General features: G+C 63.6%; 54 protein-coding genes, 1 tRNA gene and 1 pseudogene (1 of these 56 running past the window's edge). 41 read left to right on the top strand and 15 right to left on the bottom strand.

The window, feature by feature from the left end:
- Window positions 1–48: 48 nt before the first annotated feature.
- Genes P0Y43_RS09800 through P0Y43_RS09740 form a run of 13 tightly spaced genes read left to right on the top strand, consistent with a single transcriptional unit; the run spans window position 49 to window position 12,967 of the window.
- Window positions 49–3,162: a phage tail tape measure C-terminal domain-containing protein gene (locus P0Y43_RS09800; RefSeq protein ID WP_275637091.1), complete on the top strand. Its 3,114-nt coding sequence runs from the start codon at window positions 49–51 to the stop codon at window positions 3,160–3,162.
- Window positions 3,162–3,509: a phage tail protein gene (locus tag P0Y43_RS09795; protein ID WP_275637090.1), complete on the top strand. Its 348-nt coding sequence runs from the start codon at window positions 3,162–3,164 to the stop codon at window positions 3,507–3,509. Before P0Y43_RS09800 ends, P0Y43_RS09795 begins: the two co-directional genes overlap by 1 nt.
- Window positions 3,510–3,546: 37 nt before the next feature.
- The gene (locus P0Y43_RS09790; protein WP_275637089.1) at window positions 3,547–4,248 is read left to right on the top strand and encodes a phage minor tail protein L; all 702 of its coding nucleotides are present in this window, start codon (window positions 3,547–3,549) and stop codon (window positions 4,246–4,248) included.
- Between the two features lie 2 nt (window positions 4,249–4,250).
- On the top strand, window positions 4,251–5,033 hold the full coding sequence (locus tag P0Y43_RS09785) for a C40 family peptidase (protein WP_275637088.1): 783 nt from the start codon (window positions 4,251–4,253) through the stop codon (window positions 5,031–5,033).
- A complete protein-coding gene (locus tag P0Y43_RS09780; protein ID WP_275637087.1) occupies window positions 5,030–5,614 on the top strand; it encodes a tail assembly protein in 585 nt (194 codons plus the stop codon). Before P0Y43_RS09785 ends, P0Y43_RS09780 begins: the two co-directional genes overlap by 4 nt.
- A 55-nt stretch (window positions 5,615–5,669) precedes the next feature.
- Entirely contained in the window at window positions 5,670–9,185 is a 3,516-nt protein-coding gene (locus tag P0Y43_RS09775; protein ID WP_275637086.1) for a host specificity protein J, read from the top strand.
- A complete protein-coding gene (locus tag P0Y43_RS09770; RefSeq protein WP_275637085.1) occupies window positions 9,185–9,487 on the top strand; it encodes a hypothetical protein in 303 nt (100 codons plus the stop codon). Before P0Y43_RS09775 ends, P0Y43_RS09770 begins: the two co-directional genes overlap by 1 nt.
- A 9-nt stretch (window positions 9,488–9,496) precedes the next feature.
- Window positions 9,497–10,351, top strand: coding sequence for a hypothetical protein (locus P0Y43_RS09765; protein WP_275637084.1), 855 nt, complete (start codon window positions 9,497–9,499; stop codon window positions 10,349–10,351).
- Between the two features lie 35 nt (window positions 10,352–10,386).
- Window positions 10,387–11,298: a hypothetical protein gene (locus P0Y43_RS09760; RefSeq protein WP_275637083.1), complete on the top strand. Its 912-nt coding sequence runs from the start codon at window positions 10,387–10,389 to the stop codon at window positions 11,296–11,298.
- A gap of 9 nt (window positions 11,299–11,307) precedes the next feature.
- Entirely contained in the window at window positions 11,308–11,694 is a 387-nt protein-coding gene (locus tag P0Y43_RS09755; protein WP_275637081.1) for a hypothetical protein, read from the top strand.
- A 55-nt stretch (window positions 11,695–11,749) separates the two neighbouring features.
- The gene (locus P0Y43_RS09750; protein ID WP_275637080.1) at window positions 11,750–12,238 is read left to right on the top strand and encodes a glycoside hydrolase family 24 protein; all 489 of its coding nucleotides are present in this window, start codon (window positions 11,750–11,752) and stop codon (window positions 12,236–12,238) included.
- Window positions 12,235–12,753 carry a DUF2514 family protein gene (locus P0Y43_RS09745; RefSeq protein ID WP_275637079.1) on the top strand — a complete coding sequence of 173 codons (519 nt, stop codon included), beginning with the start codon at window positions 12,235–12,237 and terminating at the stop codon, window positions 12,751–12,753. The genes P0Y43_RS09750 and P0Y43_RS09745 overlap by 4 nt, the downstream gene beginning before the upstream one ends.
- Before the next feature lie 4 nt (window positions 12,754–12,757).
- A complete protein-coding gene (locus tag P0Y43_RS09740) occupies window positions 12,758–12,967 on the top strand; it encodes a hypothetical protein (protein ID WP_430540236.1) in 210 nt (69 codons plus the stop codon).
- Here the strand turns inward: P0Y43_RS09740 and P0Y43_RS09735 are convergent.
- Window positions 12,961–13,626: an SOS response-associated peptidase gene (locus P0Y43_RS09735; RefSeq protein WP_275637124.1), complete on the bottom strand. Its 666-nt coding sequence runs from the start codon at window positions 13,624–13,626 to the stop codon at window positions 12,961–12,963. The two genes, P0Y43_RS09740 and P0Y43_RS09735, sit on opposite strands and share 7 nt — an antisense overlap.
- Window positions 13,627–13,732: 106 nt before the next feature.
- Here P0Y43_RS09735 and P0Y43_RS09730 point away from each other — a divergent pair, with 106 nt between their 5' ends.
- The 11 genes from P0Y43_RS09730 (at window position 13,733) to P0Y43_RS09680 (ending at window position 24,507) form a co-directional block, all read left to right on the top strand.
- Window positions 13,733–14,029, top strand: coding sequence for a hypothetical protein (locus P0Y43_RS09730; protein WP_275637078.1), 297 nt, complete (start codon window positions 13,733–13,735; stop codon window positions 14,027–14,029).
- On the top strand, window positions 14,016–14,246 hold the full coding sequence (locus P0Y43_RS09725) for a hypothetical protein (protein WP_275637077.1): 231 nt from the start codon (window positions 14,016–14,018) through the stop codon (window positions 14,244–14,246). The genes P0Y43_RS09730 and P0Y43_RS09725 overlap by 14 nt, the downstream gene beginning before the upstream one ends.
- A 118-nt stretch (window positions 14,247–14,364) precedes the next feature.
- Window positions 14,365–14,468: transfer RNA gene (locus P0Y43_RS09720), tRNA-OTHER, on the top strand.
- Between the two features lie 101 nt (window positions 14,469–14,569).
- Window positions 14,570–15,400 (top strand): alpha/beta hydrolase, encoded by an 831-nt coding sequence (locus P0Y43_RS09715; protein WP_345774559.1) that lies wholly within the window; start codon window positions 14,570–14,572, stop codon window positions 15,398–15,400.
- 90 nt (window positions 15,401–15,490) lie between these two features.
- Window positions 15,491–15,790 (top strand): DUF6388 family protein, encoded by a 300-nt coding sequence (locus P0Y43_RS09710; RefSeq protein ID WP_275637076.1) that lies wholly within the window; start codon window positions 15,491–15,493, stop codon window positions 15,788–15,790.
- Between the two features lie 244 nt (window positions 15,791–16,034).
- The gene (gene tig / locus P0Y43_RS09705) at window positions 16,035–17,348 is read left to right on the top strand and encodes a trigger factor (RefSeq protein ID WP_275637075.1); all 1,314 of its coding nucleotides are present in this window, start codon (window positions 16,035–16,037) and stop codon (window positions 17,346–17,348) included.
- A 93-nt stretch (window positions 17,349–17,441) separates the two neighbouring features.
- Window positions 17,442–18,083, top strand: coding sequence for an ATP-dependent Clp endopeptidase proteolytic subunit ClpP (gene clpP, locus P0Y43_RS09700; protein ID WP_275637074.1), 642 nt, complete (start codon window positions 17,442–17,444; stop codon window positions 18,081–18,083).
- Between the two features lie 108 nt (window positions 18,084–18,191).
- Window positions 18,192–19,475, top strand: coding sequence for an ATP-dependent Clp protease ATP-binding subunit ClpX (gene clpX / locus P0Y43_RS09695; RefSeq protein WP_275637073.1), 1,284 nt, complete (start codon window positions 18,192–18,194; stop codon window positions 19,473–19,475).
- A gap of 153 nt (window positions 19,476–19,628) precedes the next feature.
- Complete coding sequence (lon, locus tag P0Y43_RS09690; RefSeq protein WP_275637072.1) at window positions 19,629–22,025, top strand: endopeptidase La; 2,397 nt, start codon at window positions 19,629–19,631, stop codon at window positions 22,023–22,025.
- A 153-nt stretch (window positions 22,026–22,178) separates the two neighbouring features.
- Complete coding sequence (gene hupB, locus P0Y43_RS09685) at window positions 22,179–22,451, top strand: nucleoid-associated protein HU-beta (protein ID WP_054883552.1); 273 nt, start codon at window positions 22,179–22,181, stop codon at window positions 22,449–22,451.
- Window positions 22,452–22,635: 184 nt separating this feature from the next.
- On the top strand, window positions 22,636–24,507 hold the full coding sequence (locus tag P0Y43_RS09680) for a SurA N-terminal domain-containing protein (RefSeq protein ID WP_275637071.1): 1,872 nt from the start codon (window positions 22,636–22,638) through the stop codon (window positions 24,505–24,507).
- 83 nt (window positions 24,508–24,590) lie between these two features.
- Here the strand turns inward: P0Y43_RS09680 and P0Y43_RS09675 are convergent, their stop codons facing one another.
- Window positions 24,591–25,619, bottom strand: coding sequence for a patatin-like phospholipase family protein (locus P0Y43_RS09675; RefSeq protein ID WP_275637070.1), 1,029 nt, complete (start codon window positions 25,617–25,619; stop codon window positions 24,591–24,593).
- Window positions 25,620–25,774: 155 nt separating this feature from the next.
- Here P0Y43_RS09675 and P0Y43_RS09670 point away from each other — a divergent pair, with 155 nt between their 5' ends.
- From P0Y43_RS09670 to P0Y43_RS09660, 3 genes are all read left to right on the top strand, one after another.
- Complete coding sequence (locus tag P0Y43_RS09670) at window positions 25,775–26,053, top strand: hypothetical protein (RefSeq protein ID WP_275637069.1); 279 nt, start codon at window positions 25,775–25,777, stop codon at window positions 26,051–26,053.
- A gap of 13 nt (window positions 26,054–26,066) precedes the next feature.
- Window positions 26,067–26,834, top strand: a complete 768-nt coding sequence (locus P0Y43_RS09665) for a CHAD domain-containing protein (protein WP_275637068.1) — start codon at window positions 26,067–26,069, stop codon at window positions 26,832–26,834.
- A gap of 101 nt (window positions 26,835–26,935) precedes the next feature.
- Window positions 26,936–27,733, top strand: coding sequence for an acyl-CoA thioesterase (locus P0Y43_RS09660; RefSeq protein WP_275637067.1), 798 nt, complete (start codon window positions 26,936–26,938; stop codon window positions 27,731–27,733).
- A 53-nt stretch (window positions 27,734–27,786) separates the two neighbouring features.
- On the opposite strand, the gene P0Y43_RS09655 is transcribed toward P0Y43_RS09660, so the two are convergent.
- The 3 genes from P0Y43_RS09655 to P0Y43_RS09645 all read right to left on the bottom strand — a co-directional run bounded on the left by P0Y43_RS09655 (window position 27,787) and on the right by P0Y43_RS09645 (window position 30,676).
- Window positions 27,787–28,155: an Mpo1-like protein gene (locus tag P0Y43_RS09655; protein ID WP_275637066.1), complete on the bottom strand. Its 369-nt coding sequence runs from the start codon at window positions 28,153–28,155 to the stop codon at window positions 27,787–27,789.
- Between the two features lie 75 nt (window positions 28,156–28,230).
- The gene (locus P0Y43_RS09650; RefSeq protein WP_275637065.1) at window positions 28,231–29,709 is read right to left on the bottom strand and encodes a methyl-accepting chemotaxis protein; all 1,479 of its coding nucleotides are present in this window, start codon (window positions 29,707–29,709) and stop codon (window positions 28,231–28,233) included.
- A gap of 169 nt (window positions 29,710–29,878) precedes the next feature.
- Window positions 29,879–30,676, bottom strand: coding sequence for a TatD family hydrolase (locus P0Y43_RS09645; protein ID WP_275637064.1), 798 nt, complete (start codon window positions 30,674–30,676; stop codon window positions 29,879–29,881).
- A 171-nt stretch (window positions 30,677–30,847) separates the two neighbouring features.
- Here P0Y43_RS09645 and P0Y43_RS09640 point away from each other — a divergent pair, with 171 nt between their 5' ends.
- From P0Y43_RS09640 to greB, 4 genes are all read left to right on the top strand, one after another.
- The gene (locus P0Y43_RS09640) at window positions 30,848–32,254 is read left to right on the top strand and encodes a transglycosylase SLT domain-containing protein (RefSeq protein ID WP_275637063.1); all 1,407 of its coding nucleotides are present in this window, start codon (window positions 30,848–30,850) and stop codon (window positions 32,252–32,254) included.
- A gap of 105 nt (window positions 32,255–32,359) precedes the next feature.
- Complete coding sequence (locus P0Y43_RS09635; RefSeq protein ID WP_275637062.1) at window positions 32,360–32,794, top strand: DoxX family protein; 435 nt, start codon at window positions 32,360–32,362, stop codon at window positions 32,792–32,794.
- Between the two features lie 213 nt (window positions 32,795–33,007).
- Entirely contained in the window at window positions 33,008–33,316 is a 309-nt protein-coding gene (locus tag P0Y43_RS09630; RefSeq protein ID WP_275637061.1) for a hypothetical protein, read from the top strand.
- A 91-nt stretch (window positions 33,317–33,407) separates the two neighbouring features.
- Complete coding sequence (greB, locus tag P0Y43_RS09625; RefSeq protein ID WP_275637060.1) at window positions 33,408–33,902, top strand: transcription elongation factor GreB; 495 nt, start codon at window positions 33,408–33,410, stop codon at window positions 33,900–33,902.
- On the opposite strand, the gene P0Y43_RS09620 is transcribed toward greB, so the two are convergent.
- The gene (locus P0Y43_RS09620) at window positions 33,878–35,329 is read right to left on the bottom strand and encodes a PLP-dependent aminotransferase family protein (RefSeq protein WP_275637059.1); all 1,452 of its coding nucleotides are present in this window, start codon (window positions 35,327–35,329) and stop codon (window positions 33,878–33,880) included. The two genes, greB and P0Y43_RS09620, sit on opposite strands and share 25 nt — an antisense overlap.
- 130 nt (window positions 35,330–35,459) lie before the next feature.
- Between P0Y43_RS09620 and P0Y43_RS09615 the strand changes: the two genes are divergently transcribed.
- Window positions 35,460–36,686 (top strand): MFS transporter, encoded by a 1,227-nt coding sequence (locus P0Y43_RS09615; RefSeq protein WP_275637058.1) that lies wholly within the window; start codon window positions 35,460–35,462, stop codon window positions 36,684–36,686.
- Here P0Y43_RS09615 and P0Y43_RS09610 read toward each other — a convergent pair.
- Both P0Y43_RS09610 and P0Y43_RS09605 read right to left on the bottom strand, forming a co-directional pair.
- Window positions 36,649–39,156: an ABC transporter permease gene (locus tag P0Y43_RS09610; RefSeq protein WP_275637057.1), complete on the bottom strand. Its 2,508-nt coding sequence runs from the start codon at window positions 39,154–39,156 to the stop codon at window positions 36,649–36,651. The genes P0Y43_RS09615 and P0Y43_RS09610 overlap by 38 nt on opposite strands.
- Window positions 39,156–39,839, bottom strand: coding sequence for an ABC transporter ATP-binding protein (locus tag P0Y43_RS09605; protein ID WP_275637056.1), 684 nt, complete (start codon window positions 39,837–39,839; stop codon window positions 39,156–39,158). Before P0Y43_RS09605 ends, P0Y43_RS09610 begins: the two co-directional genes overlap by 1 nt.
- Window positions 39,840–39,849: 10 nt before the next feature.
- Here P0Y43_RS09605 and P0Y43_RS09600 point away from each other — a divergent pair, with 10 nt between their 5' ends.
- The 3 genes from P0Y43_RS09600 to P0Y43_RS09590 all read left to right on the top strand — a co-directional run bounded on the left by P0Y43_RS09600 (window position 39,850) and on the right by P0Y43_RS09590 (window position 41,873).
- Complete coding sequence (locus P0Y43_RS09600; RefSeq protein ID WP_275637055.1) at window positions 39,850–40,455, top strand: arylesterase; 606 nt, start codon at window positions 39,850–39,852, stop codon at window positions 40,453–40,455.
- 56 nt (window positions 40,456–40,511) lie between these two features.
- On the top strand, window positions 40,512–40,793 hold the full coding sequence (locus tag P0Y43_RS09595; protein ID WP_275637054.1) for a hypothetical protein: 282 nt from the start codon (window positions 40,512–40,514) through the stop codon (window positions 40,791–40,793).
- Window positions 40,794–40,901: 108 nt separating this feature from the next.
- Window positions 40,902–41,873, top strand: coding sequence for a L,D-transpeptidase family protein (locus P0Y43_RS09590; protein ID WP_275637053.1), 972 nt, complete (start codon window positions 40,902–40,904; stop codon window positions 41,871–41,873).
- 123 nt (window positions 41,874–41,996) lie between these two features.
- On the opposite strand, the gene oprI is transcribed toward P0Y43_RS09590, so the two are convergent.
- Window positions 41,997–42,248, bottom strand: coding sequence for an outer membrane lipoprotei OprI (oprI, locus tag P0Y43_RS09585; RefSeq protein ID WP_003259780.1), 252 nt, complete (start codon window positions 42,246–42,248; stop codon window positions 41,997–41,999).
- Window positions 42,249–42,754: 506 nt separating this feature from the next.
- On the opposite strand from oprI, the gene P0Y43_RS09580 reads away from it, so the two are divergent.
- Window positions 42,755–43,036: a GNAT family N-acetyltransferase gene (locus P0Y43_RS09580; protein WP_275637052.1), complete on the top strand. Its 282-nt coding sequence runs from the start codon at window positions 42,755–42,757 to the stop codon at window positions 43,034–43,036.
- An 84-nt stretch (window positions 43,037–43,120) separates the two neighbouring features.
- Here the strand turns inward: P0Y43_RS09580 and P0Y43_RS09575 are convergent, their stop codons facing one another.
- On the bottom strand, window positions 43,121–44,197 hold the full coding sequence (locus P0Y43_RS09575) for a 3-deoxy-7-phosphoheptulonate synthase (RefSeq protein ID WP_275637051.1): 1,077 nt from the start codon (window positions 44,195–44,197) through the stop codon (window positions 43,121–43,123).
- Window positions 44,198–44,502: 305 nt separating this feature from the next.
- Here P0Y43_RS09575 and P0Y43_RS09570 point away from each other — a divergent pair.
- The 3 genes and pseudogenes from P0Y43_RS09570 to cysB all read left to right on the top strand — a co-directional run bounded on the left by P0Y43_RS09570 (window position 44,503) and on the right by cysB (window position 47,144).
- A pseudogene (locus P0Y43_RS09570) lies at window positions 44,503–45,449 on the top strand (putative 2-dehydropantoate 2-reductase).
- Window positions 45,450–45,544: 95 nt separating this feature from the next.
- A complete protein-coding gene (locus tag P0Y43_RS09565) occupies window positions 45,545–46,042 on the top strand; it encodes a universal stress protein (RefSeq protein WP_275637050.1) in 498 nt (165 codons plus the stop codon).
- Between the two features lie 127 nt (window positions 46,043–46,169).
- Complete coding sequence (gene cysB, locus P0Y43_RS09560) at window positions 46,170–47,144, top strand: HTH-type transcriptional regulator CysB (protein WP_011533140.1); 975 nt, start codon at window positions 46,170–46,172, stop codon at window positions 47,142–47,144.
- 83 nt (window positions 47,145–47,227) lie between these two features.
- Here cysB and P0Y43_RS09555 read toward each other — a convergent pair whose 3' ends face one another.
- The 5 genes from P0Y43_RS09555 to P0Y43_RS09535 all read right to left on the bottom strand — a co-directional run bounded on the left by P0Y43_RS09555 (window position 47,228) and on the right by P0Y43_RS09535 (window position 52,647).
- On the bottom strand, window positions 47,228–47,962 hold the full coding sequence (locus P0Y43_RS09555; RefSeq protein WP_275637049.1) for a phosphoadenylyl-sulfate reductase: 735 nt from the start codon (window positions 47,960–47,962) through the stop codon (window positions 47,228–47,230).
- A 120-nt stretch (window positions 47,963–48,082) separates the two neighbouring features.
- Window positions 48,083–49,426, bottom strand: a complete 1,344-nt coding sequence (gene pabB / locus P0Y43_RS09550; protein WP_275637048.1) for an aminodeoxychorismate synthase component I — start codon at window positions 49,424–49,426, stop codon at window positions 48,083–48,085.
- Window positions 49,427–49,589: 163 nt separating this feature from the next.
- On the bottom strand, window positions 49,590–50,570 hold the full coding sequence (locus tag P0Y43_RS09545; protein WP_275637047.1) for an alpha-L-glutamate ligase-like protein: 981 nt from the start codon (window positions 50,568–50,570) through the stop codon (window positions 49,590–49,592).
- On the bottom strand, window positions 50,570–52,105 hold the full coding sequence (locus P0Y43_RS09540; protein ID WP_275637046.1) for an inactive transglutaminase family protein: 1,536 nt from the start codon (window positions 52,103–52,105) through the stop codon (window positions 50,570–50,572). Before P0Y43_RS09540 ends, P0Y43_RS09545 begins: the two co-directional genes overlap by 1 nt.
- Window positions 52,106–52,110: 5 nt before the next feature.
- Window positions 52,111–52,647 carry an ATP-dependent zinc protease family protein gene (locus tag P0Y43_RS09535; RefSeq protein ID WP_275637045.1) on the bottom strand — a complete coding sequence of 179 codons (537 nt, stop codon included), beginning with the start codon at window positions 52,645–52,647 and terminating at the stop codon, window positions 52,111–52,113.
- Window positions 52,648–52,918: 271 nt separating this feature from the next.
- Between P0Y43_RS09535 and P0Y43_RS09530 the strand changes: the two genes are divergently transcribed.
- Both P0Y43_RS09530 and prpB read left to right on the top strand, forming a co-directional pair.
- The gene (locus P0Y43_RS09530; RefSeq protein ID WP_275637044.1) at window positions 52,919–53,635 is read left to right on the top strand and encodes a GntR family transcriptional regulator; all 717 of its coding nucleotides are present in this window, start codon (window positions 52,919–52,921) and stop codon (window positions 53,633–53,635) included.
- Window positions 53,632–54,274: the 5' portion of a methylisocitrate lyase gene (gene prpB / locus P0Y43_RS09525; RefSeq protein WP_275637043.1), read on the top strand. The gene runs 248 nt beyond the window's last position; the window shows 643 of its 891 coding nt (coding positions 1–643); it begins with the start codon at window positions 53,632–53,634; the stop codon falls past the right edge of the window. Before P0Y43_RS09530 ends, prpB begins: the two co-directional genes overlap by 4 nt.

Raw genomic sequence — 54,274 nt, 5'->3', positions numbered from 1 at the left:
ACCAGAAAGAACCCGCCATGAGCGGGTTTTTTTTCGCCTGGAGGATTTATGTCCGGATCACTTGGCACTCTGACTCTTGATCTGATTGCCAAGATCGGAGGTTTTACTGGGCCGCTGGATCAGGCTGGAAGGTCGGCAAGAAAGTCTTCGAAAGAAATGGTTGATGCGGCCAAGGAGGCTTCGGCAGCGTGGAGCGCTCTAGCCGGAGCCGCTGCAGGCGTGGTTGGTGCATTTTCTGTTGCCAGCATATTTGGCCGGTTCCTCACTGAAACCCGAAATGCGGAACAGGAGCAAGCTCAGCTTGGCGCTGTGCTCCGATCTACGGGGGAGTCTGCTGGTTTCAATCGAGACCAACTCAACGAGATGGCCGGCGCGCTTGAAAAAGCCACCACCTTCTCTGGTGGCGACATCAACCAGGCACAAACTACCCTTCTGGCCTTCACCGGGATTGTGGGCAACCAGTTCAATCGCGCGCTTCAGGCTGCTGCTGACATGGCTGCTCGGACGGGGATGTCGGTTAAAGACGCAGCGGAAACTATTGGTCGAGCCCTGGACGTGCCATCCAAGGGGCTCACTGCTCTTAGCAAGCAAGGATTCCGATTCACCGAAGACCAGAAAAAAATGGCGCTGGCGATGGAGTCGACAGGTAACGTCGCCGGCGCCCAGGGCATCATTCTTCAGTCGCTCGAAGAGTCTTATGGTGGTGCCGCAGCCGCCGCTCGAGATACTTTCGGCGGCGCAATGGAGGCCCTGCAAAACACAATCTCTGGTCTGCTGACTGGAGAGGACAGCCTGACCACGGCCAAGGACGTGGTTGAGGTGCTCAACAAGGCTCTCGGATCGCCTGAAGCAAAAGTTGCGTTGGAGGCGACAGCCAAGGCCGCTGTAGTTTTGGCTGGAGTTCTCACTGTTCGGCTAGCAGCGGCAGCGGCAAGCACTGCGGTTTCATTTCTTGCAGCCCAGATTGAGGCTGCTCGTTATCAGGCGACACTGGCAAGAATGGCCGGTGTGTCTGCCACTGCTGCTGCCGGAATCACGGCTGTGGGCCTTGCTGCTCGAGCGGCATCTGCGGCTATGGGGCTTCTGGGCGGGCCGGCAGGGATAATCATCGCTGCAGGCGCCGCGCTGACTTACTTCGCTACCAAGACGAAGGATGCGAGGCAGTCGCTGGTCGATATCGGAACCCCGATCGACGAGATCGCCGAGAAGTTCAGAAATCTGGGGCGTGACCAGAAAGCAGCGCAGCTCGCTCAATACACCGCTGATTTCGAGAAGGCGACGCAGGACCAGGCAGACGCGTACAGCATGCTCATGAAGCGGGTGAATCGTGATCTGGGCAGTTCGCTCTTCCCCCGAATCAAGAAAGAGTTCGACGATGCTTACGCGGCAGGGCAGCCACTGTCTGTGGTCATTGAAGACCTGTCGCGGCGTTTCCGCCTCAAGCCGGAGGCTCTGCAGGCTTGGGTGGCACAGTCTGGCGCAGTTGCCGAGGCCGGCGAGAAAGCGTCCTATGCCGCCAGCTTGGTCAAGCGCCTCACCGATGAGTTCAACGCCAACACTGCGGCAGCTACTGCCAATGCCGGTGCCGTTCCCGAGCGATCAAAGGTCTACGAGGATCTTTCCAAGAAGATCAGGGAGCAGCTCGTCCTTGCAGGAAAGCGCACTGAGGCGGACAAGCTAGAGGCAAGAATCAAGGCTGGCCTGGTCGATGGATTGAAGGACGGCGAGGGTGAACTGCTGGTTGCGGAGCAGCGTCGAGCTGACGCAGCAAACAGAGCAGCCGATGCGACGAAGAAGGCCGAGGAAGACGCCAAGTCGAGGGCCAAATCAGCAGCAGAAGCACTGAAGAAGCGCGGTGTGGACGCCGAGGAAGGTTACCGCCGACAGATCGCCCTGATCGACGAGACCACCGGCAAGCAGGGCAAGGCTACCGAGGTGGCCAAGCTTGCCTTCGAACTGGAGACCGGGAAGCTTAAGGGTGTCAGCGCTGAGCGCCGCAAGGTGCTGGAAGGCCTGGCCGCCGAGCTCGACGCCAAGATCAAGCTGCAGAGGCAGAACCAGGAAGACCTGAAGCTGGCCACCTACGCGGCCAACCTGAAGGACAGCAACACCATTGTTCGCCAGGGCTTCGAACTTGAGATCGCTGGCGCTGGCCAGGGTGAGAAGCTGCGCTCGCGGATGCGGGAGAGCCTGGCGATCGAGCAGGAATTCGCCAAGCAGCGCGGCGAGCTCTACAAGCAGTACAAGGAAGCGGACCTTCTCGGCGATCCTGACGCCAAGGCGCGGTACGACAAGGAGACCGCACTGCTTCGTGATGCAATGGCCGAGCGGATGGAGATCCAGCAGGATTACTACGCCAAGCAGGACGAAATGCAGAGCAACTGGCTCGATGGCGTAAGTGACGCTTGGCAGAATTTTGCTGACGAGGCTCAGAACTACTCGGCTATGGCCGCCGATGCCACTACCTCGGTTCTCGGCAGTGCAAGGGGCGAGCTGAGTTCGTTCCTTTCCGACGTGGCCACCGGCTCGAAGGATGCGGGTGATGCGTTGATGGACATGATCACCGGTTTCGCCAAGGCCGGCATCAGGGCGCTGACTGACATGGCCGCGCAGTGGCTGGTGTACCAGGCTGTGCAGTTGGTTGTCGGCAAAACGACACAGTCAACTGCTGGGTTGGCCATGGTGGCGAATGCGCAGGCTACAGCGTTCCAGGCAAGCCTTGCGGCTTTCGCTTCCACTGCTGCTATCCCAATTGTAGGGCCGGCTGCCGCACCTGCAGCGGCTGCCGCTGCGGCAGCCGCCACGGCGCCTATGGTGGCGGGAGTAGCTTCCGCCGCCCTGACCGGCATGGCGCACGACGGTATCGACAACATCCCTCGTGAGGGCACTTGGCTGCTCGATGGCGGCGAGCGGGTGCTGAACCCGAACCAGAACCGCGACCTGACACAGTACCTTCGCAGCGCGAACGACGCCGGTGGTGGTGCAGGGCAGGGCGGCGGTATCACGATCAATGCGCCGGTGACCGTGCAGGCCCAGGCTGGGATGAGCGAGGCCGATGCCCGCCGGCAAGGTGATCTGATGGGGCAGGCGGTCACAGAGCAGGTGCGCGATGTGCTGTACCGGGAAATGCAACAGGGCGGGCTTCTGTGGAGGAACAGGTAATGGCAGAGACATTCAACTTCTGCACCCGGGTCGGCGCCTCGGGAGATATCAAGCAGCGCGTGTGGGAGAACGACTTCGGCGACGGCTACACCCAGTCCGGCGGCACCGGTATCAACGGAAAGTCGGAGGAATGGACGCACCAGGCTATCGGTAGCCTTGAGGAGGGCCAGGAGCTACGCCAGATGCGTGACTTCATCGACCGCCATGAGGGCTACAAGTCGTTCTTCTGGACCTCGCCAAGCGGCTTGCACGGCCGCTTCAAGGTCAACGGCTACAAGCTGGACCCGCTGGGAGCGGGGCAGACCAGGATCAGCTTCACGATGAAGCAAGCCTTCACCCCTTACTGACCACGCCTATGCGGGGTTTCTTTTTTCAGAGGCTCTGATGACTTTCGAGAACGATATCCAGAAGCTCGAGCCGGGCAATCAGATCCGGCTGTACGAGGTGGACGCCACGCGGCTTGGCGGAAACGTCATGCGCTTCCATGGGCACGCCCAGGAGGGCGACATCATCTGGCAGGGCCAGGCGTACTCTGCGATCCAGATCGAGGCCAAGGGGTTCGACATCCGCGGCGACGGTCGCCCGGCCCAGCCCACGCTGCAGCTGTCGAATGAGATCGGTGGCGTGCGCGGCGCTGTCACAGCGCTGTGCTTGGCCCTCAAGGATCTGGCGGGGGCGAAGGTTCGCGTGATCGAGACCTTCCGGCACTTCCTGGATGCGGCCAATTTCCCTGACGGCAACCCCAACGCCTCCAACCAGGCGCGAGAAAACCTCTGGTTCATCGAGCAGAAGACCGAGGAAACCCGTGACCAGGTGACGTTCCAGCTGTCGAGCCCGCTCGACCTGGGTGGTGTGCAGTTACCAAGCCAGCAGATCACCAAGCTCTGTCGCTGGGCCACGCGAAACGGCTACCGCGGCGAGGCCTGTGCCTACACCGGCGCCGCGATGTTCACCAAGCAGAACGAGCCCACCGACAACCCGGCGCTCGATCGCTGCGCGGGCCGCTGGAACAGCTGCAAGCTGCGCGGCAATACCCGCCGTTTCGGCGGCTCCCTGGGCGCAAGCCTGATCGCAAGTTCGAGGTAACTATGCGCATCAACCAACAGCTGCAGGCCGCCATCCGCGAGCACGCCGAGCGCGAATACCCGGCGGAGGCGTGCGGCGTGCTGATCAAGACAGACCAGGGGCGTGCCTACGTTCCTTGTCGCAACCTGGCGAAGACCCCGCGTGAAAACTTCCGGCTTCACCATGAAGACCTGGCTGCCGCCGAGGACCAGGGCGAGCTGCTGGCAATCGTGCATAGCCATCCCGATGCCGCACCGACGCCGAGCATGGCCGACTTGGTCAGCTGCGAGCTGCACGAAGTGCCGTGGGGCATTGTCGGATGGCCTGGCGGTGAAATGCAGTGGTTCAAGCCATCGGGCTACCAGGCACCGCTGCTGGGCCGCGAGTTCTCCCATGGCCTGCTCGACTGCTGGGGCGCCTGCCGGGATTGGTACGCGCGTGAGGCGGGCTTGGTGCTGCCAAACTTCGAGCGCGAAGACCTGTGGTGGGAGCAGGAAGACGGCCCCAGCCTGTACGAGGCGAACTTCGCTGCCACGGGGTTCTACCAGGTTGATTCGCCCAGACGAGGGGACATGCTGGTGTTCATGGTCCCGTCGCCTGGGCGGCCGTGCTACCACCCGAACCACGCTGCGATCTACCTGGCCGACGAGCCGGCCCTGGCCAGCGAAGACGCTCCGGCCCTGGGCGGCTCCGGCCCGTTCATCTACCACCACATGGCTGGCCGCGCCTCGACCCGCGAGGTGTACGGCTGGTCGATGGCCAACCGCTGCCGCTTGATCCTGCGGCACAAGGAGTATCGGCAATGAAGCGTCTGGTGAGGCTCTATGGCGTGCTGCGCAAGCACTTCGGCCGCGAGTACTTCCTGGAGGTCGACAGTGCACGCGATGCAATCACGGCCCTGTGCGAGCTAAAGCCCGGCTTCCGGCAGTTCCTGGCCACCGCCGAGGAGCGCGGGTTGGTCTTCACGATCTTCTCCGGGCGCCGAAACCTCGGGCCTGAGGAGGTTGATCTGCGTGGCGGGGACTCCGAGGTCATCCGCATTGCGCCGATCATTCAGGGCAGCAAGCAGGGCGGCATGTTCCAGGTGATTCTTGGCGCTGTCCTGATCGTCGCCGGCGTGTTCACGGGCGGCACGACCACCGGCCTGGGCATGGCATTGCTGGCGGGCGGCGGCGCCCTTGCCCTGGGGGGCGTGGTGCAGATGCTGTCGCCCACGGCGCAGACCGGCAGTCTCAACCGCAACGAAGACGGCAACAACCCCAGCTACGGTTTCGGCTCTGCCGTGACGACCATTGCGCAAGGCAACCCCTATCCAGTGCTCTACGGTGAGCGCGAGGTGGGCGGTGCCGTTGAGTCTGGCGGCATCTACACCCAAGACCGGCTGTAGACACAGCCATCAAACAACCCGCTTCGGCGGGTTTTCGTTTTTCTGGAGGAATCGAATGGGCGAAGCACTGAAGCGCGCGCCTGCGAAACGCCGCGCCGTATCCGGCAGCAAGGGCGGAGCGAAGAAGCAGAAGCAGCCCGTCATCGCCTCCAACAGCACGCCCTCGATCGCCACGGTGCGAGCGGTGTACCTGTGGAGCTGGGGGCCGATCGTCGGCCCAGTCAACGGCCTGCGCTCGGTCAAGCTGGATGGCACGCCGATCATGGCGGCCGACGGATCGATGAACTTCCCAGGGGTGAAGTGGCAGTTCAGGTCTGGTGAGCTGCACCAGGCCCGCCTGGATGGCGTCAGCGAGTCGAGCAACGAAATTCAGGTGTCGCAGGAGCTGCGCACCACCTCGCCCTGGGTCCACTCGATCAATAACCCCGTGATTGATGCGGTGCGGGTGCGCTTTTCCTGGCCAGTGCTCCAGGCACAGGACAGCGGCGGCAACATCGACGGTGTGCACATCGACTATGCGATTGACGTGGCCACCAATGGCGGCCCCTACCAGCAGGTGCTGGCCGCAAGCGTCGAACGCAAGAACGTGACCAAGTACGAGCGCTCGCATCGTATTGAGCTGCCCGAGGGCAGTAGCTGGACAATCCGTGCGCGCCGCCTGACGCCGGAAGCCAACAGCTCTTTGGTGCAAGACGGCATGATCGTCGAAGCGGTCGCTGAGGTTGTCGACAGCGACCAGCAGTACCCGCTGACAGCAGTGGGCTGCATCGAGTATGACGCCGAGCAGTTCGGTGGCGACATCGCCAAGATTGCCGTGCTCATGCGCGGTCGCATCGTTCGGGTGCCGATGAACTACGACCCCGCGACCCGCACCTACGCCGTCTCCGGCGCCGGCACTACCAACGGGGTGTGGGATGGGTCGTTCAAGGAGGCGTACACCAACAACCCGGCCTGGGTGTTCTACGACCTGGCCCTGCACCCGTACTACGGGCTTGGCGATCGCATCGACGCGAGCATGATCAACCGCTGGTCGCTGTACCGCATTGCGCAGTGGTGCGACCAGCTTGTGCCGGACGGGAAGGGCGGCCAGGAGCCGCGCTTCACCTGCAATCTCTACCTGCAAAAGCAAGCCGATGCCTGGGCGGTGCTGCAAGACCTGGCGGCAATCTTCCATGGGCTTGCCTACTGGGACGGCAATCAGATCACTGTCAACGCCGACATGCCCCAGGACCCGGTGTACACCTACACCATGTCGCAAATCCTTGGTGACGGCGCCATCAAGTACACCGGCAGCAAGCTGCGCGATCGGCACAGCCTTGCAATCGTCTCGTTCGACGATCCAGGCCAAGGGTTCGAGACCGACAAGGAGCCGGTTTTCGACGAGGAAGCAATGGCCGAATACGGTGTGCGCGACGTGTCTGTCGAGGCCGTTGGTTGTACCAGTCGCGGCCAGGCCCAGCGCGCCGGCAAGTGGGCATTGCTCACCGAGCAGCTGCAGACCCGCGGCGCGACAATCAATGTCGGGCTCGATGGTTACATCCCGAAGCCTGGCACGGTGATCACCCTGTCCGACCCGATGCTTGCCGGCCGAGCAAATGGTGGCCGGATCGCTTCTGTCGCGGGTCGCGTCGTGACGCTCGACCGTGACATTGAAGTACCAACCGGTTCCCGCCTGCTGGTCAACCTGCCGAGCGGGAAGGCCGAAATCCGTCAGGTGCAATCGGTGTCGGGTCGCCAGGTCACCGTGGTGGCCAACTACAGTGAGGCGCCCCAAGCGGAGTGCGCCTGGGCCATCGACTACGATGACCTCAAGCTGATGCAGTTCTACGTGCGCAACGTCACCCGGCCTGACTGGAAAAGCTTCCAGCTTGACCTCATCCAGCACGAGCCGAGCAAGTTTTCGGCCATCGACTACGGCACGATGATCGACAACCGGCCGATAAGCGTGTTGCCGCCCGGGGTTCAGGAGGCGCCGGCGCGGGTGCTCATCAGCAGCCACTCGGCCGTCGCCCAGGGCATTGCCATCACCACGATGACCATTGGCTGGGATGCCGCCCCGGGGGCCGTGGCCTACGACGTGGAGTGGCGCTGGGGCTCGCGTGACTGGATCAAGGTGCCGCGCACCGGCGAGCTTGCGGTGGACGTGCGGGGCGTGTATGCCGGGCAGTACCTGGCCCGCGTGCGCGCCATCAACTCGATGGATGTGGCGTCTATCCCGACCAGTTCCATGCTTACCGATGTGGCGGGCAAGACCACGCCGCCGCCCGCCGTGGCGTTCTTGCACTCGGAGTCGGAGATATTCGGTATCCGGCTGAAATGGGGGATCCCTGCAGGCGCCGAGGACACCCAGCGCACGGAAGTCTGGCGTAACTCGATCAACGACCTGGCCACGGCGACCAAGCTTGCCGACCTTGCCTACCCGCAGTCGGAGTACGTGCTTTCGGGTTTGTCCGCTGGCGCTTCATTCTTCTTCTGGGCGCGCCTGGTGGACCGGACGGGCAACATCGGCCCCTTCTTCCCGGTGCCGCCTACCGCAGTTCAAGGCATCGCTCAGACCGACCCCGGCCCGATCCTCGACATGATCAGCGGCGAGATCGACGAGTCGATGCTCGGCGAGGAGTTGAAGAACAAGATCGACGGCCTGCAGGGCCAGATCGACGCGCTGGACGGCCTTAAGGCATACGACAAGGACTCTCCCTACGAGAAGGGCCAGATGGTCGTTGTCGATGGCCGGATCTACCAAGCGGTGCACGACGTGCCGGCCGATGCCAGCGGGGCAAATTCGCCACCCAACGTCGCGTTCTGGATCGATGTTGGGCAGTCAATCGAATCAGCCAACGGCCTGGCCCAGCAGGTGGCGATCAACACCACGAAAATCACCGAGGTCGACGGCAAGACCACGTCAACTGCGGAGAGCCTGCAAGCGCTACGTGCATCTTACCGAGACGACAACGCGGACGGCGATCTGGTTGGTGCACTGCAGCGGTGGGATTCAACAGCAGCCTTCGCTACCGAGGTTAAAGCCACGGCGACCCGCGAGGCCGCGCTCGCGCTAAAGACCGAGACGCTCGAGGCGACGGTTGGCGAGGCCAGTGCAGCGGTTCAGGTCGTCAGCAAGGCCCAGGCAGCCCTCGATGGCAAAGCAAGCGCGATGTGGGCGGTCAAGCTGCAGGTGAATGCACAGGGCCAGTACGTCGCAGCCGGTATCGGGCTTGGTATCGAGAACGGACCCGCCGGGCTGCAAAGCCAGTTCTTGGTCTCTGCCGACCGCTTCGCCGTGGTGAACAACATAAACGGCACGCTCACCTCGCCGTTTACGGTCCAAGGCGGCCAGGTGTTCATCAGCCAAGCCTTGATCGGCACCGGCTGGATCACAAACGCCATGATCGGCGACACGATCCAGTCGAACGACTTTATTTCCGGTCAGCGCGGTTGGCGCATCCAGAAGACCGGCGCGATCGAGATCAACGGTACCGGTGTCAGTGGCGAACGGCTGACGATCACGAATAGCTCGGTGAACACCTACTACCCGAACGGCCGGGTGGCCACGAAGATGGGGATCAACATCTGATGGCTACCGGTTTTCTGGCATATGCGCAGGACGGAACGCTCCTAGTTGATATGACGTCGTCTATCAGCCAAATGCTGGGGTACGTGGATACAAGCGCGGCGAACGGATCGGCTGTAGTGCCGCCGCCGCCGGCCGGGAAGACTCTCTTCTATGCCGTGTCGGATCTGAGCATCCAGGACCGGAATCTCGGCAAGCGCCCCGGTATCACACTGAGCGGAACGACGCTCAGCTGGGCCTATTCGTATGCCGACGGCTGGGGCTTTTACTCGATGAACTGCCGTATCCATTACGGCTACTACTGAGGTCGTGTCGTGAGTTCAGGATTCATTTCGTACAAAGAGGACGGAAGCATTTTGTACGACACTAGCAAGGTGTCGTATGGGCTGCTGAAGAGTGGCTATCTGTCGCTTCAAACGCACTGGCCCAGGCTTGATTTGAGGTCGATGCAGTTAGATCCAAGCTCGCCATCCAGTTGGGCAGAAAGCAGCACGACCGAGCCTGTTCTTGGGTTTTCAGTCAATGATGCAGTGGCACCGATCGTTTTCATATCGGGCAGCGGCGCGCCTTGCGGTTCGTCTCGCTCAGGAAGCACAACGACGTTCTACTTTATCGCCGCCAATACTTCGACGAAGTACTTCTACTTCGACACGATGCGGGATACCGGGCCTGTCACAGGGATGAAATGCTTTCGAGAAGACGGCGTGCTGACGTTCAACTCTGGCCAGAGGCCGCTCAATATAGTGGCCTCAGTTACGGCTCCCGCGCCAGGGCCGATAGTGATCGGTGATCGCTACCGAGGGACACCCTACATCGGCGGTTCGCGCACTCAAGGGCCTGTCTATCCAGGCGGGCCTGCAAACACAATCACCAGAGTCCGAATGCCACTCCAGGCGGGCGAAGAGTATGCCGCATATGTGAACTTCACGCGGACGGCTGGCTTTGGTTCTTCACCTGGCTACTACCCGTTCCTTGTCGCACTTCAAGAAGGTGCATATGGAGTTGTTGGCGGGGTCGAGTTCATGTTTTGCACGGCTGCTCGATCGACACTTCTTCCGCAGCAACTGACGCCAATTGAAAGCTACCAGGTGTACTTTGATGTCCCCACCGACAGATACCCAGTCGCGCTGGCAATTAAAACTAGCGGATACCCCTTTCCGTATAACTGAGGAGGCAGTCAATGCCATGGTATAGAGCTGGAACGGTGTCGATCACCGCCGGACAGACGACAGTGACCGGCGCCGGCACAAACTTCGCGCTGAACGCCCGTGTGGGTGATGCATTCCAGGGGCCTGACGGACGCTGGTACGAAGTTGCCAACATCGCTAGCGCGACGGTCATGGGCATTTTGCCTGCCTACCAGGGATCAACTGTCGCAGCTGGCACTTACGGACTGGCGCCGATGCAGGGCTACGTCAAAGAATCCGCTGACCGCTTGCTCCAGGTCGTTGATCAGTGGGGTTCGACGCTTGCCAGCCTCGGCGCCGTGGCGACAGAGAACGTCGTTCCGGTGTCGAAGGGAGGGACCGGCGCAATCAATCAAGCGGATGCACGAATGAACCTCGGCCTCGCTAACGCCGCCGCCCCGTTCTCTGGCGCAAGTAGCGTCTCGGCTGGTACACCAGGGCTCGTTCCAGCGCCGTCCGCCGGGGATCAATTGAAGTTCTTGACCGGTGGAGGCGCATATGCCGCACCACCCGCCACGTCCTGGGGCCAGATTGCCGGGGCGCTGGAAGATCAATCTGATATTCAGGCCGTTCTCACTGCGCAAAACTCCAAAATTGCAAGCCTCGAAAGCCTCCGGCCGGTGGCCATGCTGACTTTCGATGGGGCTTCAGCGACGCCCGCCATTATTTCTCAGAAGGGTATTAAGGTTGCATCTATCTCGAGAGTTGCGACCGGCGTACATCGACTAACGTTTTCGTCAAACATTGCCTCCGCGACCAACAAAATCTTAGTGCTAACCTGTCCCGTGCGCACAACTAGCACTTTTTTGAGTAATTTTTGGTTTGATGCGTCGTCACCCAGCTCGATCGATATCAACACGTTTACTTACTCGGGTGGTGTAAATACTAATATTTCCCCGATACCGATCATTATTTACGAATTGCCCTGAGGGTAACCTATGAATGTTCTATTCAGTATTGAAGGATGGCCGACAGGGCTAGGGGATGGCGTAACCATTGAGGATTACATCAGCCAGTTCGGTGGATCGCTGGTTTCCATGCGTGGCGAACAGCCGACACCGGACCACCAGCCCTGTCCGGATGGAGAGTGGAGAATCCCGCCCGAAGTTATGAGCTCCAGGGAGGCCGAGTGGGTAGCCAGCGAAATCCCCATCATCAGTCGTCAACTTGAAGCGCTAGAGGAAGACGAGGCGGGCGAGCCCCCTGGCGATCTTCTGCCCGGCACGCGCGCACAGTGGCTTGGGTACCGTGGCAGGGTCCGCAACTGGAAAGAAGGCGCTGAGGGCTTCCCCGACATTGAGCAGCGCCCAGTGCGCCCCGCCTGACCCGTACCAACACCACCGACCGCCGCCTGGCGGTATTTTTTTGCCTGGAGAAACCATGGCCAGACTCACCGAAGCCCAGGCCGGAGGCGCGAACGTGCTCCGTTTCCTGGATCTGATCGCCTTTTCTGAAGGCACCTCGACTGTCAAAGGCAGCGACGATGGTTACAACGTGCTGTACGGAGGCGGCCTGTTCCAAGGCTATGCCGATCACCCGCGGCGCAAGCTGACATTCCCTATCAACGGCAGGCCGGTGACCAGCACGGCAGCGGGCCGGTACCAGCTGCTCGAGCGGTACTGGGATGCGTACCGGGTCAGTCTTCGCCTGGCGGGCGGGTTCACGCCGGATAACCAAGACCGTATCGCCCTGCAGCAGATCCGCGAGCGCCGCGCGCTGGATGACATCAAGGCCGGCCGCATCGCTGATGCGATCGCCAAGTGTTCGAACATCTGGGCCAGCTTCCCGGGAAACACCTACGGGCAGAACCCGCATCGCCTGGACAAGCTGCTTGCGCAGTGGGCGAAGCTGGGCGGGGTGTTGGCGTGAACTGGTTAGGCGCGGTACCGGCCTGGTGCTGGTGGCTGATCGGCCTAGTGCTGGTGGCCGGCGGCCAGCAGTACCGGGTGGTGGTTGCCCAGGTCGATGCTCAATCTGCCCGCGGCGAACTGGCCGACTACCGCCTGCAGGTTGCCGAGCGCGATCGCCGAGCGGTGGCTCAGGCCAGAACTGAAGAACGGCGCCGCCAAGCCGTGGCGGACGAGGAGGGCGAGAGTGCACGACAACAACTGGAACTGGCCCAAGGCCGTGCCGCTGCTGCTGAGTCTGCTGCTGGCGGGATGCGGGGTGAAATCGCCCGACTGCGCAACGGTCGAGCAGCAACCTGCGGTGCCATCGCTGCCCAGCAGCGCCAGGCAGGAGCCTCTGCCGTCGTGGTGCTCGGGGGATTGCTTGAAGACGCTGACCGAATGGCGGGAAGCCTCGCAGAAGCGCTTGAGCGAAGCCGAATAGCCGGCCTGGCGTGCGAGAGGACCTATAATGCCCTGAGCAAGCCACCGGGGTAGGGTCGTGAAGCGGACAATCGAAGGGATGATAGAGGTGGGCGAGCCCTTGATGCATGAGGCGATCGCTGCGCTTCGTCGGTATCACGAAGCCCAGGCCGCCGGCGAGGCGGCTGATCAGGTTGAGCGCCTGCGCGTCATCGCGGAGTCGGCGTACCAGGCTGTGACCGACTACCAGTTGTACGCGCTTGGCCACCAGCCGTTGATTCGTCACTGAGCAGGTTCGATCAGCTCCGGCCCCTGGTTTCTCACGTTTCCAACGGCAGTGCCAACCCGATACCACTCGAAGGCTTCGGCCGGTTCGCCCAGGTTTAGAACCAACTGCTCGGCATGCTCGCCGGGCTCTCCCGCTGAAATCCACTCGCGGGCCAGTTCAGGCCCAAGCACTACTGGCCGTCGGTCGTGCACGTCGACCAGGCCGCCCTGGGCGTCGGCGGTGATGATCACGAAGCCGTCGTGCTCGTTGCCAGCGAACTGACCGATTGACGCGCAAAGGGAAGGGCGCCCGTCGCGCCGTCGGATGTAGTAGGGCTGCTTCTTCGGCCCGCCCTCATCAACCCACTCATACCACCCATCCACGGGCGTGATCGCTCGGTGCGGCCAGATCGCGCGGAAGAATGGGCCGTGCGCCACTTTCTCTACCCTGGCGTTGATCGGCGCTGCGCGATCGGTAGCCCAGTGCGGCCTCCACCCCCACCTAACCAGGTCTGCTCTTGGGCCTCCATCATCGACCCGCAGGACGGCAACAGACGTGCTCGGCGCCACGTTGTACCGTTCCAGAGCCTGGTCGCCGACATTGTTCCGCCACGCCTCGGGCATGCTCAGCACTGCAACGAAGTCGTGTATGCCACGGTACTGGCTGAGCCTTCCGCACATACCCATCCCTCCTCTCGAACTGAAAGCATAGCCCGCCGGGCGGTACTGGCGCATGCTGCGCTCATGGTGCTGAAATACTGTATCTATATACAGTTTTGGTGTGCCCATGTACTTCCTCCTAGTCCGCCGCAGGGAGCGCGGCGTAGCAATCCCTGCCGACAAGCTCAAGAAGGTCCAGCCGCTGCGCGCTGACGTGCACATTTACTACAGCCACTGCCAGTTGCTGGGGCGCCCATGCATAGAGGCCTGGGTGTTCAGCCCAAGTCCCGGCGAGGACATCATTCCGAGGCTCTACGATGCCAGCGTGAACGGGATGGCCCAGGGCGGCATGAACATCAACGGTTTTGAAGAGATCGACGGGGCGCTGTACGCCCAGTCGTGGTGGTGCCGTGTTGATCACTGACAGCGGAAGCCTGCCGCGCGCATGGCTCGATGAGCTGTGCGACCACGTGGCGTTCATCGCTGACCCGGAAGGGCGAGCCGAGGTTATGGTGGCGATGGCCATGGCCGCGCATCGTCGTGGCGATGTCGACGACGGGCAGTTGGCCGACATGCTGGAGCTGGCCGAGGCCGGCCGCGAGTGGGCTCTGGAGCATGGAGGATCTGGTGGGGATTTGTGACGCCAACCAGGACGGTGGGCTTGTCGGCAGAACGCCGTGGGCGATGTGTGACAGAATTGTGCCGCACGCGCGGCATGATGTGACACAGAGTGGTACGATTAGTACAGGCTAGACGATTGCGGGCGTCATAACATGTTGATTTTATTGATCTAATGGCGAACCTTCATGATTTAGGTTCCAGCGGCGCAAGCTGTAAGAGTTCGAGTCTCTTCGTCCGCACCATCTCTCGCTTTGCGTTGCCTGTCTCGGCGCTGCAAGGCTTCCAAAAATGCCGCTTCGAGCGGCATTTTTCATTTATATCTGCTGTTCGGGTCGGGTAGGTCGTGCGCCTGCGTGGCCTGTTCGTCATGTTGTCGGCGTTGGTGCTCGCGGCTTGTCAGTCGCCGCGTGAGCGGCTGGACCGGCTGGCTGCGGATTATCGATGGTCTGTCGAAGTGCTGTCGGTCGCCGACTTCCCGTTGCTGATCGCTGCGTCTCCCTCGCTTTCTTCGTCATCCGTGCTTCGGGTCTACCTGGAGGGCGATGGCCGTGCCTGGGTCACGCCATCGCAGCCAAGCCGTGACCCAACGCCGCGCGCCCTGCTGGTGGCGACGCTGGCGATGCGGGACCCGATGCCTTCTATATATATGTCGCGACCCTGTCAGTTCGTGCGCGCCGTGGGCTGCACGCCAGCGCTATGGACCAGTCGGCGCTTCTCGCTCCAGGTGGTGGACGGCCTGTCTCAAGCGCTCGACCAATTGAAGCGACGCCATGGCAATCGCGCATTCGAACTGGTGGGTTATTCCGGCGGCGGTGCTCTGGCGTTGCTGTTGGCGGCGCGGCGCGACGATGTCGTGCGCGTGCAGACCCTGGCGGGCAATCTAAGCCCGGCGCAGTGGGCTCGGCAATTGGAGCTCATACCCTTGGAAGGGTCGTTGGAACCGCTGCTGTACCGTGAGCGGTTGGCACAGGTTGCGCAGCGGCACTTGGTGGGTGAGGCCGACCGCCAGATGCCGGCGGCCGTGGCGGCTTATTACGGGCGCCAGTTGGGTGAGTCGCGCTGCCTGGAGTTCGTGATGCTGCCGGGGGTAACCCATGCCCAGGGGTGGGAGCAGGCCTGGCGCCATTGGCGCGATCGTCCGCTGGGCTGCGCGGCACCCGTGCAGGCTCCCTGACGTGCGCTGCCCTCTGGTGGCGGCGACCTAAAAGCTGATAGATTTCAGCCGGTTGAAATACCGGCCCATGGTCGGCAGAGGAAATGCCCGATGATTGCAAAAGACGCACGCCAGGCCCTGGCGCTGCAACGTTTCGCCGAGGCCAACCCGCAGTTGCTCGAGGAAATCCGCGCGCTTGATGTGCGTGAGCAGGCCCAGCAGATCGAGTGGGCGTTCGAGGATGCGGCGCAGGAGCAGGGTATCGAGCCCTGGGAGTTGGCGCTGCAACTGATCGCTGAAAGCCCCGAGCAGCTGCAGGCCATGCGCCTGGAGACTCATCGCGAGGTGGCCGAGGCGCTGGGCATGTCCTGGGATGAGTACTGCCAGTTCAACGAAATCGATCCTGAGTAAGAGGTTGGTTTCGGCGGCCTGTTTGTATGACAGGTTTTTTCGGTGCGCGGCCTTTTGCAGGCTGTGCGGCCCTTTAACAGCAAGGCCGGGAGGCGTTTGGCCCGGCCTTGTGAACGAAATAGACCGGCGAGGTTTCCCGTCGTCCTGGGTGGGGTGACTTCTGGTGCGTGAGTCACTAGAATATTTGCCCTTGATTCTGGAGTCGGGCTATCGCCGGCTAACGTCTGTGCAACGAGGAATATCCATGCAAGTTTCTGTTGAAAACACTTCCGCTCTCGAGCGCCGCATGACCATCGCCGTTCCGGCCGAGCGCGTCGAGACCGAAGTCAACAAGCGTCTGCAACAGACTGCCCGTCGCGCCAAGGTTCCAGGCTTCCGCCCGGGCAAGGTGCCAATGAGCGTGATCCGTCAGCGTTACGAAGACGCCGCTCGCCAGGAAGCCTTCGGTGACCTGGTCCAGGCTTCCTTCTACGAAGCCGTGGTCGAGCAGAAGCTGAACCCGGCCGGTGCTCCGGCGGTAGAGCCGAAGTCCTTCGAGAAGGGCAAGGACCTGGAGTTCGTCGCCATCTTCGAAGTCTTCCCGGAGTTCGCCGTCGCTGGCTTCGAGTCGATCAACGTCGAGCGCCTGAGCGCCGAAGTGGCTGACGCCGACCTGGACAACATGCTGGAAGTGCTGCGCAAGCAGAACGTCCGCTTCGAGGCCGTCGAGCGTGCTGCGCAGAACGACGACCAGGTCAACATCGACTTCGTCGGCAAGATCGACGGCGAAGCCTTCGCCGGCGGTTCGGCCAAGGGCACCCAGCTGGTACTGGGCTCTGGCCGCATGATCCCGGGCTTCGAAGACGGCCTGGTTGGCGCCAAGGCGGGTGAAGAGCGCGTCGTCAACGTGACCTTCCCCGAGGACTACCAGAACCTTGACCTGGCCAACAAGGCCGCCGAGTTCACCATCACCGTCAATAGCGTCTCCGCCCCTGTGCTGCCTGAGCTGAACGAAGCCTTCTTCGGCCAGTTCGGTATCAAGGAATCGACCCTGGAAGGCTTCCGCGCCGAAGTTCGCAAGAACATGGAGCGTGAGCTGCGCCAAGCGATCAAGGCCAAGGTCAAGAACCAGGTCATGGATGGTCTGCTGGCCGCCAACCCGATCGAAGTGCCGAAGGCGCTGCTGGAAAACGAAGTCAACCGTCTGCGCGTCCAGGCTGTTCAGCAGTTCGGTGGCAACATCAAGCCTGAGCAACTGCCGGCAGAGCTGTTCGAAGAGCAGGCCAAGCGCCGCGTCGTCCTGGGTCTGATCGTCGCCGAAGTGGTCAAGCAGTTCGAGCTGAAGCCGGACGAAACCAAGGTTCGCGAGATGATCGAGGAAATGGCCTCGGCCTACCAGGAGCCTGAGCAGGTCATCACCTGGTACTACAAGAACGACCAGCAACTGAACGAAGTCCGTTCGGTTGTGCTGGAAGAGCAAGTTGTAGATACTGTCCTGCAGAAAGCGACTGTGACCGACAAGTCGGTCTCGTACGAAGAAGCAGTCAAACCAGCACAGGCTCCTGCCGAAGCTGAGTGATTTTGCTACTCTCGTAGGAAAGCCCCACAAGCCAGCGTTCGCGCTGGCTTGTGTGTTATTGAAGCCATGACTATTTGGGAGTGAGTGCAGGACATGTCCCGCAATTCTTATATTCAGCAGAGCTCTGACATCCAGGCCGCAGGCGGCCTGGTCCCGATGGTTATCGAGCAGTCCGCCCGTGGCGAACGTGCCTACGACATCTACTCGCGCCTGTTGAAGGAGCGTGTGATCTTCCTGGTGGGGCCGGTCGAGGACTACATGGCCAACCTGGTAGTGGCGCAACTGCTGTTCCTGGAAGCGGAAAACCCGGACAAGGATATCCATCTGTACATCAACTCGCCGGGCGGTTCCGTCACCGCTGGCATGTCGATCTACGACACCATGCAGTTCATCAAGCCGGACGTCTCGACCATCTGCATCGGCCAGGCCTGCAGCATGGGGGCCTTCCTGTTGGCTGCGGGCGCCGCCGGCAAGCGTCACTGCCTGCCGAACTCGCGGGTGATGATCCACCAGCCGCTGGGCGGCTTCCAGGGCCAGGCCACCGACATCGAGATCCATGCCCAGGAAATCCTCAACATCAAGGCGCGCCTGAACGAGCTGCTGGCCCATCACACCGGCCAGGATCTCGAGACCATCAAGCGCGACACCGAACGCGACAACTTCATGAGCGCTGCGCGCGCGGCTGAGTACGGCCTGATCGACTCGGTCTACGACAAGCGGCAACTGGTGTCCTGAGCCCAGGTGCCAGAGCGGGTGGGCGCTGAAGGCGCCTACCTGCGGACTTGAAAAAGCCCGCAATTGCCTTCATCTTGTGTTGCAAGCCTACCGGATTGGATCGATCGAATGACTGACACCCGTAACGGCGAGGACAGCGGCAAATTGCTCTATTGCTCCTTCTGCGGCAAAAGCCAGCACGAAGTGCGCAAATTGATTGCCGGGCCCTCGGTATTTATCTGCGACGAGTGCGTCGACCTGTGCAACGACATCATCCGTGAGGAGGTGCAGGAAGCCCAGGCCGAGAGCAACGCGCACAAATTGCCTTCGCCGAAAGAAATCAGCGGTATCCTGGACCAATACGTCATTGGCCAGGAACGCGCCAAGAAGGTGCTTTCCGTAGCGGTGTACAACCACTACAAGCGCCTGAACCAGCGTGACAAGAAGGGCGACGAAGTCGAACTCGGCAAGAGCAACATCCTGCTGATCGGGCCGACCGGCTCGGGCAAGACCCTGCTCGCCGAAACCCTTGCGCGCCTGTTGAACGTACCGTTCACCATCGCCGACGCCACCACCCTGACCGAAGCCGGTTACGTGGGTGAGGATGTCGAGAACATCATCCAGAAGCTGCTGCAGAAGTGCGACTACGACGTGGAAAAGGCCCAGATGGGCATTGTCTACATCGACGAAATCGACAAGATCTCGCGCAAGTCGGACAACCCGTCCATCACCCGTGACGTCTCGGGTGAGGGCGTGCAGCAGGCGTTGCTGAAACTGATCGAAGGCACTGTTGCCTCCGTGCCGCCACAGGGTGGCCGCAAGCACCCGCAGCAGGAGTTCCTGCAGGTCGACACGCGTAACATCCTGTTCATCTGTGGTGGCGCATTCTCGGGCTTGGAAAAGGTTATCCAGAACCGTTCCACCAAGGGTGGTATCGGTTTTGGCGCCGAAGTGCGCAGCAAGCAGGAAGGCAAGAAGGTCGGCGAGTCCCTGCGTGAGGTCGAGCCGGACGATCTGGTCAAGTTCGGCCTGATTCCGGAGTTCGTCGGCCGTCTGCCGGTGCTGGCGACCCTCGACGAGCTGGACGAGGCTGCGCTGATGCAGATCCTCACCGAGCCGAAGAACGCCCTCACCAAGCAATACGCCAAGCTGTTCGAGATGGAAAGCGTGGACCTCGAGTTCCGCAGCGACGCCCTCAAGGCCGTCGCACGCAAAGCCCTGGAGCGCAAGACCGGCGCCCGTGGCCTGCGTTCGATCCTCGAGGGCGTGCTGCTCGACACCATGTACGAGATTCCTTCGCAGAAGGACGTCAGCAAGGTGGTGATCGACGAGAGCGTCATCGAAGGCACGTCGCAGCCGCTGTTGATCTACGAGAACAGCGAGCCGCAAGCCAAGGCCGCGCCTGACGCCTGAGTCGGGTCAGCGCAGTGTGAAGGGAAGGGGCCTACGGGCCCCTTTCTGCTTTTCTGGCGTCAGTGCTTGTATTTTTACAGACCTGCCCCCACATTAAGCCCAAGCACTATTTCCACCGGTTTCCGGCCATAAGGCCGCTGTAGAGGCGAAATCATGAAGACCACCCTCGACTTGCCTCTTTTGCCATTGCGCGATGTCGTAGTCTACCCGCACATGGTCATCCCGCTGTTCGTGGGACGCGAGAAGTCCATCGAAGCCCTCGAGGCTGCGATGACGGGCGAGAAGCAGATCCTCCTGCTGGCCCAGAAGAATCCAGCTGACGACGATCCGGGCGAAGACGCCCTGTACCGCGTCGGCACGATCGCCACCGTACTGCAATTGCTCAAACTGCCCGATGGCACCGTCAAGGTGCTGGTCGAGGGCGAGCAGCGTGGCGCTATAGAGCGTTTCATCGAAGTTGAAGGGCATGTGCGTGCCGAAGTCAGCCTGATCGACGAAGTCGAGGCCGCCGAGCGCGAGTCCGAGGTATTCGTGCGCAGCTTGCTGTCGCAGTTCGAGCAGTACGTACAGTTGGGCAAGAAAGTGCCCGCCGAAGTGCTGTCCTCGCTCAACAGCATCGACGAGCCGGGTCGCCTGGTCGACACCATGGCCGCGCACATGGCCTTGAAGATCGAGCAGAAGCAGGAAATTCTTGAAATCATCGACCTGCCAACGCGCGTCGAGCACGTGTTGGCGCTGCTGGACGCGGAAATCGACCTGCTGCAGGTCGAGAAGCGCATCCGCGGCCGGGTCAAGAAGCAGATGGAGCGCAGCCAGCGCGAGTACTACCTGAATGAGCAGATGAAGGCTATTCAGAAAGAGCTTGGCGATGGCGATGAAGGTCACAACGAAGTCGAGGAGCTGAAGAAGCGTATCGACGCCGCAGGCCTACCCAAGGACGCCCTGGCCAAAGCCCAGGCCGAACTGAACAAGCTCAAGCAGATGTCACCGATGTCTGCCGAGGCCACGGTGGTGCGTTCCTATCTCGACTGGCTCGTGCAGGTGCCGTGGAAGGCCCAGAGCAAGGTGCGTCTGGACCTGGCCAAGGCCGAGGAGATCCTCGACTCGGACCACTACGGCCTGGAGGAGGTCAAGGAGCGCATCCTCGAATACCTCGCCGTGCAAAAGCGCGTGAAGAAGATTCGCGGCCCGGTGCTGTGCCTGGTCGGCCCGCCTGGCGTGGGTAAGACCTCGCTCGCCGAGTCGATCGCTGCCGCCACCAACCGCAAGTTCGTGCGCATGGCCCTGGGCGGTGTGCGTGACGAGGCTGAAATTCGTGGCCACCGGCGTACCTACATCGGTTCGATGCCGGGTCGGCTGATCCAGAAGATGACCAAGGTGGGTGTGCGCAACCCGCTGTTCCTGCTCGACGAGATCGACAAGATGGGCAGCGACATGCGGGGCGACCCGGCTTCGGCCTTGCTGGAGGTGCTCGACCCCGAGCAGAACCACAACTTCAACGATCACTATCTCGAAGTCGACTACGACCTTTCGGACGTGATGTTCCTGTGCACCTCGAACTCGATGAACATCCCGCCGGCGCTGCTCGACCGGATGGAAATCATTCGCCTGCCGGGCTACACCGAGGACGAGAAAGTCAATATCGCGGTCAAGTACCTGACGCCCAAGCAGGTCAAGGCCAACGGCCTGAAGAAGGACGAGCTGGAGATCGATGTCTCGGCGATCCGCGACATCATTCGCTACTACACCCGCGAAGCTGGTGTGCGCGGCCTGGAGCGGCAGATCGCCAAGGTCTGCCGCAAGGTGGTCAAGGAGCACACCGGGCACAAGCAAGTGAAGGTCAAGGTCACCGGCGAGCAGCTGGAGCACCTGCTGGGCGTGCGCAAGTTCCGCTATGGCCTGGCCGAACAGCAGGACCAGATCGGTCAGGTGACGGGTCTCGCCTGGACCCAGGTCGGCGGCGAGTTGCTGACCATCGAGGCGGTGGTGATTCCTGGCAAGGGCCAGTTGATCAAGACCGGCTCGTTGGGCGATGTGATGGTCGAGTCGATCACCGCCGCGCAGACCGTGGTGCGCAGCCGTGCGCGCAGCCTGGGTATCGCGGCGGACTTCCACGAGAAGCACGACGTGCACATCCACATGCCCGAGGGCGCCACGCCCAAGGATGGCCCGAGCGCGGGTATTGGCATGTGCACGGCGCTGGTCTCGGCGCTGACCCAGATTCCGGTGCGCGCCGACGTGGCCATGACCGGGGAAATCACCCTGCGCGGGCAGGTCCTGGCGATCGGTGGGTTGAAGGAAAAACTGCTGGCGGCACACCGAGGTGGGATCAAGACGGTCATCATTCCCGAGGAAAATGTTCGCGATCTGAAGGAGATTCCTGAAAATATCAAACAGGATCTGCAGATCAAACCGGTCAAATGGATTGACGAAGTCCTGCAAATTGCGCTGCAATACGCCCCGGAGCCCTTGCCAGATGTGGCTCCGGAGATTGTCGCGAAAGATGAAAAGCGCGACGGCGATGCTAAGGAAAGAATCAGCACGCACTAGTTCGTATTTCACGGGGGGGCCTTCCTTGACAGTTTTTTCGAGGCCTTGCTATAAAGCGGCACGCCAGTGTCATCAGGCCACCCAGTGCTCGTTTCATAAGCTTTTCATTACATACTTAGAAACAAACTCAATAGAGATATAAGGGGACTTAGAGTGAACAAGTCGGAACTGATTGACGCTATCGCTGTATCGGCTGACATTTCCAAGGCTGCCGCCGGCAAAGCCCTGGACGCTGTGATCGACTCCGTGACCGGTGCCCTGAAAGCAGGCGACGACGTCGTCCTGGTTGGCTTCGGTACCTTCTCCGTCAAAGAGCGCGCTGAGCGCACCGGTCGCAACCCGCAAACCGGCAAGGCGATCAAGATCGCTGCTGCCAAGGTTCCAGGCTTCAAGGCTGGCAAAGGCCTGAAAGACGCCGTCAACTAAGTCGTCTCTTTCAGCCGGACCAGGCCTTGCCCGGTCCGAGCACGTGGCGGCGGGGGCCGCAAACGTTCCCGCCTGACACGTTTGCTAAGAAAAGGCGCATCCTCGGATGCGCCTTTCTTTTATCAGGATTCTACCCACTCTCCGCGGTTGTCGATGCAGTGGTACGACCGTTTCTGGGGGACGCATGCTGCAGAATATCAGGGACAATTCACAGGGTTGGATTGCCAAGACCATCATTGGCCTCATCGTCATGCTGATGGCATTGACCGGTTTCGAGGCCATTTTCCAGGCGACCAGCCACAGTCAGGACGCCGCCAAGGTGAACGGCCAGACCATCAGCCAGAATGAGCTGAGCCAGGCTGTCGACATGCAACGCCGCCAACTGATGCAACAGCTGGGCAAGGATTTCGATCCAGCGCTGCTGGATGAAAAGATGCTGCGTGACGCCGCGCTCAAGGGGCTGATTGAGCGCAAGCTGCTGTTGCAGGGTGCCGAAGACGCCAAGTTCGCTTTCTCCGAAGCCGCGCTGGACCAGTTGATCCTGCAGACGCCTGAGTTCCAGGTGGACGGCAAGTTCAGCGCCGAGCGTTTCGATTCGGTGATTCGCCAGATGGGCTATGGGCGCATGCAGTTCCGCGAGATGCTGGGGCAGGAGATGCTCATCGGCCAACTGCGTACCGGTCTTGCCGGCAGCAGCTTCGTCACCGATACCCAGGTCGAGTCGTTCGCCCGCCTGGAAAAACAGACCCGCGATTTCGCCTCCCTGACCTTTAAGGCCAACCCGGCCGCGGTCAAGGTCGGCGACGACGAGGTCAAGGCCCACTACGACCAGCACGCCAAGGAGTTCATGACCCCCGACCAGGTGGTCATCGACTACATCGAGCTGAAGAAGTCGGCCTTCTTCGACCAGGTCAAGGTCAGCGACGACGCGCTGCAGGCCCTGTACGAGAAGGAAATCGCCAACCTCGCCGAGCAGCGCCGTGCCGCGCATATCCTGGTCGAAGTCAACGACAAGACCAGCGATGCTCAGGCCAAGGCTCGCATCGACGAAATCCAGCAGCGCCTGCAGAAGGGCGAGGACTTCGCCAAGCTGGCCAAGGAGTTCTCCCAGGACCCTGGTTCGGCCGCCACCGGTGGCGACCTTGGCTTCGCTGGCCCGGGTGTCTACGACCAAGCCTTCGAGGACGCGCTGTACAAGCTGAACAAGGACCAGGTCTCGGCCCCGGTACGCACCGAGTACGGCTACCACCTGATCAAGCTGCTGGGCGTCCAGGCGCCTGAAGTGCCGACGTTCGCCAGCCTCAAGGACAAGCTGACCCGTGAGCTGAAGACCCAGCAGGTCGAGCAGCGCTTCGTCGAAGTGACCAAGCAGCTGGAAGACGCCGCCTTCGAGGCCTCCGACCTCAGCCAGCCGGCCCAGGACTTGGGCCTGAAGGTACAGACCTCGGCAGCGTTCGGCCGCGAAGGCGGCGAAGGCATCACCGCCAACCGTTCGGTCGTGCAAGCGGCGTTCAGCGAGGAAGTGATGGACGAGGGCGCCAACAGCAACGCCCTGGAGCTGGACCCGGAAACCGTGGTGGTGCTGCGCGTCAAGGAGCACCGCAAGCCGGAGCAACTGCCGCTGGAGGCCGTGGCCAAGAACATCAGCGGGCACCTGGCCCGCGAGAAGGCGACCGCCGAGCTCAAGGCCAAGGCCGACAAGCTGATCGCCGGCCTGCGCGACGGTTCGATTGCCCCAGGCACTGCCCAGGACGGCCAGAGCTGGAAGGTTCAGGAAGCGGTGAGCCGCGGCCAGGACGGTATCGACCCGGCCGAGCTGCAGGCGGTGTTCCGCCTGGGCAAGCCTGAGGCCAAGGACAAGCCGGTGTACGGCAGTGTGGTCCTGGCGGACGGCAGCCTGGTGGTGCTGCAGCTCAAGGGCGTCAACGAAGGTGCCGCGGCCACCGACGAAGAGAAGCAGCAGATTCGCCGCTACCTCGCTTCGCGCGCCGGCCAGCAGGACTTCGCGGCGTACCGCAAGCAGCTGGAAACCCGTGCGGACATCACCCGCTACTGAGTGACGAAACAGGCCGCGAATGCGGCCTGTTTTTTTGTACCTGTGTAAGCCCGCGCACCCTGTAGGCGCGGGCTTGCCCCGCGCTACTGCCGTTCCCCCTCGTAATTGTCCAGCGTATCCCGCGCAATCTCCCGCCCCAGCGCGATCAACTCCGGCGCTTTGTAGAACTCGAAGAACCGGCATACCCGCTTGGGTACGTTGATCAGCACATCCGGTGGATACCCAGCGATCTTGTACTGCGCCAGCGACGTCTGCATCACCTCGAAGCTTTGGTTGATCAAATCCAGCAATGACGCGGGTCCGACGTTGTCGATAATGAACGATCCGGTGGCCGACTTCGGCGCACCCTCGCGTTCCGGCGCCGCAGCCGGCTGCTGCGCTTCCGGGTCGGCCGGCTCGCTCAGCCAGGGATTGGCCTCGGCGACGATCTCCTGCTCGATGCGGATCAACTGTTCTGCCGGTTTACGGCGGAATGGCAGGCGCGACCCCAACGAACTGATGACCGAGTCGAAGCGCATCTTGAACGCCGCCGGGCGCTCGATCACCGGCAATTGGTACTGCTTCTGGTTGGTGGCATTGAGGTTGACGGCGATGATCAGGTCGCAGTGGCTGGACACCACCGGCACGATCGGCAGTGGGTTGAGGATGCCTCCGTCGACCAGCATGCGGTTGCCCTGCATCACCGGGGTAAAGAGGCTGGGGATCGCCGCCGAGGCACGCATGGCCTGGTGCAGGCAGCCTTCCTGGAACCAGATTTCCTGCTGGTTGGTCAGGTCGGTGGCCACGGCGGTGTAGGGGATGCGTAACTGCTCGATGTTGATTTCGCCGACGATCTTGCGGATCTGTCCGAAGACCTTGTCGCCACGAATCGCCCCGAGGCGAAAGCTCACGTCCACCAGACGCAGCACGTCCAGGTAGTCAAGGCTCTCGATCCAGCGGCGGTACTGGTCGAGCTTGCCGGCGGCGTAGATCCCGCCGATCACCGCGCCCATCGAGCAGCCGGCGATGCAGGCGATTTCGTAGCCGCGTCGCTCGACCTCCTCGATCACCCCGATGTGCGCGTACCCGCGTGCGCCCCCCGACCCCAGTACCAGCGCCACACGTTTGCTCATGATCTTTCCCCCACGACCGTGCCACCCTGCTGCAACAATGCACCCATTGCGCCCCACGCTTCAATCCAATCCGCGCTGGGCTACGCTTTGCAGGGCACTTTTGTTTCAATTGGCCGTCGAACGGCCACTCCTTTTTGACCTTGAGGTATCACCCGATGAAAGCCTGGATCTACCTTCCCCTGATCGTTCTGGCGCTGGCTGGCTGCGCGGGCAAGACCGCCTACCGCGACAGTTGCGCGAATCAGCTCGACGCTGCCTGGAAGGAACTCGACCTGGCCAAGGCCGAAGGCTTCGCCGGCACCGTCAGCTACTCCAAGGCGCTGTCGCTGCTGACCGGTGCCAAGACCCAGCAGCAGTTCGAAGGCTTCGAAGGCTGCACCCGCAAGGCCGAACGGGCGCGTTTCTATATTCGTGAGTCCCGTGCCGGGCGTTGAGTGAGGAGCGCCTATGTCCGCCATGCTCGATCATGTGGTAGCCCAGGTACTGGCCCTGCAGGTGCGCCTGCTGGCCTGCCGGGAACGCCTCGTCGCCGACACCGACAGCGAGGCATTGCACGATCTGCGCACCAGCCTGCGGCGCCTGCGCAGCCTGTTGCGGCCCTTGCGTGACCTGCCGGGTGTCGAGCAACTGGAGGGCGCCGCGAAGTCACTGGGTACCCTGACTACGCCGCTGCGTGACCACGAGGTGCTGGCCGCACAGTTGCTTGCCCGCGGCCATGGGCAGGCTGGCCAGCGGCGCCTGGAGGGCAGGGCGCGGACCTTCGCCAGTGTTGCCGACAGCCCGCAGTTGAAGCGGGTGTTGGCGATTCTCGACTCATTCCCGATGTTCTTGCGCGCCGCGCATCGCGAGGGCCTCACCCGCGGGCTGGCGCGGCGTATCGACAAGCGCCTGGGCAAGCAGTGGCGGCAACTGGAGAAGGCCATCGAAGACCCGGCTCACGACCGTCACCGCCTGCGCTTGCTGATCAAGCGCGTACGCTACGGCGATGAGGCCTACCCCCAGCTTGACCATGCCGGGCGCAAGCTGCGGCGCCTGCTCAAGCGTGCCCAGGGCGACTTGGGCGACTGGCACGACCGGGTGCAATGGCTATTGCAGGCCCAGGCGCATGCCGACCTGGCACCCTGCAAGGCCATCTGGGAGGCCGAGCTGCACCAGGCCGAAGGCAAGGCGGACAGCACCCTGGAGGCGCTGCGTAAGGCCCTGGCGCGTCGATAACCCCCTGCAAATGACCGATATGCGGGCTGCCGTGCCGCAGCCCGCTGGTTACTATCGTCCTGCCCCGTGCCATGACCGGCCTGAACCCAAGGACTCCCTCCATGAATTTCCCCCAGTTGCTCGATGCTGTGCGCAGCCATCCCGAATCGGTCAGCATTCCCGCCGACTGGGCTCAGGGTCGCGCCTCGTTCGGTGGGTTGATGGCCGCTTTGGTATTCGAGACGATGCGCCTGAAGCTCAGTGACGACCGTCCGGTGCGCTCGCTGGCGATCAGCTTCGTCGGCCCAGCGGCGCCGGAGTTGCCGATTCGTTTCGAGGCCGAGGTGCTGCGCGAGGGCAAGGCGGTGAGTACGCTGCTGGGCCGTGCGGTGCAAGATGGGCAAGTGGTGACGCTGGTGCAGGGCAACTTTGGCGCTGGCCGACCTTCGGCGGTGCAGGTGCAGGCACCGCCGGCGCGGGCGATGAAGCCGCTGGAGCAGTCGGCGCCGGAGTTGCCCTACATCGAGGGCGTTACGCCGCAGTTCATGCGTCATGTGGCCCTGCGCTGGGCGATTGGCGGGTTGCCGTTCAGTGGCAATGAATCGCGGCTCATGGGGGGGTGGGTGCGTTTGCGTGACGTGCCGCAAGAGCCGCTTGACGAGTCTCACCTGCTCGCGCTGGTGGATGCCTGGCCGCCGAGCCTGATGCCGTTCCTCAAGCGGCCAGCGGCCGGCAGCACGCTAACCTGGACCATCGAGTTCGTGCAGCCGGTGGCCAGCCTCACGACCCTGGACTGGTGCTGGTATTGCGTGGAGACCGAGCACGCGCGTGATGGATATGGGCATGCGGCGGCGGGGCTGTGGACAGCGGAGGGGGAGTTGCTGGCGATGAGCCGGCAGACCGTGACGGTATTTGCCTGATACTCGAGAAGCCCCGTTCGCGGATAAGCCCGTGAACGGCGCAGGGCGGTCTTTCAGCGGCGGTGCTTGTGTCGTTCGCGCCAGGCGCGCCACCAGGCTCCGCTCAGCACGAAGCGCGGGAAGGTGATGAACTGCTCGGTCAGCAGGCGCTTCACGGCATCCTGACGATCAGTGAACGGCTCCGGCTGCTCAGCTTCCAGCCGGTGTCCCTGGCGCTGCATGCCCAGGCCGGCGATCAGCGCGATGACGCCGACGGCGATCTGCGACAGGTCCAGGGCAAACAACCCCGACAGCACCAACAGGGCGCCGATGATGAACAGTGGCACGGCGATAAGGTGCAGTACCAGATTGGTCGGGTGACGGTGATTCTGGTGGTAACCCCGCCATTGCCACGCGGGCAGATTGGGCAGACGTTTGCTCATGGGCAGTTCCTCGCGGTCATGCCCAAAGCTTAGTGCGGCGCCCCGGCAGGGGCCAATCGACGCTGTTTATGGTGGCTATAGCTTGAGCTGACCGATGGCCTTGTTCAGCTCGCCGGCCAGGGTCGCCAGCTCGCTGCTGGTGGTGGCCGAGCCGACCGTCTGCTGCACGGTTTCCTCGGTGACGTCGCGGATGCTCACCACCGCCCGGTTCATTTCCTCGGCCACTTGGCTCTGCTGCTCGGCGGCCACGGCGATCTGCGTGTTGCTCTCGCGCATCTGCGCCACCGCGCTGGTGATCTGCGCCAGTGCCACGCCGGCCTCCTGAGCCTGGCGTACGCAATCATCGGCCTTGAACGAGCTCTCCTGCATGAACTCCACCGCATCGCGGGTGCCGTCTTGCAGTGCCGAGACCATGGTGGTGATCTCGTCGGTGGAGCTTTGCACACGCTTGGCCAGGTTACGCACCTCGTCGGCCACCACGGCGAAGCCCCGCCCCAGGTCGCCGGCCCGGGCCGCCTCGATGGCGGCGTTGAGGGCCAGTAGGTTGGTCTGCTCGGCGATGCTATGAATCACCCCGACCACGCCGTTGATCTTCTGGCTGTCGTCGGCCAGTTGACGAATCATCTCGGCGGTCTGCTGCACGCCGCTGGAAAGCCCGGAGATCGAGTCCTGCACACGGCTGACCACCGCCTGGCCGCTGCCGGCAAGGTCGTCGGCGCTCTGCGACAGGTCGCGAGTGGCGCCCGCGTGCTGGGCGATGTGGTGCACGGTGGCGGACATCTCGTTGATCGCGGTGGCAGCCTGGTCGGTCTCGCTCTGCTGGCCAATCATGCCGTGGCGTACCTCGTCCATGCTCGCGGCGAGGCGCGCGGCGCCCGAGTCGAGCTGGGCGGCGGTGCGCGCCACGGTGCTGACCACTCGGTGGTAGGTGGCCTGCATGGCGTTGAAGGCGCCGGCCATCTGCCCGACCTCGTCGCCGCAGGCCAGCGGCACGCGAGCCGACAGGTCGCCGGTCCTCTCCACGTGCAGCATGACGTCCTTGAGGGTGTTGAGCTGGCTGAGCAGGAAGCGGATCAACAGTTGCGAGGCGCCGAGCATGGCCAGCATCAGGATCAGCACGCACATGGCGTAATGGGTGAAGCGTGCGAGGAACACCTGGCGCAGGCTGGGTGACTGGGCCAGCACGGCGAGGTGGTGATCGCCCTGGCGCACAACCTGGGCGCCACGCAGCGGGGTGTCGCCGAGGATCCATGGCGCTGGCAGCGCGACCCAGCCATTGGCGTCGCGCAGGGCGTCGAGCGGGGCGCCGGCGAAGCTTGGGGTTTGTCCGGTCTGCCAGCTGAGTACCTGGGGCTGGCGGGGGAACGGCTGGCCGACGGGCCAGCGGGCCAGCAGCTCGGCCTGGGCGACGGCCTGGGTCTGGGCGGCCTCGGCGCGGGCCTGCTGCTCCAGATGCACGGCGTAGAGCACCAGCAGCAGGGTGGTGACGAAGGCCACCGCATTGACGGCCCAGAACTTGTACTTCAGGGAGATATTGCTAAGCCAGGCACCCATGGTAGGTCTTCTCTGAGTTGAGCGGAAACAGTATTGGCAAGGTGCCATCATTGTGTCCGGTCGAGGCGCTGCTGGCGTTGATGTGTGTCAAGAAAGGGTGGGCTGGGAGGCGGGGGGTAGTGGAGGCCCTATGCGGGCCCGCCCCGCGATAGGGCCGCCCCGTTGTTGTTCAATTCAGGCCAAAAAACGCTTGCGCCGCCGCTGTGGTATGCACTGCCACCTGTTCCAGCGTCTCACCCCGATGCAACGCCACCTCCCGCAGTACCTCCGGTAGGAACGCCGGCTCATTGCGCCCATTCTTCGGCTTCGGCCGCAAGCTGCGCGGCAGCAGGTACGGTGCATCGCTTTCCAGCATCAACCGCCCGGCAGGAATGTTGCCGACCAATGGATGCAGGTGCGTGCCACGACGCTCGTCGCAGATCCAGCCGGTGATGCCGATGTGCAGGTCCATGTCCAGGTAATCGAACAGCGCCTGGCGCTCACCGGTGAAGCAATGCACCACGGCCCCGGGCAGGTGGTCGCGGTAGTCCTTGAGGATCGCCAGCAGTCGCGCGCTGGCCTCGCGTTCGTGCAGGAACACCGGCAAGTGCAGCTCCGCGGCCAAGGCCAGATGTGCTTCCAGGGCCTTCTCCTGCTGTGGGCGAGGGGAGAAGTCGCGGTTGAAGTCCAGCCCGCATTCGCCCACGGCGCGTACCCGATCTTGTGCCAGTAGTTGGCGCAGCCTGCGCTCGCTGGCTGGCTCCCAACGGCTGGCGTCGTGAGGGTGCACGCCGGCGGTGGCGAACAGGTGCTGGCCGGCCGCATCCAACTTCAGGCACAACGCCAGAACCTCGTCGCTGACGGCCAGGCTGGTGCCGGTCAGCACCATCTGCGTCACGCCCGCCTCGATGGCCCGTTCGACGATCGCTGCCTGTTGGTCATGGAAGCTTTTGTTGGTCAGGTTGACGCCGATATCGATCAGTTGCATGGTGCTACCTCCTGCCGCGGGGGCGGCCAGCATAGCAAAAACCAGGAACTCTCGAAAAAGCCAAGAACTTCAAACGTTTGCCATGGTCTTTTGGCGTCATTTATCACGGATCGATTCGTGCCAGACCTGCGCAGATGGTCCCTGCCCAACAGCCCTCGGACGCCATCCTTCATGCTGCGACCTTTCCTGACCGTGCTGATGCTCGCGTTGCTGGCCACCGGCCCAGCCCTGGCCCAGCAACCCGGGCCGCCCCAGAGCGTGCCGCCCAGCCAGGTGCGTGACCTGGCGCAGATCCGCGCGAGCAAGGTGCTGCGGGTGCTGGTGAACCAGAGCCGCAACAGCTCCGGCGAGGTCAAGGGTGAGCCGGTGGGCCTTGAGTACTACCGCCTGCGTGCCCTGGAACACTACCTCAACGCCCGCGTCGGTGATGACCAGGAACTGACCGTCAAGCTCATTCCCCGGGCCAAGGAACAACTGCTCGGCGCCCTGCAGCGCGGCGAGGGTGACCTGGCCGCACCGGGCGAACTGCTCGACCCGGGGCTGGTCACTGGGGTGGGCGTCAGCGCCCCGGTAGTCGACCAAGTGCCGCTGTTGCTGGTGGGGCGCAAGGGCGAGCGTGGCTTCAGTCGGGTCGAGCAGTTATCCGGGCGAACCATCGCCCTGACCAGCGCCAGCGCCGCTGGCGCGGTAATCCAGCAGCTCAACCAACAATTGGCCCTGCGCAAGCGGCCACCGATCAAGGTCGAATGGGTCGACCCGACCCTGGCGGTGGAGGACGTGCTGGAAATGGTCCAGGCCGGCATCTACCACCTGACCGTGGTGGAGCGTCCCATCGCCCAGCGCTGGGCGCGGGTGATGCCGCGCCTGCGCCTGGATACCCAGCTGCGCCTGAGCCAGCCTGAGGCCATCCGCTGGTATGTGCGACGCGATGCGGCCACGCTGCTGACCACGGTGGATCATTTCCTCGCCAGCTACCGCGCCCCAGATAACCAGGATGCCGCCTTCGAGCGCATCTACCGGCGCCAGTATCGTGTGCACGACCCCCTGGCGCGTCAGGATCGCCAGCGCCTGGAGGCGGTGCGTCCGGTGTTGCAGAAGCACGCCGGCGACCAGCAGATCGACTGGCTGAACCTGGCGGCGCTGGCGTTCAAGGAGTCCACCCTCAACCCCCAGGCGCGCGGCACCGGCGGCGCCCACGGGCTGATGCAGATCACCCCCTCGGCGGCGCAGCGGGTCGGCGTCAGCAACACCGCCACGGTCGATGGCAATGTGCAGGCCAGTGCCCGCTACCTGGCGTTGATTCGCCGCAAGTTCTTCGCCAGCCCGCAGCTCAACGAGCGTGAGCGCATGGCGTTCATCCTCGCCGCCTACAACCTCGGCCCGGAGCGGGTCCAGGCCATGCGTGCCGAGGCGCGGCGACGCGGGCTCAACGGCAACCAGTGGTTCTTCCAGACCGAGCGCATCGCCATGGAGCAGGTGGGCATGGGGCCGGTGAACTTCGTCAACAGTGTCAACAAGTACTTTCTGGCGTTCAACCGCGAGCGTGACTCGCTGGAGCGGGTGGCTAAACGCTTATAAATCGATTTATTCGATTTTAATGTTGGGTTTTTTGCGATTTAACTATCTGAAGGTTTGATTAAGATGGCGCCCATCCCAACCAAACACTTCAAGGAAGCTCGCAACATGAACCCTTCGATCAAAGCCCTGCTCGCCACCCGCGCCGGTTTCGGCCTCAGCATCATCCGTGTGTTGGTCGGCGTCATTTTCATGGCCCACGGCGCACAGAAACTCTTCGGCCTGTTCGGTGGCTACGGCCTGGAAGGCACCGGCCAGTGGATGGAAAGCATCGGCCTGGCACCGGGCTACCTGATGGCGCTGTTGTCCGGTAGCGCCGAGTTCTTCGGCGGCCTGGCCCTGGTGGTTGGCCTGCTGGCGCGGCCGGCGGCGTTGGCGCTGAGCGTGACCCTGGTGGTGGCGATCTTCTCGGTGCACATTGGCAACGGTTTGTTCATGTCCAACAACGGCTACGAGTTCGCCCTGGCGCTGCTCGGCGGCACGTTGGCGGTGCTGATGGAAGGGGCAGGGCGCCTCTCGCTGGACCGCCTGATCGCCCGCTGACACGCGGCTGCAATACCGCCACGGCAAGCTGCAAGTGAACACCCACTTGCAGCTTGCCGTTCGACGCTCTAGGATACCGCTTGCGCCGATTTAAACAGCTACTTGCGGGGCGCGGGACGGCCCCACGGGGTTCTCCGAAATACCGCTAAAGCGCTGGTTCGGTGACGCCTCCCACCGCTGCCCAGCGGGATCTGCGAGGCGGAGAGATACTCCATGAGTTGTCCACGTACCAGTGTTTGCCTGACCCCCCTGCCTGTTGGCCTAGCGGCCCGCACGCCGCGCATCCTGCTCGGCGGCCAGCACCAGCCCACCCTGCTGCGCAACCTCGACGGTTTTTCCCGGCGCAAGGGTCAGGCCCGTGCCTTCCTCATCCAGTTCGCCGAAGCCGCGTGCAACCTCGCGCAGTACGGCAACGACCGTTTCGACCTCGCGGTGATCCAGGCGCCCAGCGCCGAGCAGGCCGTCGACGTCATCGCCCACCTCACCCGCATCGCCCGCCAGGGTCTGATCACGCGCCGTTGAGCGGGCGTGTCGGGCGGCGGTTTTTTCGGTTAGGCTCGGTGCCTCGGCAAGCCCCTGTCGCTTGCCGCGGATGCGCCGAGGAGAACCTGGCTTGAGCACCAACATCATCACCACCGAAGGTCATCAGGCTCTGAAGCAGGAGCTCGATCACCTGTGGCGGGTGTACCGCCCCGAGATCACCCAGAAGGTCGCCTGGGCCGCGTCGCTGGGCGACCGCAGTGAAAACGCCGACTACCAGTACAACAAGAAGCTGCTGCGCGAGATCGACCGCCGTGTGCGCTACCTGCGCAAACGTCTCGAGGACGTCAAGGTGGTGGACTATTCGCCGCAGCAGGAAGGCAAGGTATTTTTCGGCGCCTGGGTCGAGATCGAGAACGACGAGGGCGAGACCCTCACGTTTCGCATCGTCGGCTACGACGAGATCTACGGGCGCAACGACTACATCTCCATCGACTCGCCCATGGCCCGCGCCCTGCTCAAGAAAGAGGAAGGCGACGAGGTGCTGGTGCACACGCCCACGGGCGAGGCAACCTGGTACGTCAACCGTATCCGCTACGGCGATCAGCCCAGCTCGGCGAGCACCTGACGGTAGGCGTTGACCAGCCTCCCTGCCGCGACGACGATCTGCGCGTCGCTCAATGACGCATAGCCGATCAGCACCCCAGGCGGCCAGGCATGCTCGTGGGTGAACAGCCCCACCGGTTGCAGCATCAGGCCGTTGCGCCGGGCCAGCAGGCAGAACCGCCGTTCGCACGCACCTTCAGGCAGCCAGAGAATGAAATGCAGGCCAGCCTGCTCGCCGCTGATCCTCACCGCGAGGTGTTGGCGCAGGCGCGCGAGCAGCAGGTCGCGGCGGCGCTGGTAGGTCTGTCGTGCCACGCGCAGGTGGCGGGCATAGTGGCCGTTGTCGAGCATCCGTTGCAGGGCGTGCTGACCCAGCACGCCCGGTGCCTGGCCGGATAGCGCCAGGCAAGCCAGCCAGGCCTCGCGCAGCCGCCGCGGGACCACGGCGAAACCCAGGCGCAAGTGACTGAACAGGGTTTTGTTGAAGCTGCCGCAGAACAGCACCCGGTCATCCGTGTCGATCGCCCTGAGCGCCGGCAGCGGTGCGCTGGCGTAGTTGTACTCGCTGTCGTAGTCGTCCTCGACGATGTAGGCGTCCTGCGCCTGGGCCCAGGCCAGAAGGGCCTGGCGTCGCTCGACGCCCAGGCATAAGCCCAGTGGTGCCTGGTGCGCAGGTGTGACGTGCACTGCGCCGACGTGGGGATGCCCAGCCAGTGCGTCGACGCGCAGGCCCTCGCTGTCGATGGGGATGTACACCAGTTCGTGACCGCCCTGGGTGAAGATACGTCTGGCCCAGGCGTACCCTGGGTCCTCCACGGCCACTGCACGCTGCCGGTCGAGGATTCGGCTGAACAGGTCCAGGGTATGGCGGATGCCGTGGGTGATGACGATGTCGTCGGGTGTACAGTCGATGCCACGGTACACCTTGAGGTGCGCAGCGATCGCCTGGCGCAGGGGAGGGTTGCCCTGAGTGGACGCCCCCGCTAGCAGTGCGGCGCCGTCGAGGCGAGCGTGGAAATGAGAGGGTTCCAGCAGGTCCGGGTCGGGCAGGCGGGCGACGAAGGGCACCCGGGCCTGGACCTGAGCCTCCAGCGCTTGCGCGTCGACCGGGGCTGGCACTGGCGGTACGGCGCAGGCGATTGCCGGGTCGCCGGCGGCGATCAGCTGATCGGGCAGGCGCGCCGCCACCTGCGAGCCTGCGCCTTGTCGGCGCTCGATGTAGCCTTCCAGCTTCAGTTGTTCGAACACCGCTTCCAGTGTGCCGCGGGCAACGCCCCAGCGCGTCGCCAGGGTGCGTGTCGACGGCAGCAGGCTGCCCGGTGGCAGGTGGCCGCTGACCACCAGGGCCTGCAGAAACTCATGGAGCACCTGGTGCTTGCCACCGCTGCCAGCGGACAACGCGACGGGCAGGGCGATGTCGAGGGCGATCGCCTGTTTGCCTCTGGCCATAGTGGTCCACACGCGAGAAGGGTTAATGGGCCTTCATCTTAAGCAGGTGCCTCAATAACCTCAACGACGCGGCGCAGAGCCTTTTTCGGGCGATACGCCACGTCGTTGACGTTTCGAGGGCCGGTGAATCATGCGTATCGAGGAAGGCCTGGCACGGCCTGGGTTGCCGTTGGCGTTGTTGAGCGCGGTAGTGGTGCCGCAGGTGGGGCTTGGGGTAATCGTGCCGGCGTCGACGTCGCTGGCGGCGCAGCTTGGGGTGGCGCTCGCGCAGGTGCAGAACACCCTGGTGCTGTACATGGTCGGCTATGCCTTGTCGGTCATCTTCGCGGGGCTGCTGTGCGACCGCTTCGGCCCGCGTCAGGTGCAGCTGGGTGGGCTGTTGTTGGCGACGCTCGGGACCGCTCTTGCCGCCTGCGCGACGTCGTTCATGCCGTTCATGCTCGGTCGCCTGTTGCAGGCGCTGGGCGGCTGCGTGGGCACGGTGACGACGCGGCTGGTGGTCAGGGAAGCGTTCGCCGAAGGGCAGCGCATGCGTATGCTCACCACCTTGGCCTCGGCCATCGCGGTCACACCGTGCCTGGCGCCGTTGCTGGGGGGCGTGTTGCTGCCGTACGTGGGCTGGCGCGGGGTGTTGGTGTTGGTCGGGGTGTTCAACCTGCTGGTCTGGGTGTTGTGCTGGCGGTTGATTCCGGCGCTGCCGTTGCCCCGGCAGGCGACCGGTTCGCCGCTGGCCATTGCCCGGGTGTACCTGCGCAATCTGCGCAACGGTGCCTTTACCTATTACGCCGCGTGCATCAGCCTGGTGTGGATGAGCTACTTCGGGTTCCTGTCGTCGTCGGCCTACGCCTTCCAGGTGCTGCTGGGGTTTGGTGAGTTCGAGTACGGCGCTTTGATCGCTACCTGTGCGCTTGGCTACGTCAGCGGCAGTTTTCTGGCCCGGCGTATGAGCCGCCGTCATGACCTGGCGCGAATTCTCGCGGTGGGTGCGTGGGTGGGAGGGCTAGGCGGGGTTGGGTTGTTGCTGGCGATCACCTGGGCAGGCCAGGTCGTGGTCGCTTTCGTGATGCCGATGATGGCCATCCTGCTGAGCACTGGCATGGTCATCCCCGCCAGCCAGGCCGGGTTGCTGCGCTGCTTGCAGCAGGATGTCGGCGTGTCGACAGGGCAGTTCTTCTGCCTGCAGATGCTGAGCGGGGCCGCCTACGGCCTGCTCGCCAGCCATTGGCCGCAGCTGGATGTTTGGCAGTTGGCGCTGCTGGTTGGCGCCCCGGTGCTGTTGCTGGCCGGCCTGGTTGGCGCGGCCAGCGGGCACCGGCGCATCAGGTCTCGCGCAGCACGCTCAGCGGCGTGGCATTGAGTGCCCGGCGCGTGCCGAACACCCCGGCGCCACCGACCAGCATGGCGCCCACCAGGGGCAGCACCAACAACCAGGGGTGTGGCGCCCACTCAAGGTCGAAAGCGTAACGGTACAGGGCCAGGGTGATCAGCTCGCAGCCCAGGGCCGCCAATAGGCCGCTGGCGGCGCCGAGCAGGCCGAACTCGATGCGCCGTGCCTTGACCAGCAATGGCCGGCCTGCCCCCAGTGCACGCAGCAGCGCGCCCTGGCGGATGCGCTCGTCGAGGGTCGCCTGCAGGCCAGCGAACAACACCGCCAGCCCCGCGGCGAGGACGAACAGCAGCACGTACTCCACCGCCAGGGTGACCTGGGCGAGGATGCTGCGCAGTTGGCCGAGCAGGGCGTCGACCTGGAGGATGGTCACCGCCGGGAACGCCCGGGCCAGTGCCACCACGTCGAGGTCATGCCCCGGCGCCAGGTAGAAGCTGGTCAGGTAGGTGGCCGGCAAGCCCTGTAGGGTTCCTGGCTGGAAGATCATGTAGAAGTTCGGTTGGAAGCTGTCCCAGTGTACGCTGCGCAGACTGCTGACCCGGGCCTGGCGCTGCTGGCCGCCGATGTCGAAGGTCAGCAGGTCGCCCAGTTGCAGCTTCAGGCTCGCCGCCAGTTCCGCTTCCACCGAAACGCCGGGCGGGCCATCGCTCGGCGGCGGTGCCTGCCACCAGTTGCCAGCGCTCAGGGCGTTGCCCTGGGGCAGCTCGGCGGCCCAGGTGAGGCTCAGGTCGCGCTGTACCGCACGGTCGCCGGTGGACTCCTTGCTGACGATCTGCTGCACCGGTTGCTCGTTGATGTGTGTCAGGCGCCCGGGGATCACCGGGTACAGCGGCGCCGAGGTGGCGTTGACCGCGTGCAGGCGCTCGACGAAGGGCTCGCGCTCGTCGGGCAGAATGTTCAAGGCGAAGTGGTTGGGTGCGTCCTTTGGCAGTTGCGCCTGCCAGTTGTCGAGCAGCTCGGCGCGCAGCAGCGCGACCAGGGCCATGGCCAGGAGGATCAGGCCGAATGCCAGGGCCTGGCCGGCCGCTGCCAGCGGATGGCGCAACAGTTGACCTAGGCCCAGGCGCCAGGCCAGGGGCGAGCCGGCCAGCAGGCGCCGCAGGCTGCGCAGGCCGAGCAGCAACAGACCACCGAGTGCCAGGGCGGCGACCAAGCCGCCGCCCAGCAGGGCGAAGGTCAGCAGCAGGTCGAGGCTCAGGCGCCACATGATCAGGCCGAGGGCGAGCAGCGCGGCACCGTACACCAGCCAACTGCTGGTCGGGATCGGCAGCAGGTCGCGGCGCAGTACCCGTAGCGGCGGCACTCGGCCCAGCGCCGCAAGCGGCGGCAGGGCGAAACCGGCCAGGGCCACCAGCCCCGTGCCGATGCCGGCCAGTGCCGGGGCGATGCCGCCTGGCGGCACGGTGCTGGGCAATAGCCCTTCGAGCAGGTGGAACAGCCCCAGTTGCGCCAGCCAACCGAGCAGGGCACCGGCGATGGCGGCCACCAAGCCAAGCATTGCCAGTTGCAGGCAATACAGGCCCAGGGCTTGATGCCGTGACAGGCCCAGGCAGCGCAGCAGGGCGCTGGCGTCGAGGCGGCGAGCGGCGTAGCGGCTGGCCGACAGGGCCACGGCAACCCCGGCCAGCAGCACCGCCACCAGGCTGGCCATGTTCAAGTAGCGCTCGGCGCGGCCCAGCGCGCCACCGATCTGGCGATTGCCGTCGCGGGTATCGAGCAGGCGCTGGTTGGCGGCCAGATGCTTTTCTACTGTCTGGCGGTACTGCGCCAGTGCGTCCGGTTCGCCACGCCAAAGTTCGCGGTAGGTGACCCGGCTGCCAGGCTGGACCACACCGGTGGCCTCCAGGTCGGCGAGATTCATCAGCACCCGGGGGGTGAGGCTGTAGAAGTTGCCGGCGCGGTCTGGCTCGTAGGTCAGCACCCGCGTCATGCGCAGTGACTTCATGCCAACGTCGATGCTGTCGCCCAGCGACAACCCCAGCGCCGCCAGCAAACGTGGCTCGACCCAGGCCTCGCCCGGGGCTGGCCCGCCGCCGGGCGTTTCCGTGCCGTAGGGGGTATCGGCGCTGCGCAGCTGACCGCGCAGCGGATAGGCGTCGTCGGCGGCCTTGATGCTCGACAGCTGGATGCCCGCGTCGGTGGCCACCACGCTGCTGAACTCCACCACCCGGGCATGCGCCAGGCCGGCTGTGGTGCCGACGCTGACCTGGGTCTCCAGGGCCGGGGAGGAGCCCTGCAACACCAGGTCGGCGGCGAGGAATTCGCTGGCGCGCAGTTGCATGGCGCCATTCAGGCGGGCACCGAAGTAGCCGATGGCCGTGCTGGCCGCCACCGCGACCAGCAAGGCGAAGAACAGCACGCGCACTTCGCTGGCGCGGGCATCGCGCAACAGCTGGCGCAGGGCCAGAGCGCCCAGACGTGGGAAGGAGAGGCGGGTCATCACGGCTCCAGGGGGGCCACCAGGCGGCCAGCGTCCAGGCGGATCAGGCGGCGGCAGCGCTTGGCCAGGCGCTCGTCATGGGTCACCAGCACCAGGGTGGTGCCGCGTTCCTTGTTCAGTTCGAACAGCAGGTCGCTGATGCGCTCGCCGGTGTGGCTGTCGAGGTTGCCGGTGGGTTCGTCGGCGAACAGCACCGCTGGATGCGCGGCGAAGGCTCGGGCAATCGCCACCCGCTGCTGCTCACCGCCGGAGAGCTGGCGCGGGGTGTGGGTCAGGCGCTTGCCCAGGCCTACCCGCTCGAGCAGGTTGCGCGCCTGTTCGCGGGCATCGCCGCGGCCGTCCAGCTCCAGCGGCAGCATGACGTTTTCCAGGGCGTTGAGGCTGTCGAGCAATTGGAACGACTGGAACACGAAACCGACGTGCTCGGCGCGCACCCGGGCGCGCTGGTCTTCATCCAGCGGGCCGAGGTCCTGGCCGGCAAGGATGACGTTGCCCGCGCTGGGGCGGTCGAGGCCGGCGAGCAGGCCGAGGAGGGTCGACTTGCCGGAGCCGGAGGCGCCGACGATGGCCAGGCTGTCGCCCTGGTCGAGAGCCAGGGACAGCGCGTGAAGGATGGTCAGGTCGCCTTCCGCGCTGGGAACCACTTTGCTAAGGTTCTGCGCAACGAGAATGCTGGGGCTCATGGAGAATCCGATGCGAGTGTGGTGGTTGAGTGCCGGTCTGGCCCTGTGTTGCCTGGCCCAGAGCGCGGCGGCGGGAACGTTGCTGGTCGTCGGCGATAGTATCAGCGCCGGTTTTGGCCTGGATACCCGCCAGGGGTGGGTTTCCCTGTTGCAACAGCGGCTGAAGGACGAGGGTTTCGATGACCGCGTGGTCAACGCCTCGATCAGCGGTGACACCAGCGCGGGGGGCCAGGCACGGCTGCCGGCGCTGCTTGCAGAGCACAAGCCGGAGGTCGTGGTGCTTGAGCTGGGGGGGAACGATGGCCTGCGTGGGCAGCCCCCACAACAATTGCAACAAAATCTTGCCTCGATGATCGACAAGGCCCGCGAGGCGGGTGCCAAGGTGGTGTTGCTGGGCATGCGCCTGCCACCCAACTATGGGGCGCGCTACACCACCGCGTTCGCCCAGGTCTATGAGCAACTGGCGACGCAGAAACAGGTGGCGCTGGTGCCCTTCTTCCTGGAGGGGGTCGGCGGGGTGCCGGAGCTCATGCAGGCCGATGGCATCCACCCGGCGCAAGGCGCCCAGCAACGCTTGCTGGAAAATGCCTGGCCGACGATAAAACCCTTGCTCTGACGCTTTTATCGGGGCCGTCTTTCGGCTAATGTTGCGCCCCCCGATTGGAGCCCCCGATGCCGCGTCCCGCCTGGTCCCTGTATGCCTACCAACTGATCGAGCCCGATGAGCAGCTCGATCTGTTCGCCTGCCAGGAAGTCCGTGTCCATCTGGTTACCCGCCAGCTCGAGTTGGGTGCGCCGGTCGACCGTACGCTGTGCGGCGGCCTGTTGCCGGCGCAGCCGCGTTGGTCGGTGGTGCAGCGCTCGGTATATCGCGACGGCCGCCTGTGCACCTTGTGCAAGGCCATCCTCGAAGCCCAGCGGCGCGGTACGCGGCCGGTCTGGCCGGAACTCTGACGAACCTTTCATCATCTGAAACGTTTACAGGCCCTCGCGATGCCTCCCGCAGGCGTGCGGGCGGGTGTACAATCGTCAATCTTGACCACCTTTCGAAGGATTTACCGGATGTTGCCGCGCTTTCCCGCCGTCACCCGTTGCCTGTCCCTGGCCGCTCTGCTAATGACCGGCCCCGCTGTCGCGCTGGAACTGCCATTGCCGTCTCCCGGTGAAGACGTCGTCGGCCAGGTCCGGGTGATCAAGGCCAAGTACGAGGACACTTTCGCCGACATCGGCACCGCCAACGACCTCGGCTACCTGGAAATGATCGCCGCCAACCCGGGTGTCGATCCCTGGTTGCCGGGTGCTGGCACCGAGATCATCCTGCCCACCCGCTACGTGCTGCCGCCAGGGCCGCGGGAAGGCATCGTCATCAACCTTGCCGAGTACCGCCTCTACTACTACCCGAAAGGGGAGAACGTGGTGCACACCTTCCCGCTGGGTATCGGTCGTGAGGGCTGGGGTTCGCCAATCGCCAACACCAAGATCACCGCCAAGACGCCGAACCCGACCTGGACGCCCCCGGCCTCGATCCGTGCCGAGCACGCTGCCGATGGCGACATCCTGCCGGCCGTTGTGCCTGCTGGCCCAGACAACCCACTGGGGCCTTTCAAGTTCACCCTCGGCGTGCCGGGCTACCTGATCCACGGCTCGAACAAGAAGTTCGGCATTGGCATGCGCACCAGCCACGGCTGCTTCCGCATGCTCAACAACAACGTGCTGGAATTGTCGAAGATGGTCCCGGTGGGTACCCCGGTGCGCATCATCAACGAGCCGTACAAGTTTGGCCTGAGCGGTGGCAAGGTCTATCTCGAGGCCCACACTCCGCTGGACGATCATGGCGATCCGTCGGTGGTAGACAAACACACCGCAGTTATCAATGCGTTACTCAAGCGTGAAGACCTGGCCAACAACCTGCGCATGAACTGGGACATGGTGCGTGACGTGGTCGCTGCCGAAGATGGCATCCCGGTGGAGATCGCCGTACCGAGCGACGGCGCCGCACCGATGGTGTCGAGCATTCCGCCAGAACTGCAGTAAACGCATCGCGCGCGAAAGGCCTGCTTAGTGCAGGCCTTTTTGTTTTTCCGTCAAGTGCGTTTGCCAGGCAATAAAAAAGCCGACCCACAAGTGGGTCGGCTTCATAACAACCGGTGAGGGTTATTATTTGCGGCTGGCTTTGTCCAGCATACGCAGAGCGCGCTCGTTGGCTTCGTCAGCGGTCTGCTGAGCCTTCTGAGCGGCTGCCAGAGCGTCGTCAGCCTTACGGTAGGCTTCGTCGGCACGGGCTTGAGCGCGAGCTGCTGCGTCTTCGGTCGCAGTCAGACGGGCTTCGGTTTCTTTGGATACGCTGCTGCAACCGGTAGCCAGAACTGCGGCCAGAGCCAGAGCAGAGAATTTCAGAACGTTGTTCATCGTGTTCCCCTTCAAGGACTTTCTATTAAATAGCCATCTCTCGGAAAAGAGAAACTGGCCGGCGTACATAGTACCCATTACTTGTAGTAAGTAAACTGACAGAGCGCAAGAACTGCAAAAAAAATGTTGTCAGGGGGTTAGGGCGACAAGCTTTGTAGGGAAATGGTGAAAATCCTCCACAGGTGACGCAAGCGGTTGTAGCACAGAAACTTTTTGTTGAACTAAAGGTGACTTCGACGGTCCTTCTGCGTCTTAAAGCTAGTACATCCGGCATGCTGTTTAGAGTCCGTGGGCCGCGACGGCTACCCCCGTTCCCCTGGATTTTTTACCCGCTGGCACCTTGAGCAATCCCGCCCGGCACGCCTACTATTTGGGGTGTCCCGCGCGCCGAACGATTGCCTGCGCGGCGCTGTCCAAGGGGCAATGACGTGGCGTAGAGGTTCCTCCGCCGGATAAACCCATCGGTTAAGGTAAAGGTCTGCCGACCAGACTTGCGAGGAGTAGTGATGAGCGAAGCGCTGACCATCCACCATGACCAGGCCGGTCATCAGTTCGAGACCAGCGTGGACGGTCACCGTGCCTACCTGACGTACATGGACCTGGGCAAGCAGACGCTGGACATCTACCGCACGTTCGTGCCTAACGCCCTGCGCGGCCGGGGCATCGCCGCCGCGTTGACCGAAAAGGCCCTGGAATACGCCGAGCAGATGGGCTACACCGTGATTCCGTCGTGCTCCTACGTCGAGCGCTACATGGAGCGCCATCAGCGCCACTCGACCAAGGCCTGATGACCTACACAAACGAAAACGCCGGGCAATGCCCGGCGTTTTCGTTTGTTTGTACGTATTGGGCTGCTATGCAGCCCCAGGCCCTCAGCCGCGCTGACGCTGAGGCAGGACATCCTTGAGCTTGGCACGCATGCTGCGCAGGGTCTTCTCGGTGGCGGCCCAGTCGATGCACGCGTCGGTGACGGAGACACCGTACTGCAGCTCGTCGAGGTTCTTCGGAATCGCCTGGCAGCCCCAGTTCAGGTGGCTCTCGACCATCAGGCCGATGATCGACTGGTTGCCTTCGAGGATCTGGTTGGCGACGTTTTCCATCACCAGCGGCTGCAGGGCCGGGTCCTTGTTGGAGTTGGCGTGGCTGCAGTCGACCATGATGTTGGCCTTGATCTTCGCCTTCGCCAGGTCCTGCTCGCACAGGGCAACGCTGACCGAGTCGTAGTTCGGCTTGCCATTGCCACCGCGCAGTACCACGTGGCCGTAGGCGTTGCCCTTGGTGGTGACGATGGACACGCCACCTTCCTGGTTGATGCCCAGGAAGCGGTGTGGCTTGGAGACCGATTGCAGGGCGTTGATCGCCACGGTCAGGCCGCCATCGGTGCCGTTCTTGAAGCCGACCGCCGAGGACAGGCCCGAGGCCATTTCCCGGTGGGTCTGGGATTCGGTGGTGCGCGCGCCGATCGCCGACCAGCTGATCAGGTCCTGCAGGTACTGCGGGGAGATCGGGTCAAGGGCTTCGGTGGCGGTGGGCAGGCCCATCTCGGCGAGGTCCAGCAGCAGTTGGCGGCCGATGTGCAGACCGTCCTGGATCTTGAACGAGTCGTCCAGGTACGGGTCGTTGATCAGGCCTTTCCAGCCCACGGTGGTGCGTGGCTTCTCGAAGTACACGCGCATTACCAGGTACAGGGTGTCGGAAACTTCTTCAGCCAGCAGCTTGAGGCGCTCGGCATATTCGTGGGCGGCCTTGATGTCGTGGATGGAGCAGGGGCCGACCACGACGAACAGGCGATGGTCCTTGCCGTCGAGGATGTTGCGCACCACTTCGCGGCCGGCAGTCACGGTCTGCAGGGCCTTGGCGCTGAGGGGGATTTCCTTCTTGAGCTGATCGGGGGTGATCAGGGTCTCGTTGGAGGCAACGTTGAGGTCATCGATCGGTAAATCAGCCATCGTGTTACTCGTCAGGTCACGGGTGCCGGCCGCCAGCAAATCCCCGTGCGGCCCAGCAGCAGATTGTTCGCAGCGGGGAGCCGAACCTTAGCGCGTTACAGGGGGCGCGACAATGGGCTGGCCCCTGTCTGGGTGGGGTTTTTGCCGTTTTCGGTGCTGGGCGGGTCGCCGGCTTGGCGCTAGCATGTGGGCGGTCTTGAGTTTTGTTGCGCCAGTGGCGGCCCTATCGCGGGCCAAGCCGTTCCTAGAGGCGCCGCGGCTGGCTGTTGGCGGGCGGACACATTCACATTCGACAGGAGCATGGCATGGACCCTCGCAACACCCGCATCGGCATCATTGGCAGCGGGGCTATCGGTGGCTTCTATGGCCTGATGCTGGCCCGCGCCGGTTTCGACGTGCATTTCCTGCTGCGTAGCGAATTCGCCGCCGTGCAAGCGCGTGGCCTGGCGGTGGACAGCGCCGTCCACGGGCAATTGCATATGAGGGTGCAGGCGTACGCCAGTGCCTGCGACATGCCGCCGTGCGACTGGCTGTTGGTGGGCGCCAAGGCCACCAGCAATGATGAGCTCGCGCCGCTGATCGTCCAGGCCGCGGCGCCGGGCGCAAAGGTGGTGCTGCTGCAGAATGGCTTGGTGTGGAAGAGCAGTTGCGTCCAGCCTTGCCCGCTGACCTGCACTTGCTTGGCGGCTTGTGCTTCATCTGCGTCAATCGCCAGGAACCCGGTGTGATCCGCCACCAGGCGCTCGGCGCGGTCAATCTGGGGTACCACAGCGGCCTGGCGCAGGATGGTGGCGCCGCAGTGTTGGCACAGGGGGCTGAGTTGTTCCGTATGGCGGGCGTGGACTCGCAGGCCATGGAAAACCTCGCTCAGGCGCGTTGGCAGAAGCTGGTGTGGAACGTGCCTTACAACGGCCTGTCGGTGCTGCTGCAGGCCAGCACCACGCCCTTGATGACCGACCCGGCCAGCCGCGAGTTGATCCGCGCTCTGATGGCCGAAGTGGCGCAGGGCGCTCGCGCCTGCGGGCATCCATTGCCCGACGGCTACGCCGAGCACCTGTTCCGTGTCACCGAGCAGATGCCCGACTATTGGCCGAGCATGTACCACGACCATGCCCAGCAGCGCCCGTTGGAGTTGCAGGCCATCTATGGCGAGCCGCTGGCGCGTGCCCGTGAAGCCGGTTGCAGCCTGCCGCGCATGGAGGCGCTGCATCAGGCCCTGGCCTTCATCGATCGACGCAATCAGCAGGCCTGAGCTGCCCGCACGGCCTGCGCCGGATGGCCAGGCGCCCCGGCATGACGCTGCTAAGCTGAAGCTTGCTCTGCCGCTGCGGCAGTCGAGGAGGTCGAATGATCCGTTCCATGCTGTATGCCACCGACCTCGGTGTTTATGCGCCCTTCGTCATGCAGCACGCCCTGGCCCTGGCGCGCACCTTCGGCGCGGAGCTGTATGTGATCCATGCGGTGGAGCCCATGGGGCAGTTCGCCGAATCCCTCCTGCAAAGCTACCTCGACGAGCAGACCCTGGATGAGTTGCACAGCGAGGGTGTCAACACGGTGATGGCCAACATCGAGCAGCGGGTGCTGGAAAATTTTCGTGACGAGTTGGGCGAGGAGGCCGACCTGGCCTTGATACGCGCAGTGCGGGTGCGCCAGGGCGACCCGGCCCAGGTGATTCTTGAACAGGCCCAGCGCCTGGCCGTCGATTTGTTGATCTTCGGTAGTCATAGCCATGGTGCTGGTGTCGATGTGCCGATCGGTCGCACAGCAGTGCGACTGCTTCAGTTATCGGCGGTGCCGGTGTACATGGTGCCGCTGGCACAGCATTTGGGGCGTAGGAAAGGGTGAAACTGGCAGTAAGCCTTTTCCGCTGATCGTAACAAAATAGTTCTAGATTTATTTCTCAAACCACTAATATAGTTATAAATCGTCGCTGCCAGCAGCCGGTGACTTACCGCTGATTTGAGGGATACCTATGAAGCTTCAGCAACTGCGCTACATCTGGGAAGTGGCGCACCATGACCTCAACGTCTCCGCGACTGCGCAGAGCCTCTATACCTCCCAGCCGGGGATCAGCAAGCAGATCCGCCTGCTCGAGGACGAGCTGGGCGTCGAAGTCTTCGCCCGCAGCGGCAAGCACCTGACCCGCGTCACCCCGGCCGGCGAGCGCATCATCAACACCGCTGGCGAGATCCTGCGCAAGGTCGAAAGCATCAAGCAGATCGCCCAGGAGTTCTCCAACGAGAAGAAGGGCACGCTGTCCATCGCCACCACTCACACCCAGGCGCGCTACGCCCTGCCGCCGGTGATCAGCAACTTCATCAAGCAATACCCGGAAGTGGCCCTGCACATGCACCAGGGCTCGCCCATGCAGATCGCCGAGATGGCGGCCGACGGCACTGTCGATTTCGCCATCGCCACCGAGGCGCTGGAGCTGTTCGGCGACCTGATCATGATGCCGTGCTACAAGTGGAACCGTTGCGTGGTGGTGCCCCAGGGCCATCCACTGACCAAGCTGCCGAAGCTGACCCTCGAGGCGGTCGCCGAATACCCAATCGTGACCTATGTGTTCGGCTTCACTGGCCGTTCCAAGCTCGATGAGGCGTTCAACCACCGTGGTCTGACCCCGAAGGTGGTGTTCACCGCCGCCGACGCCGACGTGATCAAGACTTATGTGCGCCTAGGCCTGGGCGTGGGTATCGTGGCCAAGATGGCGGTCGACCCGAAACTCGACAGCGACCTGGTTTGCCTGGATGCCAGCGAACTGTTCGAGGCCAGCATCACCAAGATCGGTTTCCGCCGTGGCACGTTCCTGCGTGGCTTCATGTGCGACTTCATCGAGAAGTTCGCGCCGCACCTGACCCGGGAAGTGATGGCCAAGGCGATCCAGTGCCACAACAAGCAGGAGCTGGAAGAGCTGTTCGAAGGGGTTGAGTTGCCGGTGCACTAAAAGCAGCTGCGAGCCATAGAGAAAGAGCAGGTCGCGATGCGGCCTGCTCTTTTTTATTGTCGCTCGTTATTCGCCGTTGTTTTTCAACCCTTGCTGATCAGGTTGCCGGCGTGCAGCCCGCATTCCTTCTGGGTCGACTCTTCCCACCACCAGCGGCCTTCGCGTTCGTGCTGGTTCGGCAGTACCGGGCGGGTGCAGGGCTCGCAGCCGATGCTGATGAAGCCGCGCTCGTGCAGGCTGTTGTAGGGCAGCTCAAGCATGCGGATGTAGCCCCAGACTTCCTCGCTGCTCATCTGCGCCAGCGGGTTGAACTTGTACAGCGTGCGCTCGGGGGTGGAGAAGGCGCTGTCGATCTCCAGTGCGGCCACCTGGCTGCGGGTGCCGGGGCTCTGGTCGCGGCGCTGGCCGGTGGCCCAGGCGCTGACGGTAGCCAGCTTGCGACGCAGCGGCTCGATCTTGCGGATGCCGCAGCATTCGCCATGGCCGTCCTTGTAGAAGCTGAACAGGCCCTTTTCCTTGACGAAAGGGTCGAGTTTGGCGCGGTCGGGGCTGAGAATCTCGATCGGCAGGTTGTACTGCTCGCGCACCTGGTCGATGAAGCGGTAGGTCTCAGGGTGCAAGCGGCCGGTGTCGAGGCTGAACACCTTGACCTGCTTGTTCAGCTTCCAGGCCATGTCCACCAGCACCACGTCCTCGGCGCCGCTGAAGGAGATCCACAGGTCGTCGCCGAAGTGTTCGAAGGCGAGCTTGAGGATGTCCTGCGGGGACTTGCTGGCATAGGCCGCGGCCAGGGCGGCGACGTCGAAGGGTTGGCTCATCAGGCGGTTTCCATCGTGTGTATGGCGCTGTGCGCTCGTAATGGGGCGATGGTAACAAAAAAATGGCGGGCTAGACGTTCCGGGATGATGGAGTGGGGGAGGTGGTGGCCCTATCGCTCCTCACAACCCTTGCAGCGTCTCCAGCAACACCCGCACCTTGGCGATCGACTCCTCATATTCCGACTGCCACTGCGAATCCGCCACCACGGCGCCGCCGCCCCAGCAGCTCACCTGGCCATCCTTGACCAGCAGGCTGCGGATGGCGATGGAGCTGTCCATCTCGCCCCGCACATCCAGGTACAGCAACGACCCGCAGTACAGCGCCCGGCGCGTGGGCTCCAGCTCGTCGATGATCTGCATCGCGCGGATCTTTGGCGCGCCAGTGATCGAGCCGCCTGGGAAGCTGCCGGCGATCAGGTCCAGGGCGTCCTTTTCGGCGGCCAGGCGGCCGGTCACGCTGCTGACCAGGTGGTGCACGTTCGGGTAGCTCTCCAGGCTGAACAGTTCGGGTACCCGCACCGAACCGATCTCGCAACTGCGCCCCAGGTCGTTGCGCAGCAGGTCGACGATCATCAGGTTTTCCGAGCGGTCCTTGGGGCTGGCGCGCAGCTCGTCGGCGTTGCGTGCATCCTCGGCCGGGTCGGTGGCGCGAGGGCGGGTGCCCTTGATCGGGCGGGTCTCCACCTGACCTTGGCTGACTTGAATGAACCGCTCTGGCGAGAAGCTCAGCAGTGCGCTGCCATCGGTCAGCTGCTGGAAGCCCGAGAAGGGTGTCGGGCAGGCTTTGCGCAGCGCCTGGTAGGCGTGCCAGGGGTCGCCCTGGCAGGGGGCTCGGAAGCGCTGGGTAAGGTTGATCTGGTAGCAATCACCGGCCTGGATGTAGCCCTGCACCCGGTCGAAGGCGGCCTGGTATTGCGCGGGCTGTAGGTCGCCGCGCATGGGGGCGAGCAGGCTGAAGTGGCCGCTGTCGTCTCGTTGCGGGGCTTCGAACAGCTGGGCCAGACGCTCGCGCTCAGAGGCGGGCAGGCTGGGGTGGAACACCAGTTGGGTGGTGGCCAATTGGTGGTCGCTGACCAGCGCCCAGGCATACAGCCCGAGCAGGGCGTCCGGCAGGTCGAGGTCGTCGTTGGCGTGACTGGGCAGATGCTCCAGGCGCCGGCCGAAGTCGTAGCTCAGGTAGCCGATCAGGCCGCCGGCGAAGGGCAGCTCCAGGCCGTCGGGTAGTTGTGCCGGGCCCAGGTCGGCCAGTGCTTGGCGCAGGCGCTGCAGGTAAGCCGTGCCGCTTTCCCCTGGGGTGGCCTGCAACTGCCGCATAGGCCAGGCACTGAGCAGGTCGAAGCGTCCACGCTCGGCCACCGGGCGGGCGCTGTCGAGCAGGATTGCCCCGGGTGCCTGGCGCAGGCGGCTGAAGTACGGCGCGGGGTCAGGCTGGTAGGGCAGGGGGTGGAGCGTACAGGTCGGCATGCGCGTGGACGGTGATCAAAGCGTGGAGGGCGATTGTAGTCGCGTGTAGGAAAAGCTCCTAGCGTTGGGTGCGACATGGTGGGTGGCCAGGGGCGACGCCATCGCGGGTCCAGCCCGCTCCTACAGGTTTGGCGTGTAGGAGCGGGCTTGACCCGCGATGGGTTCACCGCGGCTGCACGTGCCCGAACAACCCTTGTGCGACCTTCACGCGCTGGTCTGCATCTTCCGTGGCCCCGTCCTTGGCCAGTGCCTCCAGGTGCGCCTCGATGGCGTGGGTGCGCTGGGTCAGGCCGCAGTCGTTGGCGATCTGGATGTTCAGGCCGGGGCGGGCGTTGAGCTCGAGGATCAGCGGCCCCTTGTCCTGGTCCAGGACCATGTCCACGCCAATGTAGCCCAGGCCGCACAGCTCGTAGCAGCTGGCCGCAAGCTTCATGAAGCCGTCCCAGTTCGGCAGTTGCACACCGTCCACGGCGTTGGTGGTGTCTGGGTGCTTGCTGATGATCTTGTTCAGCCAGGTGCCGCGCAGGGTCACCCCGGTGGCCAGGTCGACACCCACGCCGATGGCGCCCTGGTGCAGGTTGGCCTTGCCGCCGGACTGGCGGGTCGGCAGGCGCAGCATGGCCATTACCGGGTAGCCCATCAGCACGATGATGCGGATGTCCGGCACGCCTTCGTAGCTGATGCTCTTGAAGATCTGGTCCGGGGTCACGCGGTATTCGATCAATGCGCGGTCGCGGTGCCCGCCGAGCGAGTACAGGCCGGTGAGGATGCTGGAGACCTGGTGCTCGATCTCTTCGTGGCTGATGATCTTGCCCGAGACCGTGCGGTAGCGGTCCTCGAAGCGGTCGGCGATCACCAGGATGCCGTCACCGCCGGCGCCCTGGGCCGGCTTGATGACGAAGTCGCTGCGCCCGCCGATGATTTCGTCGAGCTTCTCGATCTGCTTTTCCGTCTCGATGATGCCGTACATCTCCGGCACGTGGATGCCGGCGGCGAGGGCGCGCTCCTTGGTGATGATCTTGTCGTCGACGATCGGGTACAGGTGGCGCTTGTTGTACTTCAACACGTAGTCCGCGTTGCGCCGGTTGATACCCATGATGCCCCGGGCCTCCAGGGCTTTCCATGTCTTGATCAGGCCGAACATCAGGCGTCAGCCTTCTTCAGGAAAGCCTTGAAGCGCACCAGCTCGGTCAGGCGGTAGCCGCGGTAGCGGCCCATCGCCAGCATGAAGCCCACCAGGATCAGCAGCACCGCTGGGAAGGTGAAGACGAAGTACACCGCTTCCGGCACGGTCATCAGCAGGTGCGCCAGCGAGGCGGCGAACAGGGTGCCGATCGCCACCTTCATGGCATGGCCACCGCCACGCTCTTCCCAGGTGATCGACAGGCGCTCGATGGTCATGGTCAGGATCACCATCGGGAACAACGCCACCGACAGCCCACGCTCCAGGCCCAGCTTGTGGCTGAACAGGCTGATCGCGGCGATCAGCACCACCACGAAGGTCAGCACCACCGACAGGCGCGGCAGCATCTGCAGCTTCAGGTGCTCCAGGTACGAGCGCAGCGACAGGCCCAGCGCGGTGATCACGGTGAACAGCATGATGCCGAAGCCCAACTGGGTTTCGCGGAACGCCAGGGCGATCAGCACCGGGGTGAAGGTGCCGAGCGTCTGGATGCCGATCAGGTTGCGCAGCACCAGGATCACCAGCACGCCGATCGGGATCATCACCATGATCATGAACGTCTGCTGGGTCTGCAGTGGCAGGCCGTACAGCGAATATTCGAGGAAGTCCGCGTCGGTGTTCTCGTCGGTCAGCTTGGCCAGGCGGATGGCGTTCATCTCGCTGTTGTTCATGCTGAAGGTGACGGTGGCTTTCTTGCCGCCATCGACGCTGATCAGGCTCTCGTCACCGGTCCACCACAGCAGGCGGTCGCTGGGCAGGCCCTGCTCGCCGGTCTCGGGGTTGAAGTACAGCCAGTCGTTGCCATTGAAGCTGCGCAGCCACAGTTCCGGGGCCTGGGGCGTGTCGGCGACCAGGCGGATGGTGTGGACCTTCTCCATCGGCACGTGAGCGATCGACAGCAGCAGGTCGATGATCTTGGCCTTGTTCATGGGGGAAGCGTCACCGGCCAGCAGCAGCTTGACGTTGTCGTCATTGAGGTTGTTGACGCGCTTGATGGTCTCGCTGACGAAGGTCTCGACGTCGGCCGAGTGCTGGCGGATCGGCGCCATCAGCGCTTCGGCGGCGATCTTCTCAGGGCCTTCGACGGCCATGCTGTCGCGGAAGGTCGGGCCTTTGACCTTGGTCTTCTCGTTGCTGTAGCGCTTGGTCAGCACCAGGCGGTAGTAGAGGGTCTGGTTGCCGTTGGCGCGGCGTGCCGACCAGGTCACCTTGCGGTTGCCGTCGGCGCGGTTGACGCTGACCCCGTAGTTGTTGGAGATGAAGCTCTCGTTGAGACTGACGTAGTCGCGGTTCAGAGGCGGCACGAACATCTGGATCTTCACCGGGTCCTTCGCGCTGGCGACGAACTCGACCTTGGCGTCGATGTTCCACAGGTCGTCCGTCTCGTCCTCGGTCACCGGGATGCCGAGGACGAAGATCTGGTAGCAGGTGACCGTCACGCCCAGTAGCACCAGGATGGTGATCAGGACTTTCAGGTGAAGGGTCAGAGAGCGCATCGGAATTACTCTACTTTGGGAGCTTCGGTGGCGCAGGCAGGTTTGCCGGCCGCGTATTTGAGGCTGGGGTCGACCAGCGCGTCGAAGTGCTTGAGCGCCTCGGAGCCGATCAGCAGCGGAAACTGGAAGGCGCTGCGGTCGGTGAGGTTGACTTCGATGGTGCGCACGGCATGGCCCATGCAGATGTTCAGTTCGATGACCGGCCGGGCGGTGTAGGCCTTGCCTTCGTCCGGGTTGTAGTCACCGGCGCGGCGCTTGATCTTGCTGACCCGTGCCAGGGGGCGTTCGATGGGGTGCGAATGGGCGGCGTCGACGGCCAGGTAGAAGCGCACCCAGCTTTCGCCATTGCGCTTGAAGCGCTTGATGTCGCGCGCGCTCAGCGAGGCGGTCTTGGCGCCGGTGTCGAGCTTGGCCGCCACCTCCAGGTCGAGGTCGGCCAGGCGGGCGTATTCGTTCAGGCCGTACACGGTCTTCTCCGCGGCATGGCCAAGGGCCGGCAGCAGGGCGAGGCAGAACAGCAGTGAATAAAGCGTGGGTCTCATAGTCCTGGCGCAGTGCTGTCGGGTTCAGGGGGCGCTATCGCCTCGTTCATCTGTCAACAGCATGAAATGATGACAGGCACACTATCCGGATTCCTTCGGAAGCGCGGCATTCTATCACGCCGACGTCTTGACGCCAGCGCGCTGCGTTCTGACAGCGCTTGGCCGGATGAGTTCGTTATTAGACAATTGTCGACAATGTTCTTTTTGTCTTTGACTATGCCCCTCTGTTTAGCTAGGTTTGGCGCTATCGATTTAAAAGGTGTCGACAATCATGCTGGACACATCCCCGACCCTGCACCCTGTCGCGGACGAGACGGAAACCTTGTCCGAAAACGTCTTCCGGCGTATCCAGGCGGCTATCGTCAAGGGCGAGATCGCGCCGGGCAGCAAGATCTCCGAGCCTGAGCTGGCGCGCACCTATGGCATCAGCCGCGGCCCGCTGCGCGAGGCGATCCACCGTCTGGAGGGCCAGCGCCTGCTGGTGCGGGTGCCGCATGTCGGGGCGCGGGTGGTGTCGCTGAACCATGCCGAACTGGTCGAGTTGTACGAGATCCGCGAGTCGCTCGAAGGCATGGCCTGTCGCCTGGCCGCCGAGCGCATGAGCGTAGCCGAGATCGACGAGTTGCGCCGGGTGCTCGATACCCACGAGCGCGATGCCGCGTTCCAGGCCGGGGTCGGCTACTACCAGCAGGAAGGCGACTACGACTTCCACTACCGGATCATCCAGGGCAGCGGCAACCAGACCCTGGTCAAGATGCTCTGTGGCGAGCTTTACCAACTGGTGCGCATGTACCGCCTGCAGTTCTCCGCCACGCCCAACCGGCCACGCCAGGCCTTCGCCGAACACCACCGCATTCTCGATGCCATCGCCGACCGTGACGGCGAGCTGGCCGAACTCCTGATGCGCCGCCACATCGGCGCCTCCAAGCGCAACATCGAGCGTCATTACCAAGGCGCCGCCAACAACAGCCCACGAGGTGATTCATGACTTTGAAGAGCACGCCCGGCCAGCGTTTCCGTGACGCGGTCGCTGCCGAACATCCGTTGCAAGTGGTCGGCGCCATCAACGCCAACCACGCCCTGCTGGCCAAGCGCGCCGGTTTCAAGGCCATCTACCTGTCCGGTGGCGGCGTCGCTGCGGGCTCCCTGGGCCTGCCGGACCTGGGTATCAGCAACCTGGACGACGTGCTCACCGACGTGCGCCGCATCACCGATGTGTGCGACCTGCCGCTGCTGGTGGATGTCGACACCGGCTTTGGCGCCTCGGCGTTCAACGTCGCCCGCACCGTGCGCTCGATGAGCAAGTTCGGCGCCGCGGCGATCCATATCGAGGACCAGGTCGGCGCCAAGCGCTGCGGGCACCGGCCGAACAAGGAGATCGTCTCGCAGCAAGAGATGGTCGACCGCATCAAGGCCGCGGTCGATGCGCGCAGTGATGACAGCTTCGTGATCATGGCGCGCACCGACGCGCTGGCCGTCGAAGGCCTGAACGCCGCCCTGGACCGCGCCGCCGCGTGCGTCGAGGCCGGTGCCGACATGATCTTCCCCGAGGCGATCACCGAACTTGCGATGTACAAGACCTTCGCCGACCGGGTGAAGGCGCCGATCCTGGCCAACATCACCGAGT

It is taken from the genome of Pseudomonas entomophila (genome assembly GCF_029193575.1).
GTDB classification, from domain to species: domain Bacteria; phylum Pseudomonadota; class Gammaproteobacteria; order Pseudomonadales; family Pseudomonadaceae; genus Aquipseudomonas; species Aquipseudomonas entomophila_G.
The sequence above is the reverse complement of the archived record's forward strand: the minus strand, read 5'-3'. Positions and strand labels throughout refer to the sequence as shown.

What these genes read in the sequence shown, in the direction of transcription:
- P0Y43_RS09800 (WP_275637091.1), top strand. Translation starts at nt 49, where the DNA reads ATGTCCGGATCACTTGGCACTCTGACTCTTGATCTGATTGCCAAGATC.
- P0Y43_RS09795 (WP_275637090.1), top strand. Translation starts at nt 3,162, where the DNA reads ATGGCAGAGACATTCAACTTCTGCACCCGGGTCGGCGCCTCGGGAGAT.
- P0Y43_RS09790 (WP_275637089.1), top strand. Translation starts at nt 3,547, where the DNA reads ATGACTTTCGAGAACGATATCCAGAAGCTCGAGCCGGGCAATCAGATC.
- P0Y43_RS09785 (WP_275637088.1), top strand. Translation starts at nt 4,251, where the DNA reads ATGCGCATCAACCAACAGCTGCAGGCCGCCATCCGCGAGCACGCCGAG.
- P0Y43_RS09780 (WP_275637087.1), top strand. Translation starts at nt 5,030, where the DNA reads ATGAAGCGTCTGGTGAGGCTCTATGGCGTGCTGCGCAAGCACTTCGGC.
- P0Y43_RS09775 (WP_275637086.1), top strand. Translation starts at nt 5,670, where the DNA reads ATGGGCGAAGCACTGAAGCGCGCGCCTGCGAAACGCCGCGCCGTATCC.
- P0Y43_RS09770 (WP_275637085.1), top strand. Translation starts at nt 9,185, where the DNA reads ATGGCTACCGGTTTTCTGGCATATGCGCAGGACGGAACGCTCCTAGTT.
- P0Y43_RS09755 (WP_275637081.1), top strand. Translation starts at nt 11,308, where the DNA reads ATGAATGTTCTATTCAGTATTGAAGGATGGCCGACAGGGCTAGGGGAT.
- P0Y43_RS09750 (WP_275637080.1), top strand. Translation starts at nt 11,750, where the DNA reads ATGGCCAGACTCACCGAAGCCCAGGCCGGAGGCGCGAACGTGCTCCGT.
- P0Y43_RS09735 (WP_275637124.1), bottom strand. Translation starts at nt 13,626, where the DNA reads ATGTGCGGAAGGCTCAGCCAGTACCGTGGCATACACGACTTCGTTGCA.
- P0Y43_RS09730 (WP_275637078.1), top strand. Translation starts at nt 13,733, where the DNA reads ATGTACTTCCTCCTAGTCCGCCGCAGGGAGCGCGGCGTAGCAATCCCT.
- P0Y43_RS09710 (WP_275637076.1), top strand. Translation starts at nt 15,491, where the DNA reads ATGATTGCAAAAGACGCACGCCAGGCCCTGGCGCTGCAACGTTTCGCC.
- tig (WP_275637075.1), top strand. Translation starts at nt 16,035, where the DNA reads ATGCAAGTTTCTGTTGAAAACACTTCCGCTCTCGAGCGCCGCATGACC.
- clpP (WP_275637074.1), top strand. Translation starts at nt 17,442, where the DNA reads ATGTCCCGCAATTCTTATATTCAGCAGAGCTCTGACATCCAGGCCGCA.
- clpX (WP_275637073.1), top strand. Translation starts at nt 18,192, where the DNA reads ATGACTGACACCCGTAACGGCGAGGACAGCGGCAAATTGCTCTATTGC.
- lon (WP_275637072.1), top strand. Translation starts at nt 19,629, where the DNA reads ATGAAGACCACCCTCGACTTGCCTCTTTTGCCATTGCGCGATGTCGTA.
- P0Y43_RS09680 (WP_275637071.1), top strand. Translation starts at nt 22,636, where the DNA reads ATGCTGCAGAATATCAGGGACAATTCACAGGGTTGGATTGCCAAGACC.
- P0Y43_RS09675 (WP_275637070.1), bottom strand. Translation starts at nt 25,619, where the DNA reads ATGAGCAAACGTGTGGCGCTGGTACTGGGGTCGGGGGGCGCACGCGGG.
- P0Y43_RS09670 (WP_275637069.1), top strand. Translation starts at nt 25,775, where the DNA reads ATGAAAGCCTGGATCTACCTTCCCCTGATCGTTCTGGCGCTGGCTGGC.
- P0Y43_RS09665 (WP_275637068.1), top strand. Translation starts at nt 26,067, where the DNA reads ATGTCCGCCATGCTCGATCATGTGGTAGCCCAGGTACTGGCCCTGCAG.
- P0Y43_RS09660 (WP_275637067.1), top strand. Translation starts at nt 26,936, where the DNA reads ATGAATTTCCCCCAGTTGCTCGATGCTGTGCGCAGCCATCCCGAATCG.
- P0Y43_RS09655 (WP_275637066.1), bottom strand. Translation starts at nt 28,155, where the DNA reads ATGAGCAAACGTCTGCCCAATCTGCCCGCGTGGCAATGGCGGGGTTAC.
- P0Y43_RS09650 (WP_275637065.1), bottom strand. Translation starts at nt 29,709, where the DNA reads ATGGGTGCCTGGCTTAGCAATATCTCCCTGAAGTACAAGTTCTGGGCC.
- P0Y43_RS09645 (WP_275637064.1), bottom strand. Translation starts at nt 30,676, where the DNA reads ATGCAACTGATCGATATCGGCGTCAACCTGACCAACAAAAGCTTCCAT.
- P0Y43_RS09640 (WP_275637063.1), top strand. Translation starts at nt 30,848, where the DNA reads ATGCTGCGACCTTTCCTGACCGTGCTGATGCTCGCGTTGCTGGCCACC.
- P0Y43_RS09635 (WP_275637062.1), top strand. Translation starts at nt 32,360, where the DNA reads ATGAACCCTTCGATCAAAGCCCTGCTCGCCACCCGCGCCGGTTTCGGC.
- P0Y43_RS09630 (WP_275637061.1), top strand. Translation starts at nt 33,008, where the DNA reads ATGAGTTGTCCACGTACCAGTGTTTGCCTGACCCCCCTGCCTGTTGGC.
- P0Y43_RS09620 (WP_275637059.1), bottom strand. Translation starts at nt 35,329, where the DNA reads ATGGCCAGAGGCAAACAGGCGATCGCCCTCGACATCGCCCTGCCCGTC.
- P0Y43_RS09615 (WP_275637058.1), top strand. Translation starts at nt 35,460, where the DNA reads ATGCGTATCGAGGAAGGCCTGGCACGGCCTGGGTTGCCGTTGGCGTTG.
- P0Y43_RS09610 (WP_275637057.1), bottom strand. Translation starts at nt 39,156, where the DNA reads ATGACCCGCCTCTCCTTCCCACGTCTGGGCGCTCTGGCCCTGCGCCAG.
- P0Y43_RS09605 (WP_275637056.1), bottom strand. Translation starts at nt 39,839, where the DNA reads ATGAGCCCCAGCATTCTCGTTGCGCAGAACCTTAGCAAAGTGGTTCCC.
- P0Y43_RS09600 (WP_275637055.1), top strand. Translation starts at nt 39,850, where the DNA reads ATGCGAGTGTGGTGGTTGAGTGCCGGTCTGGCCCTGTGTTGCCTGGCC.
- P0Y43_RS09595 (WP_275637054.1), top strand. Translation starts at nt 40,512, where the DNA reads ATGCCGCGTCCCGCCTGGTCCCTGTATGCCTACCAACTGATCGAGCCC.
- P0Y43_RS09590 (WP_275637053.1), top strand. Translation starts at nt 40,902, where the DNA reads ATGTTGCCGCGCTTTCCCGCCGTCACCCGTTGCCTGTCCCTGGCCGCT.
- oprI (WP_003259780.1), bottom strand. Translation starts at nt 42,248, where the DNA reads ATGAACAACGTTCTGAAATTCTCTGCTCTGGCTCTGGCCGCAGTTCTG.
- P0Y43_RS09580 (WP_275637052.1), top strand. Translation starts at nt 42,755, where the DNA reads ATGAGCGAAGCGCTGACCATCCACCATGACCAGGCCGGTCATCAGTTC.
- P0Y43_RS09575 (WP_275637051.1), bottom strand. Translation starts at nt 44,197, where the DNA reads ATGGCTGATTTACCGATCGATGACCTCAACGTTGCCTCCAACGAGACC.
- P0Y43_RS09565 (WP_275637050.1), top strand. Translation starts at nt 45,545, where the DNA reads ATGATCCGTTCCATGCTGTATGCCACCGACCTCGGTGTTTATGCGCCC.
- cysB (WP_011533140.1), top strand. Translation starts at nt 46,170, where the DNA reads ATGAAGCTTCAGCAACTGCGCTACATCTGGGAAGTGGCGCACCATGAC.
- P0Y43_RS09555 (WP_275637049.1), bottom strand. Translation starts at nt 47,962, where the DNA reads ATGAGCCAACCCTTCGACGTCGCCGCCCTGGCCGCGGCCTATGCCAGC.
- pabB (WP_275637048.1), bottom strand. Translation starts at nt 49,426, where the DNA reads ATGCCGACCTGTACGCTCCACCCCCTGCCCTACCAGCCTGACCCCGCG.
- P0Y43_RS09545 (WP_275637047.1), bottom strand. Translation starts at nt 50,570, where the DNA reads ATGTTCGGCCTGATCAAGACATGGAAAGCCCTGGAGGCCCGGGGCATC.
- P0Y43_RS09540 (WP_275637046.1), bottom strand. Translation starts at nt 52,105, where the DNA reads ATGCGCTCTCTGACCCTTCACCTGAAAGTCCTGATCACCATCCTGGTG.
- P0Y43_RS09535 (WP_275637045.1), bottom strand. Translation starts at nt 52,647, where the DNA reads ATGAGACCCACGCTTTATTCACTGCTGTTCTGCCTCGCCCTGCTGCCG.
- P0Y43_RS09530 (WP_275637044.1), top strand. Translation starts at nt 52,919, where the DNA reads ATGCTGGACACATCCCCGACCCTGCACCCTGTCGCGGACGAGACGGAA.